The organism is Paenibacillus sp. EKM206P (assembly GCF_011066155.1).
GTDB classification, from domain to species: Bacteria; Bacillota; Bacilli; order Paenibacillales; family Paenibacillaceae; genus Paenibacillus; species Paenibacillus polymyxa_D.
Genome location: NZ_JAAMNQ010000002.1, coordinates 115,344 through 172,331 on the forward strand (window position 1 = coordinate 115,344; position 56,988 = coordinate 172,331).

61 protein-coding genes (2 of these 61 running past the window's edge) are annotated in these 56,988 nt (G+C 44.5%); 24 read left to right on the forward strand and 37 right to left on the reverse strand.

Annotated elements, in window-relative coordinates:
• From gnd to G9G53_RS04240, 4 genes are all read right to left on the reverse strand, one after another.
• Window positions 1-1,076 carry the 5' portion of a decarboxylating NADP(+)-dependent phosphogluconate dehydrogenase gene (gene gnd / locus G9G53_RS04225; protein ID WP_165145533.1) on the reverse strand. Its footprint begins 328 nt before the window's first position, so 1,076 of the gene's 1,404 nt are visible here — the first part of the coding sequence; it begins with the start codon at window positions 1,074-1,076; its stop codon lies beyond the left edge, outside the window.
• Between the two features lie 107 nt (window positions 1,077-1,183).
• Window positions 1,184-2,530, reverse strand: coding sequence for a GntP family permease (locus tag G9G53_RS04230; RefSeq protein WP_165145535.1), 1,347 nt, complete (start codon window positions 2,528-2,530; stop codon window positions 1,184-1,186).
• A gap of 27 nt (window positions 2,531-2,557) precedes the next feature.
• Window positions 2,558-4,096, reverse strand: coding sequence for a gluconokinase (gene gntK / locus G9G53_RS04235; protein ID WP_165145537.1), 1,539 nt, complete (start codon window positions 4,094-4,096; stop codon window positions 2,558-2,560).
• Window positions 4,089-4,820, reverse strand: coding sequence for a GntR family transcriptional regulator (locus G9G53_RS04240; protein ID WP_029518875.1), 732 nt, complete (start codon window positions 4,818-4,820; stop codon window positions 4,089-4,091). The genes gntK and G9G53_RS04240 overlap by 8 nt, the downstream gene beginning before the upstream one ends.
• A 212-nt stretch (window positions 4,821-5,032) precedes the next feature.
• Between G9G53_RS04240 and G9G53_RS04245 the strand changes: the two genes are divergently transcribed.
• Window positions 5,033-6,328 (forward strand): GntP family permease, encoded by a 1,296-nt coding sequence (locus tag G9G53_RS04245; RefSeq protein WP_025719225.1) that lies wholly within the window; start codon window positions 5,033-5,035, stop codon window positions 6,326-6,328.
• A gap of 21 nt (window positions 6,329-6,349) precedes the next feature.
• Complete coding sequence (locus G9G53_RS04250; protein WP_029518874.1) at window positions 6,350-7,495, forward strand: glycerate kinase family protein; 1,146 nt, start codon at window positions 6,350-6,352, stop codon at window positions 7,493-7,495.
• 127 nt (window positions 7,496-7,622) lie between these two features.
• On the opposite strand, the gene G9G53_RS04255 is transcribed toward G9G53_RS04250, so the two are convergent.
• Together G9G53_RS04255 and G9G53_RS04260 are read right to left on the reverse strand one after the other, a co-directional pair.
• Window positions 7,623-8,663, reverse strand: a complete 1,041-nt coding sequence (locus G9G53_RS04255; RefSeq protein WP_029518873.1) for a CdaR family transcriptional regulator — start codon at window positions 8,661-8,663, stop codon at window positions 7,623-7,625.
• 223 nt (window positions 8,664-8,886) lie between these two features.
• Window positions 8,887-10,008, reverse strand: coding sequence for an RDD family protein (locus G9G53_RS04260; RefSeq protein WP_029518872.1), 1,122 nt, complete (start codon window positions 10,006-10,008; stop codon window positions 8,887-8,889).
• 220 nt (window positions 10,009-10,228) lie between these two features.
• Here G9G53_RS04260 and G9G53_RS04265 point away from each other — a divergent pair, with 220 nt between their 5' ends.
• A complete protein-coding gene (locus G9G53_RS04265; protein WP_039272193.1) occupies window positions 10,229-10,786 on the forward strand; it encodes a GNAT family N-acetyltransferase in 558 nt (185 codons plus the stop codon).
• Window positions 10,787-10,885: 99 nt separating this feature from the next.
• On the opposite strand, the gene G9G53_RS04270 is transcribed toward G9G53_RS04265, so the two are convergent.
• Together G9G53_RS04270 and G9G53_RS04275 are read right to left on the reverse strand one after the other, a co-directional pair.
• Window positions 10,886-11,356, reverse strand: coding sequence for a MerR family transcriptional regulator (locus G9G53_RS04270; protein ID WP_238437914.1), 471 nt, complete (start codon window positions 11,354-11,356; stop codon window positions 10,886-10,888).
• Window positions 11,350-12,078, reverse strand: a complete 729-nt coding sequence (locus G9G53_RS04275) for an SDR family oxidoreductase (RefSeq protein ID WP_165145539.1) — start codon at window positions 12,076-12,078, stop codon at window positions 11,350-11,352. Before G9G53_RS04275 ends, G9G53_RS04270 begins: the two co-directional genes overlap by 7 nt.
• 150 nt (window positions 12,079-12,228) lie before the next feature.
• Between G9G53_RS04275 and G9G53_RS04280 the strand changes: the two genes are divergently transcribed.
• Together G9G53_RS04280 and G9G53_RS04285 are read left to right on the forward strand one after the other, a co-directional pair.
• Window positions 12,229-14,181, forward strand: a complete 1,953-nt coding sequence (locus G9G53_RS04280) for a BglG family transcription antiterminator (protein WP_165145541.1) — start codon at window positions 12,229-12,231, stop codon at window positions 14,179-14,181.
• A gap of 170 nt (window positions 14,182-14,351) precedes the next feature.
• On the forward strand, window positions 14,352-16,358 hold the full coding sequence (locus tag G9G53_RS04285; RefSeq protein ID WP_165145543.1) for a PTS fructose transporter subunit IIABC: 2,007 nt from the start codon (window positions 14,352-14,354) through the stop codon (window positions 16,356-16,358).
• 87 nt (window positions 16,359-16,445) lie between these two features.
• On the opposite strand, the gene G9G53_RS04290 is transcribed toward G9G53_RS04285, so the two are convergent.
• The gene (locus G9G53_RS04290) at window positions 16,446-17,345 is read right to left on the reverse strand and encodes a DMT family transporter (RefSeq protein ID WP_069012306.1); all 900 of its coding nucleotides are present in this window, start codon (window positions 17,343-17,345) and stop codon (window positions 16,446-16,448) included.
• 107 nt (window positions 17,346-17,452) lie between these two features.
• Between G9G53_RS04290 and pdxR the strand changes: the two genes are divergently transcribed.
• Window positions 17,453-18,826 (forward strand): MocR-like pyridoxine biosynthesis transcription factor PdxR, encoded by a 1,374-nt coding sequence (pdxR, locus tag G9G53_RS04295; protein WP_069012305.1) that lies wholly within the window; start codon window positions 17,453-17,455, stop codon window positions 18,824-18,826.
• A gap of 75 nt (window positions 18,827-18,901) precedes the next feature.
• Here the strand turns inward: pdxR and G9G53_RS04300 are convergent, their stop codons facing one another.
• Both G9G53_RS04300 and G9G53_RS04305 read right to left on the reverse strand, forming a co-directional pair.
• Window positions 18,902-19,249, reverse strand: a complete 348-nt coding sequence (locus G9G53_RS04300; RefSeq protein ID WP_165145546.1) for a DUF3243 domain-containing protein — start codon at window positions 19,247-19,249, stop codon at window positions 18,902-18,904.
• A 116-nt stretch (window positions 19,250-19,365) separates the two neighbouring features.
• The gene (locus tag G9G53_RS04305; protein ID WP_165145549.1) at window positions 19,366-20,280 is read right to left on the reverse strand and encodes a phosphatidate cytidylyltransferase; all 915 of its coding nucleotides are present in this window, start codon (window positions 20,278-20,280) and stop codon (window positions 19,366-19,368) included.
• Window positions 20,281-20,375: 95 nt separating this feature from the next.
• On the opposite strand from G9G53_RS04305, the gene G9G53_RS04310 reads away from it, so the two are divergent.
• Window positions 20,376-20,918: a hypothetical protein gene (locus G9G53_RS04310; protein ID WP_165145552.1), complete on the forward strand. Its 543-nt coding sequence runs from the start codon at window positions 20,376-20,378 to the stop codon at window positions 20,916-20,918.
• Between the two features lie 18 nt (window positions 20,919-20,936).
• Here G9G53_RS04310 and G9G53_RS04315 read toward each other — a convergent pair whose 3' ends face one another.
• On the reverse strand, window positions 20,937-21,827 hold the full coding sequence (locus G9G53_RS04315) for a diacylglycerol/lipid kinase family protein (protein ID WP_165145561.1): 891 nt from the start codon (window positions 21,825-21,827) through the stop codon (window positions 20,937-20,939).
• Between the two features lie 139 nt (window positions 21,828-21,966).
• Here G9G53_RS04315 and G9G53_RS04320 point away from each other — a divergent pair, with 139 nt between their 5' ends.
• Entirely contained in the window at window positions 21,967-22,833 is an 867-nt protein-coding gene (locus G9G53_RS04320) for an SDR family oxidoreductase (RefSeq protein WP_165145564.1), read from the forward strand.
• 262 nt (window positions 22,834-23,095) lie between these two features.
• Window positions 23,096-23,437 carry a zinc ribbon domain-containing protein YjdM gene (locus tag G9G53_RS04325; RefSeq protein ID WP_029518861.1) on the forward strand — a complete coding sequence of 114 codons (342 nt, stop codon included), beginning with the start codon at window positions 23,096-23,098 and terminating at the stop codon, window positions 23,435-23,437.
• Between the two features lie 41 nt (window positions 23,438-23,478).
• Here the strand turns inward: G9G53_RS04325 and G9G53_RS04330 are convergent, their stop codons facing one another.
• Window positions 23,479-24,234, reverse strand: coding sequence for an AIM24 family protein (locus tag G9G53_RS04330; protein ID WP_029518860.1), 756 nt, complete (start codon window positions 24,232-24,234; stop codon window positions 23,479-23,481).
• A gap of 251 nt (window positions 24,235-24,485) precedes the next feature.
• Here G9G53_RS04330 and G9G53_RS04335 point away from each other — a divergent pair, with 251 nt between their 5' ends.
• Window positions 24,486-25,538, forward strand: coding sequence for an LLM class flavin-dependent oxidoreductase (locus tag G9G53_RS04335; RefSeq protein WP_165145567.1), 1,053 nt, complete (start codon window positions 24,486-24,488; stop codon window positions 25,536-25,538).
• A gap of 107 nt (window positions 25,539-25,645) precedes the next feature.
• On the opposite strand, the gene G9G53_RS04340 is transcribed toward G9G53_RS04335, so the two are convergent.
• The 4 genes from G9G53_RS04340 to G9G53_RS04355 form a co-directional block, all read right to left on the reverse strand.
• Window positions 25,646-26,155 carry a DUF1036 domain-containing protein gene (locus G9G53_RS04340; RefSeq protein ID WP_165145570.1) on the reverse strand — a complete coding sequence of 170 codons (510 nt, stop codon included), beginning with the start codon at window positions 26,153-26,155 and terminating at the stop codon, window positions 25,646-25,648.
• An 82-nt stretch (window positions 26,156-26,237) separates the two neighbouring features.
• Entirely contained in the window at window positions 26,238-27,746 is a 1,509-nt protein-coding gene (locus tag G9G53_RS04345) for an aminotransferase class V-fold PLP-dependent enzyme (protein ID WP_165145573.1), read from the reverse strand.
• A gap of 134 nt (window positions 27,747-27,880) precedes the next feature.
• A complete protein-coding gene (locus G9G53_RS04350; RefSeq protein WP_029518856.1) occupies window positions 27,881-28,357 on the reverse strand; it encodes a DsrE/DsrF/DrsH-like family protein in 477 nt (158 codons plus the stop codon).
• Window positions 28,358-28,453: 96 nt separating this feature from the next.
• On the reverse strand, window positions 28,454-29,092 hold the full coding sequence (locus tag G9G53_RS04355) for a histidine phosphatase family protein (RefSeq protein WP_069012297.1): 639 nt from the start codon (window positions 29,090-29,092) through the stop codon (window positions 28,454-28,456).
• A gap of 313 nt (window positions 29,093-29,405) precedes the next feature.
• Between G9G53_RS04355 and G9G53_RS04360 the strand changes: the two genes are divergently transcribed.
• Both G9G53_RS04360 and G9G53_RS04365 read left to right on the forward strand, forming a co-directional pair.
• Complete coding sequence (locus G9G53_RS04360) at window positions 29,406-30,368, forward strand: radical SAM protein (protein WP_069012296.1); 963 nt, start codon at window positions 29,406-29,408, stop codon at window positions 30,366-30,368.
• Between the two features lie 160 nt (window positions 30,369-30,528).
• Window positions 30,529-31,503 (forward strand): aldo/keto reductase family protein, encoded by a 975-nt coding sequence (locus tag G9G53_RS04365; protein ID WP_029518853.1) that lies wholly within the window; start codon window positions 30,529-30,531, stop codon window positions 31,501-31,503.
• Window positions 31,504-31,535: 32 nt separating this feature from the next.
• Here the strand turns inward: G9G53_RS04365 and G9G53_RS04370 are convergent, their stop codons facing one another.
• The 5 genes from G9G53_RS04370 to G9G53_RS04390 all read right to left on the reverse strand — a co-directional run bounded on the left by G9G53_RS04370 (window position 31,536) and on the right by G9G53_RS04390 (window position 36,607).
• Complete coding sequence (locus G9G53_RS04370) at window positions 31,536-31,919, reverse strand: hypothetical protein (protein ID WP_069012294.1); 384 nt, start codon at window positions 31,917-31,919, stop codon at window positions 31,536-31,538.
• Between the two features lie 201 nt (window positions 31,920-32,120).
• Complete coding sequence (locus tag G9G53_RS04375; protein ID WP_165145576.1) at window positions 32,121-34,061, reverse strand: ABC transporter permease; 1,941 nt, start codon at window positions 34,059-34,061, stop codon at window positions 32,121-32,123.
• Complete coding sequence (locus G9G53_RS04380; RefSeq protein ID WP_069012292.1) at window positions 34,051-34,812, reverse strand: ABC transporter ATP-binding protein; 762 nt, start codon at window positions 34,810-34,812, stop codon at window positions 34,051-34,053. The genes G9G53_RS04375 and G9G53_RS04380 overlap by 11 nt, the downstream gene beginning before the upstream one ends.
• A 102-nt stretch (window positions 34,813-34,914) precedes the next feature.
• Window positions 34,915-35,919 carry a sensor histidine kinase gene (locus tag G9G53_RS04385; RefSeq protein ID WP_029518849.1) on the reverse strand — a complete coding sequence of 335 codons (1,005 nt, stop codon included), beginning with the start codon at window positions 35,917-35,919 and terminating at the stop codon, window positions 34,915-34,917.
• Window positions 35,912-36,607, reverse strand: coding sequence for a response regulator transcription factor (locus tag G9G53_RS04390; RefSeq protein WP_029518848.1), 696 nt, complete (start codon window positions 36,605-36,607; stop codon window positions 35,912-35,914). The genes G9G53_RS04385 and G9G53_RS04390 overlap by 8 nt, the downstream gene beginning before the upstream one ends.
• A 190-nt stretch (window positions 36,608-36,797) precedes the next feature.
• Between G9G53_RS04390 and G9G53_RS04395 the strand changes: the two genes are divergently transcribed.
• A complete protein-coding gene (locus G9G53_RS04395; protein ID WP_029518847.1) occupies window positions 36,798-37,427 on the forward strand; it encodes a YfbR-like 5'-deoxynucleotidase in 630 nt (209 codons plus the stop codon).
• Between the two features lie 174 nt (window positions 37,428-37,601).
• The gene (locus G9G53_RS04400; protein WP_029518846.1) at window positions 37,602-38,588 is read left to right on the forward strand and encodes an aldo/keto reductase; all 987 of its coding nucleotides are present in this window, start codon (window positions 37,602-37,604) and stop codon (window positions 38,586-38,588) included.
• A gap of 155 nt (window positions 38,589-38,743) precedes the next feature.
• On the opposite strand, the gene G9G53_RS04405 is transcribed toward G9G53_RS04400, so the two are convergent.
• The 7 genes from G9G53_RS04405 to G9G53_RS04435 form a co-directional block, all read right to left on the reverse strand.
• Window positions 38,744-39,043, reverse strand: a complete 300-nt coding sequence (locus tag G9G53_RS04405; protein ID WP_165145579.1) for a spore coat protein — start codon at window positions 39,041-39,043, stop codon at window positions 38,744-38,746.
• Window positions 39,040-39,249 carry a hypothetical protein gene (locus tag G9G53_RS04410; RefSeq protein ID WP_029518844.1) on the reverse strand — a complete coding sequence of 70 codons (210 nt, stop codon included), beginning with the start codon at window positions 39,247-39,249 and terminating at the stop codon, window positions 39,040-39,042. The genes G9G53_RS04405 and G9G53_RS04410 overlap by 4 nt, the downstream gene beginning before the upstream one ends.
• A gap of 32 nt (window positions 39,250-39,281) precedes the next feature.
• On the reverse strand, window positions 39,282-40,418 hold the full coding sequence (locus tag G9G53_RS04415; protein ID WP_165145582.1) for a zinc-dependent alcohol dehydrogenase: 1,137 nt from the start codon (window positions 40,416-40,418) through the stop codon (window positions 39,282-39,284).
• Window positions 40,415-40,795 carry a spore coat protein gene (locus tag G9G53_RS04420; protein ID WP_039272188.1) on the reverse strand — a complete coding sequence of 127 codons (381 nt, stop codon included), beginning with the start codon at window positions 40,793-40,795 and terminating at the stop codon, window positions 40,415-40,417. Before G9G53_RS04420 ends, G9G53_RS04415 begins: the two co-directional genes overlap by 4 nt.
• 40 nt (window positions 40,796-40,835) lie before the next feature.
• On the reverse strand, window positions 40,836-41,087 hold the full coding sequence (locus G9G53_RS04425) for a hypothetical protein (protein WP_039271973.1): 252 nt from the start codon (window positions 41,085-41,087) through the stop codon (window positions 40,836-40,838).
• 72 nt (window positions 41,088-41,159) lie between these two features.
• On the reverse strand, window positions 41,160-42,698 hold the full coding sequence (locus G9G53_RS04430; RefSeq protein WP_165145585.1) for an FAD-dependent oxidoreductase: 1,539 nt from the start codon (window positions 42,696-42,698) through the stop codon (window positions 41,160-41,162).
• 178 nt (window positions 42,699-42,876) lie between these two features.
• Window positions 42,877-43,500 (reverse strand): acetate uptake transporter, encoded by a 624-nt coding sequence (locus G9G53_RS04435; RefSeq protein ID WP_069290703.1) that lies wholly within the window; start codon window positions 43,498-43,500, stop codon window positions 42,877-42,879.
• Window positions 43,501-43,764: 264 nt separating this feature from the next.
• Between G9G53_RS04435 and G9G53_RS04440 the strand changes: the two genes are divergently transcribed.
• From G9G53_RS04440 to G9G53_RS04455, 4 genes are all read left to right on the forward strand, one after another.
• Window positions 43,765-44,424: a hypothetical protein gene (locus tag G9G53_RS04440; protein ID WP_165145588.1), complete on the forward strand. Its 660-nt coding sequence runs from the start codon at window positions 43,765-43,767 to the stop codon at window positions 44,422-44,424.
• A 70-nt stretch (window positions 44,425-44,494) separates the two neighbouring features.
• The gene (locus tag G9G53_RS04445; RefSeq protein ID WP_039271971.1) at window positions 44,495-44,851 is read left to right on the forward strand and encodes a nucleotide excision repair endonuclease; all 357 of its coding nucleotides are present in this window, start codon (window positions 44,495-44,497) and stop codon (window positions 44,849-44,851) included.
• 109 nt (window positions 44,852-44,960) lie between these two features.
• A complete protein-coding gene (locus G9G53_RS04450) occupies window positions 44,961-45,905 on the forward strand; it encodes a helix-turn-helix transcriptional regulator (protein WP_029518836.1) in 945 nt (314 codons plus the stop codon).
• Between the two features lie 67 nt (window positions 45,906-45,972).
• The gene (locus tag G9G53_RS04455) at window positions 45,973-46,494 is read left to right on the forward strand and encodes a DinB family protein (protein ID WP_080658672.1); all 522 of its coding nucleotides are present in this window, start codon (window positions 45,973-45,975) and stop codon (window positions 46,492-46,494) included.
• Here the strand turns inward: G9G53_RS04455 and G9G53_RS04460 are convergent.
• The 4 genes from G9G53_RS04460 to G9G53_RS04475 all read right to left on the reverse strand — a co-directional run bounded on the left by G9G53_RS04460 (window position 46,427) and on the right by G9G53_RS04475 (window position 49,028).
• On the reverse strand, window positions 46,427-46,963 hold the full coding sequence (locus G9G53_RS04460; protein WP_029518835.1) for a Crp/Fnr family transcriptional regulator: 537 nt from the start codon (window positions 46,961-46,963) through the stop codon (window positions 46,427-46,429). The two genes, G9G53_RS04455 and G9G53_RS04460, sit on opposite strands and share 68 nt — an antisense overlap.
• A 36-nt stretch (window positions 46,964-46,999) precedes the next feature.
• Window positions 47,000-47,740, reverse strand: coding sequence for an SDR family oxidoreductase (locus tag G9G53_RS04465; protein ID WP_165145591.1), 741 nt, complete (start codon window positions 47,738-47,740; stop codon window positions 47,000-47,002).
• Between the two features lie 30 nt (window positions 47,741-47,770).
• Complete coding sequence (locus tag G9G53_RS04470; protein WP_029518833.1) at window positions 47,771-48,349, reverse strand: TetR/AcrR family transcriptional regulator; 579 nt, start codon at window positions 48,347-48,349, stop codon at window positions 47,771-47,773.
• 133 nt (window positions 48,350-48,482) lie between these two features.
• Complete coding sequence (locus G9G53_RS04475; RefSeq protein ID WP_165145594.1) at window positions 48,483-49,028, reverse strand: glutathione peroxidase; 546 nt, start codon at window positions 49,026-49,028, stop codon at window positions 48,483-48,485.
• Between the two features lie 278 nt (window positions 49,029-49,306).
• Between G9G53_RS04475 and G9G53_RS04480 the strand changes: the two genes are divergently transcribed.
• A complete protein-coding gene (locus G9G53_RS04480; RefSeq protein WP_029518831.1) occupies window positions 49,307-50,035 on the forward strand; it encodes a YheC/YheD family protein in 729 nt (242 codons plus the stop codon).
• A 115-nt stretch (window positions 50,036-50,150) separates the two neighbouring features.
• Here the strand turns inward: G9G53_RS04480 and G9G53_RS04485 are convergent, their stop codons facing one another.
• Together G9G53_RS04485 and G9G53_RS04490 are read right to left on the reverse strand one after the other, a co-directional pair.
• Window positions 50,151-50,861, reverse strand: a complete 711-nt coding sequence (locus G9G53_RS04485) for an SDR family oxidoreductase (RefSeq protein ID WP_165145597.1) — start codon at window positions 50,859-50,861, stop codon at window positions 50,151-50,153.
• Window positions 50,862-50,893: 32 nt separating this feature from the next.
• Window positions 50,894-51,445, reverse strand: coding sequence for an NAD(P)H-dependent oxidoreductase (locus G9G53_RS04490; protein ID WP_165145600.1), 552 nt, complete (start codon window positions 51,443-51,445; stop codon window positions 50,894-50,896).
• Between the two features lie 161 nt (window positions 51,446-51,606).
• Here G9G53_RS04490 and G9G53_RS04495 point away from each other — a divergent pair, with 161 nt between their 5' ends.
• Window positions 51,607-51,957: a winged helix-turn-helix transcriptional regulator gene (locus G9G53_RS04495; RefSeq protein WP_029518827.1), complete on the forward strand. Its 351-nt coding sequence runs from the start codon at window positions 51,607-51,609 to the stop codon at window positions 51,955-51,957.
• Window positions 51,958-52,120: 163 nt separating this feature from the next.
• Complete coding sequence (locus tag G9G53_RS04500; RefSeq protein WP_165145603.1) at window positions 52,121-52,609, forward strand: hypothetical protein; 489 nt, start codon at window positions 52,121-52,123, stop codon at window positions 52,607-52,609.
• A gap of 88 nt (window positions 52,610-52,697) precedes the next feature.
• On the opposite strand, the gene G9G53_RS04505 is transcribed toward G9G53_RS04500, so the two are convergent.
• On the reverse strand, window positions 52,698-53,438 hold the full coding sequence (locus tag G9G53_RS04505) for an SDR family NAD(P)-dependent oxidoreductase (RefSeq protein ID WP_165145606.1): 741 nt from the start codon (window positions 53,436-53,438) through the stop codon (window positions 52,698-52,700).
• A 157-nt stretch (window positions 53,439-53,595) separates the two neighbouring features.
• On the opposite strand from G9G53_RS04505, the gene G9G53_RS04510 reads away from it, so the two are divergent.
• Window positions 53,596-54,501 (forward strand): LysR family transcriptional regulator, encoded by a 906-nt coding sequence (locus G9G53_RS04510; RefSeq protein ID WP_165145609.1) that lies wholly within the window; start codon window positions 53,596-53,598, stop codon window positions 54,499-54,501.
• A 93-nt stretch (window positions 54,502-54,594) separates the two neighbouring features.
• Here the strand turns inward: G9G53_RS04510 and G9G53_RS04515 are convergent, their stop codons facing one another.
• Window positions 54,595-55,464, reverse strand: coding sequence for an AraC family transcriptional regulator (locus G9G53_RS04515; RefSeq protein WP_165146382.1), 870 nt, complete (start codon window positions 55,462-55,464; stop codon window positions 54,595-54,597).
• A gap of 249 nt (window positions 55,465-55,713) precedes the next feature.
• On the opposite strand from G9G53_RS04515, the gene rlmN reads away from it, so the two are divergent.
• Complete coding sequence (rlmN, locus tag G9G53_RS04520; RefSeq protein ID WP_165145612.1) at window positions 55,714-56,811, forward strand: 23S rRNA (adenine(2503)-C(2))-methyltransferase RlmN; 1,098 nt, start codon at window positions 55,714-55,716, stop codon at window positions 56,809-56,811.
• Window positions 56,812-56,950: 139 nt separating this feature from the next.
• A protein-coding gene (locus tag G9G53_RS04525) for a dihydroorotate dehydrogenase electron transfer subunit (protein ID WP_029518821.1) crosses the window boundary here: on the forward strand, window positions 56,951-56,988 show its start. Its footprint extends 664 nt past the window's final position; only the first 38 of its 702 coding nucleotides appear in the window; it begins with the start codon at window positions 56,951-56,953; the stop codon falls past the right edge of the window.

The following is a 56,988-nucleotide window of genomic DNA, read 5'->3' on the forward strand; positions in this document are numbered from 1 at the left end:
ATAAGGGCAATATCCTGTAAAGGTAAATTCCATCCGTAAAGCTCAGAAGTCATTTTATATTGTATAAATCCTTGCGCGTAGGCACAAATTTTACCCATATAAAAAGCTTGTCTAATGTACTCAATCCACACATTTTTATCTAAACTTCGCTGATCAATCTCTGGGCCTGTCAGGATATTTTCTGCATAAACTCGTTCCTCTTTTAAAGAGGAGATGTAACGGGCAAACAATGACTCTGTAATAATGGATGATGGGATTCCATGATCAATTGCTTGAATACTTGTCCATTTACCTGTGCCCTTTTGCCCTGTTTTATCCAGAATCACATCGATCAGAGGTAAGCCTGTTATTTCATCTTTTTTTCGTAAAATCTCTGCGGTAATTTCGATTAAATAACTTTTCAGTTCCCCTTGATTCCATGTTTCAAAGATGTCGGCAATTTCATTAACAGATAAACATAGCCTCTTTCTTAAAAATGTATAGACTTCTGCGATTAATTGCATATCTGCATATTCAATTCCGTTATGTACCATTTTTACAAAGTGACCGGATCCTTTTGGACCCATATAAACACAGCAAGGATCTCCGCCCACTTGGGCTGCTATTTTTGTTAGAATAGGAGCTGCTTTTTCATATACGTCTTTATCTCCACCAGGCATGATTGAAGGTCCATGTAAAGCCCCAACTTCGCCGCCGGAAATACCGATTCCTAAATAACCGATTCCTTTTGACTTCAATTCATCATATCTACGTTCCGTATCTTTGTAATGGGAGTTACCACCGTCCATGATCACATCGCCTGCTTCAAGGAAGGGTACTAATGTACCTATTACCGAATCAACCGGTTTGCCCGCTGTTACCATAAGGAAAATTTTCCTTGGAGTTTTTAAGGAGCAGACAAAATCTTGAATTTCGTAGTAGGGATGGATGGAGTGACCTTCACTTTTTTTGACAAGATCGTCCGTTAAATCCCTCGTATAATTATAGACAGCGACTTGCTCGCCTTTACCAGCCATGTTTAAGGCGATATTACGGCCCATTACCCCTAAACCAATGACACCAATTGTGTTGGACATTTTTTCTGCTCCTTTTGTTTGAAATGAATAGGCCGTAGATCCTCACTTATAAACTTAGAAGATCCTAAGAAAAATAAGTGGGGGATCTACCGCCCGGGAATCGTGGTTTATACGAATAAACTTAGTACTAAAATAAATCCTAATCCGGCTACCGAAATGATGGTCTCAAGCAATGTCCATGTTGCAAATGTTTCTTTCATGCTTAAACCAAAATACTCTTTAAACATCCAGAAACCAGCATCGTTAACATGTGAAGCTATTAAACTACCCGCTCCCGTGGCGAGCACAACTAAAGCAAGATTAACGTCGGATTGTCCTAACATCGGTATAACTAAACCAGCGGTTGTTAAAGCTGCAACAGTTGCAGAACCTAAGGAAATACGTAAGATTGCAGCGATGATCCAGGCAAGTAAAATGGGTGATAATGTAGTTCCATTGAATAATTCAGCTACATAGTCGCCTACGCCGCCATTAATCAGTACTTGTTTGAAGGCTCCGCCGCCCCCAATGATTAAGAGCATCATCCCAATATGAGTAATAGCAGTTGTACAAGATGCCATTACATTTTTGATTGGAATTTTTCTTGCTATTCCCATGGTATAGACAGCTACCAGTAAGGAAATTAACATCGAAGTCGATGCATCACCAATAAAACGGATCGCTGCTAGTAAACTATTATCTTCAAATCCCATTGTTTTTTGAAGCAAAGTAATAATTGTAGCAATAGACATTAAAATGACAGGAAGCATTGCAGTAAATACACTGATTCCAAATCCCGGAGTTTCCTCGGACTTAAATACTTTTTGTTCACCTAAAGAGGCAATATTACCGGTTTTCGTAAATGATGCAGGTACGAGTTTTTTGGCAAGCTTCGTAAATACAGGTCCAGCTAAATTAACGGTTGGAATGGCAATAATGAAACCGTAAAGTAAAACCTCACCAAGGTTCGCGCCATATTCACGGGCAATAACTGTCGGCCCTGGGTGTGGAGGTAAGAAACCATGTGTTACGGATAAAGCTGCAATCATCGGAATACCGAGATGTAAGATAGAAACCTTTAATTGTTTTGAAATGGCAAATACGATTGGAATTAATAATACTAATCCTACTTCAAAAAATAGCGCTACACCGATAATGAATGAAGCAGCTACGACTGCCCATTGAATATTTTTTTCACCAAATTTGTCTACGAGGGTCATGGCAATTCGTTGAGCACCACCAGAATCAGCGATCAACTTCCCTAACATCGCTCCAAGTCCAAAGATTAACGCTAAGTGACCAAGGGTTCCGCCTAATCCGGCTTCGATGGTTTTGACAATTTCCTCTAATGGCATTCCAAGTGCTAAAGCGACGCCGAACGATACAATGATTAATGAAATAAAGGTGTTCAATTTGAAGCCCATTATTAAAACTAATAATGCTAAAATTCCAATCGCTACGATAACTAATGGCATTGTAATTACCCCCTGCTTTTTATCTTTTTAGTGTTTAATTAAGCTTCTTTGATAATTGGAAATCCGTGTATAATCGTCTTCTAATACTCTGGATAGGTTAATGAAAATCGGCAGCAATTTCCTATATTCCTTTGTTGCTTCTTCTTTTGGTGTATGTTTGTTGGTACTGCCAACCATTTCAGAGACGACTTCAAAGGACTGGATTTTTCCGGTGGCATACAAGCCTAAAATACAAGCTCCTAGACAAGAACTTTCGTAGCTTTCTGGAACGACGACTTCAGATGCGAATATATCGGACATCATTTGCCGCCAAACATCTGATCTTGCGAAGCCTCCTGTAGCCTGAATTCGGGTCACGGGACCGTCCATGCATTCAGTTAATGCCAAAAATACGGTGTACAAATTGTAAATGACTCCTTCTAGGGCCGCGCGAATCATATGTTCTTTCTTGTGTGACATCGTCAAACCGAAGAATGAGCCACGTACATCTGGATTCCATAATGGCGCACGTTCACCAGCGAGGTATGGATGGAATAACAAACCGTCAGATCCTGGTCTTACACGTTCAGCAATCTTGGTTAGTACATCATATGGATCAATTCCTAGTCTTTTCGCTGTTTCTACTTCTGATGAGGCAAGTTCGTCACGGATCCAGCGAAGGACCATCCCGCCATTGTTCACCGGCCCCCCAATAACCCAGTGCTTTTCTGTTAAGGCATAACAAAATATTCTTCCCTTTTCGTCTGTTTGAGGCTTGTCTATAATGGTTCGAATGGCACCGCTTGTCCCAATTGTGACGGCAACCTCGCCTTTTCGTATCGCATTTACACCTAGATTAGAAAGGACTCCATCGCTAGCTCCAATAACAAACGATGTTTGTGGATCGATCCCCATCTTTTTTGCTAAATCTGAATCACAGTTGGTAAATATCTGGGTTGTTGGCACGAGCTCAGATAATTGAGAAGGGGTTATACCCGCAATTTTTAATGCTTCTTCATCCCAATCTAATTTTTCTAGATTCATCATGCCCATGGCAGAAGCTAGGGAATAATCCACTACATATTGATCAAAGAACTTTTTGAAAATATATTCTTTAATTCCGATATACTTTTTAACCTTGACAGCGGTTTCAGAAAGATCATTCACAATCCAAGCTATTTTTGTTAAGGGTGACATGGGGTGAATGGGTGTTCCTGTTCGTTTATAGACTTCATGGCCATTCAGCTCATCTTTTATTTTATGTGCCCATGCTTCACTTCGATTATCTGCCCAAGTAATACAAGACGTAAGCGGGCGGTCATGTTCATCCATCGCAATGACACTATGCATGGCACTGCTAAATGAAACAAACGATAGCTTTTTTTGTGAGTGATATTTCATGATATTCGAAATGGCCTGTAGGACAGCCTGAAATATCTCTTCTGGATTTTGTTCAGCTGTCGCTATGTCCGGTGTATAAAGCGGGTATCCAATATTCTCTTGTTGGATGACTTCGCCCTTTTCGCTAAATAGAACGGCTTTCGTACTTGTGGTCCCGATATCTACACCCAACATATAGTTAGTCATTTGGTTGCACGACTCCTTTAGATAGCATTTGTTGTGACATCCATAGGTCTTCTACTTTACCTTGAACATCATCAAAGTTTTCATGTAAAGACTTGATCATGAGGTCTCTATCTTTTGCTTTGATTGCTTCAATATAAAGTTCGTGATTGTTTATAATCCGTGTAAAATCTTCATACTTTTCTTTGAAACGCATACGCATCGACAAAAGAATGAGACTTTCCATAACAGGCTTTAGATTATTCCAAATCATCAGAATATGAGAATGATTGACTGCACGAATAATCGTTTCATGGAATAAGACATCTTGATATGAAAACTCATCAGCATCACCATATTTAATGGCGACTTTCATCATTTCGAGTATTTTACTAAGTTCCTTCGCCAAATCATCAGTGTCCATCTTTACAAGACGTTCAAATACGAAGGATTCTATGAGCAGACGGACATCATAAATTTCTTCTATTTCTTTTTCTGATAAACCAATAACAACGGCTCCCATTCTTTCTAATCGAATGATATTTTCGGATGCCAGTATTTTTAACGCTTCACGAATGGGTGAGCGACTTACAGTGAAATCAGCAGCTAGTTTATTTTCAGATAATATGGTACCGCTTTCAATCCCGCCAGAAATAATGCGCATTCTAAGCTCGGAAGTTACGCGATCACCAGCTGAGGCTTTTAAAAGCCATTTGGAGGGATATAGGAATTCTGATTCGACCATCATTTCACCTTCTCAATTAATCAAGTATACTTGTATACAGGTATTATAATCTTAAATTTTAAATTTGCAAGCGTATTCATTAAATTTGTTTTGTAAGCCTGTTCGGACTTTTTTGTGCAAATGCACAATCAATTTCGTCTGTTCTTCAATATTTTTCACATACAGCAATCGATATAATGAAAGCGTAATCAAAAATTGCCCGGGGGGTTAGACAGATGGAAGGATTGACGATCAGTTGGATAGGGGCTCTGGCAGGGCTGGCTATTGCAATTATTCTGATATTAAGAAAGCTGAATCCGGTTTATGCTTTATTTTTGGGAGCTATTGTAGGCGCTTTATTGGGCGGAGCCAATCTGGAGCAGACGATCAGCGTGTTAATAAGCGGTACGCAAAGTGTGATGGGGACGGTCATTCGTGTGCTTGCCGCAGGTGTATTGGCAGGCGTAATGATGGAATCCGGGGCGGCGGAGACGATTGCGCAGGCTATTGTAAAGAAATTTGGCGGTAGTAAAGCGATACTCGCACTAGCCTTAGCGACGATGATTATTACGGCGGTAGGTGTATTTATTCCCGTTGCCGTGCTGATTGTGGCACCTATTGCATTGTCGGTCGGTAACAAAATGGGGATTTCCAAGCTGGCGCTCCTGTTGGCTTTGTCTGGAGGCGGAAAAGCGGGGAACATCATCTCTCCCAATCCTAATACGATTGCGGCGGCGCGCGGATTTAATCTGGATTTAAGCCACGTGATGTTGGCGGGCGTGGTTCCTGCGATATGCGGTTTAATCATGACTGTATTGGTGGCATCTATGTTGAAAACCAAAGGTGTGAAGGTGTCCGACCAGGATATTATGGACAGTGATGTCGATACATCGAAATATCCAGCGTTGGGACGGGCGATTGTAGCCCCGCTGGTAGCTGTTATTTTGCTGATGATTAACCCGATTGGTTCCATCTCCGGCATTGAAGCACTTTCGAGTTTCAAGGTGGATGCGATGTACATTTTGCCGATCGCCGGGATTGTGGGTATGCTGGCCATGGGACAAGGGCGCAATATCCTGAAGTATTCGGCCTCCGGTTTAAATAAAATGACAGCGACTGTGCTGATTTTGATCGGTGCAGGCGGGATTGCCGGTCTGATCTCTGCCTCCAACTTGTCTGCACAGGTGGTTGGCCTGATTGAAGCTTCGGGAGTTTCCGGTACATTTTTGGCACCGCTTGCAGGTATTCTGATGGCAGCCGCCACGGCGTCCACCTCGACGGGAGTTATTTTGGCGACAGGCTCGTTTGGGGAAGCCATTCTGAACATGGGGACGGCCCCGCTCGCCGCAGCTGTGATGGTGCATACAGGAGCTACAGTCATTGATTCCTTGCCGCAGGGCAACTATTTTCACGTCACGGCAGACAGCATGAAAATGAGCATTAAACAACGGATGGGATTGATTCCTTACGAAGCTATTGTGGGTGGGACGATGGCAATTGTAGCGACACTCATGTATGGATTTTTACTTTAATATTTACAATGGGGTGAGAAGATGAGAGAGAAAACATTTGTGCTGGCACCAGATTCTTTTAAAGAAAGCATGACGGCTAAAGAAGTGTGTATCGCGATGGAGAAAGGACTGCGCAAGGTCTATCCAGCAGCGAATTACGTCCACGTACCGATGGCGGACGGCGGTGAAGGAACGGTGCAGTCACTGGTGGATGCGACAGGCGGACAGGTTCGTTATATTGAGGTGACAGGACCACTTGGAGAACCTGTAACTGCTGCATACGGCTTGCTGGGAGACGGCACCACGGCGGCAATCGAGATGGCATCCGCCAGTGGAATCCATCTGGTTAACAAGGATAACAAGAACCCGTTAAAGACAACCACCTACGGTACAGGGGAGTTAATCCGTGAATGTCTGAACCAGGGAATTCGAAAAATTATCATCGGCATTGGCGGAAGCGCGACGAATGATGGCGGTACAGGCATGGCGGAAGCACTGGGCGCCAGATTTCTGGATGCAACAGGCAATACTCTTCCGCGCGGTGGCGGTAGTCTGGGCGAGCTGGCCAGTGTCGATATTTCATCACTGGATGGCCGGTTGCAGCAGGTACAACTGATTGTAGCCTGTGATGTGACAAATCCGCTGTGCGGAGAGCATGGGGCCTCTCAAGTATTCGGGCCACAAAAAGGGGCAACCCCGGAGATGGTGCAGCAATTGGATGCCAATCTTGCCCATTACGCCGATGTGGTGAAGCAGCAACTAGGCAAGGATGTGCGCGATCTCCCAGGCGCAGGCGCAGCAGGTGGATTGGGTGCGGGCTTATTGATTTTCACTCAAGCGGCGCTGCAAAAAGGCATTGAAATTGTGATTGAATACACCGGTTTAAAACAAAAGCTTGCCACGGCCGATATCGTTTTGACGGGGGAAGGCGGTATTGATTTTCAGACTAAATTCGGTAAAACTCCTTATGGAGTAGCTCAGGCGGCCAAACAGTCTGGCAAAAAGGTTATTGCGGTTGCAGGTTATATCGGGGAAGGGATCGACACGTTGTACAAGGAAGGAATAGATGCGGTGTTCGGCATCGTACCGGGAGCCTCGGAGCTCGGTAAGCTGCTGGCCGAAGGGCCGCAAAACGTAGAGCGTACGTGCGAGAATATCGCAAGAGTACTTCAATTCAGCGAGAAGTGAACCGAATAATACGAGCGCTCGCCTGTAATCCCGAGCTTAGCTAAAGCCGGATTGACTGAGAAATTGGGAGTGCGGCGAGCGGATACATGATATTTCTGGCGTATGGTCAGGGGCGTGAAACAGCTGTTCATTGATACAGTGCCAATAAGCCGTGCGTAAGCTCAAAAAGCTGAAGGAGATTCCGGGGATCTTTACCAGTTAAGGTATGGATGCGCTTCAGGCGGTATTGCAGCGTATTTCGGTGAATGTTTAATTCATCTGCCGTAAAGGAGACACTGCCGTTATGGTTAATAAAGCTTCGCAGCGTATCCAGCAAATCCACGGTATCCTCCAGCTTGCTCACCAGATAGATCGTGTTCGTCAGGTTCGTTTGACTCAATTTGACCAGAAATTCGACTTCCGCAAAAGAAATTTTTTGCACAGGCGGGCGCAAAGCCAGTAAAACATTCATAGCTGACTTGGCTTGCATATAAACATCCGCAATGTTGTGCTCTTGTCTGCTGACCGTAATCAGCACATCGGGATGGCTGCGCACAAGTGGCTCTAGCAGTTTGTCTGTCGGTTCCTGATTTTGTATTAGGACGAGATAACAATCTTCCTCCATACGAAAGGAGGGATGCTGCATGAATATATTGGACAACTCGGCTAAATGAGCTGGATCAGCAGGCAGATACTTTACATATACAGCCGAAGTTTTTAGAAGCAAATCAATGTGATATTGAGCTGCTTCTTTTTTTATTTTTTGCGTGTAGGCTCCCTGATGATTCAATAACATTTCCAGCACAGATTTTTTGCGATTGGCTTCATAGGCCAGATGCTCCAATGAGATGCGCTGTTCGATCAGGAGAGATACTGTAGTTTTAACAATATTGCAAAAAGGACGCACTTCATCAGGATTGCCTGAAATACCAATCACGCCAACTAACTCATGATGAATGACAATCGGTTCGTTGGTTCCCTTTTTCTCATAGTGGCCGTCCTGCCACACTTCAATCATTTTCCCGGTTTCGAGCGCCTGAACAGCGCCTTGGTGAATGGTTCCGATTCGTTCACTCTCGCCGCTGCCAATGATGATGCCTCGTTCATTCATTATATTGATATTGTATGGAATATCCTTCATCATTTTGTCTACGATGTCTTGGGCTTGTTTTTCGGAGAGCTGAAACAAATCCGGATTCCTCCTTTATCTATCGTGATATAGTGTACCTTAATGTACTACCTTTATGAAAGGGTTTCCAATTTATTGTGCATCTGAACAATATGATAAGGCAGGTCGCCGAGCATGTCAGTCCATTTTATCATAGATGTGAAGAATCGTTGTACGCAAAAAAACAGGGCTCTAAGGAGCACCTGCTTTTTGTGTCTATCCTTTTTATTGCCAGCCACGCTGACTAATGACGAACCTCGCGGAAGCTATAGATAATGTCGTGCAGTTCTTTCTTTAAACGGCCGTCTTTAGACGCTGGGGCATATCCTAGCACCTGGTAGTAATCCTTTTCGGTCTCTATAATCGCTACGTGGGTGATATATTTATCCACATCTTTTTTACCTTTAATCGCGAACTCAAGGGCAGGATATCCATGAATGGTTGTATTAGAGACAGGTCCTACACTGGACAGGTTCCACTCTTTGGTTAAGTTATTTTCAGCTTTCTTACCATACTGTTGGAGAGTTATATTGCCCAATTGCTTTTTCGAGTGGGATAGTACCACAACGGACTTTTGAATGTACGGATTAAATATCGCAATCTCTGCTTTTCCTTCACGGTCCGGATCTGTTGACCAGTCCAGTGGGGCTGTGATTTGAAATCGTCCATCTTTACTCACATAGCTTTGCTCTTTCTTGCTCACTGGAGCTTCAGGAGGCACGTAACTATTTGCCAGTATAAAAATAGCATTTACAAACGAGGCTCCCAAGATCACTATGGCGGTAAAAAATATAAACAGCGAACGTTTCATTGTCTTTTTGCTAATCGGCTCTAAATCCCGTACCTTTACAACATATGTACCTGCAGCTAAATCACCAATTCGTTGTCTAGATGCAGTTACTAACACGCTGATACCAGCAGGTATCCCACCCATTAGCAACGGATTGGTATCGATTAGCCTGAGCAGCGTACGAATGAGTGATTTAAGAAAACCAGGAGGCTTACCTTCCCCGTTAACCACCTTAATACGAAAGACGAACTTACCCAGCGTATAGCCTGTGTAACCTTCCAAAAGCAAATAATAGCTGAAGAAAGCAATAAGCAGAATACAACGGGATGCAATCGCTAAAGGCCAAAACCATCTATCCGTTATTTGAATGACAGAAATAAAGAAACAAATATACCCAAGATAAAAAAATATGCAATCAAAAACTGTTGCTCCCCACCGTCTAAACAGAGTAGAGTTCCCGTATGTTTTTGATAACGCCGCCATCCTGTTTGGATCTACCCCATAATTTTGACCATGCCGAATGTACATCTGTCTTGAAGATTCCTGCGGGTTGTGTGGTACGTGCTGTTCGTCCAAAAAATACACCTCTTCTTAATAATTAAAAACACACTCCTTATATTAACGGTCATTTTACAATCCATGTTTAGGAAAACATTCTATAAACAAAGAAATTATTATAAATATCCCTTCCTCTCATTTACTCTATAATTGGAAGAAGAAAGTAACGATAGACTCGGGAGGTATGGGTATGCAAGAAGAGCTGGCAAAAGCGAACAAGGCAGCAAGAGGTGAGAATGTGAAAGGTGAGTTTCCGGTTATAACGACCGAACGTCTCGTATTACGAAAAATGGTAGCGACGGACAGCAAGGACATGTTGGAATACTTTTCAGATGAGCAGGTTATGAAGTTTTATGGACTGAGCCCGTTTGAGTCTGAACAGGATGTACTGGATGAGATCAGTTGGTATGATCGGATTTTTGAGACAGATCAGGGAATACGCTGGGCTCTTCAAACGAATGAAGGTAAAATCATCGGTTCTTGCGGGTTTCATAACTGGGACCAACGTCATCACCGGGCAGAAATGGGCTATGAATTGTCCAGAGACTATTGGGGCCAAGGGTTAATGTTGGAGGTACTTGCAGCTGTAATCGACTATGGGTTTAATACCCTCTCATTGAACCGCATTCAGGCGCTAGTAGAGCCAGAGAATGCACAATCCTTGCGTTTGCTCGAAAAAGCAGGCTTTCGGCAGGAAGGGCTCCTCTCCCAATATGAATTTACGTCCGGGAAATATGATGATCTTTACATGTGCGCATTGGTCAAATCAGAGTATATCAATCGTTCTCAGAAATGATAGATGAGGTGAATCAAGCGGGGGAGCATGGGTAGGAAGAAGGTTGATCATTGTACAACATGATCGACCTTCTTTTTGGATAAAGCAATAAAAAACCCCTTAAAAAAGGGGATTGGTGCTGGGGGTTGTAGGGTTACAATTCGTGTCGCTAAGATCAGGATTGGTAGAGAGGTCGCGATAATGGCTGAGCTTATATTCAATAATTTTTTGGGTCTCCATCAGTCTGGAGATTTCTTGTTGAATCTTCTGATTATGTTTTTCAAGTAAGGAGTGTCTAATCGGAATGGTGCTGTTGCCTTGCATCGAAAGTTCTCGATAATGCTTCATTTCCTCTATGGTCATTCCAGTGGCTTTTAATCGGGTTAGAAAGATAATCCCCAGAATCTGATCTCTACTGTAGAACCTGTGTCCGTTAGCCCTTCGTTCTGCATAAGGCAGCAAGCCAATTCGCTCATAATAGCGTATGGTATCCTCTGTTAAGCCTGTTAGTTCTGCAGCTTGACTAATAGAGGTTATGGTCTCCGGAATTTCCTGCAAAGTATCCCACTCCTTAATTGTAACGATTACCAAGGAACTTCTCCATTCGCGTCGAAAAACCCTCCTGACGGCCCGTCATTATTTAAAGTGGCTAAACGAACAACGACAGCAGCAGCTTGTTGTACCGAACCCGGTCCTGTAAAGCCATTTAAGTCAGTGGCGGTAAAGCCAGGATCAGCCGAATTAACTTTGAGAGGTGAGTCTTGGAGTTCCTTGGCAAGGGTGACGGTGAACATATTAACCGCTGCTTTGCTGCTATTGTAGGCAAGCAAATTAAATTGGGCATGCTCATGTTCAGGATCGCTATTATAGGTTAATGAACCAAGGCCACTCGACAAGTTAACGATTCTACCGCATGGAGATTCTTGCAATAAAGGCAGCATGGCTTGCGTCACGGCGACCAAACCGAAAAAGTTTGTTTCATACGTTTCTCTTAAATCGTCCAAAGAAAACTGACTTGGAGGAGTGGCTCCTCCCAAAGATATGCCGGCATTGTTGATGAGTACATCAAGGGAACCGGATTCTTGCTTGATCTGATGGGCTGCGGAATCAATCGTACTGTGATTCGTCACGTCTAACAAAATCAATCGGGCTTTTACTCCCTCATTAGCCAACTTAGCCACCGCTTCCCGGCCGCTCTGCTCATTCCGTGAGCCAACCAGGATTGTAAAACCCATACCGCCCAATTGTCTGGCTGTTTCATACCCGATGCCTTTGTTGGCCCCAGTAATAAGAACTGTTTTTCCAATGGTCATGAGTGATTCCTCTTTTCATTATTCTTGAATTTGGCGGCCACCATGCTTTAAATGTACTACTTGGAGTATACTTAAAGTCAACACAAAACCAGCAAAAATATAGCTCGAAATGCCCTGGACATTCTTTAACTTGGAAGATGGGAGAATGGAATGAATAAAAGGCAAATGGAAATTTTACGCATGTTGTTAACTGAACCGGACCGGTTGTGGTTAGCGCAGGATCTGGCGGATCTGACCGACTGCTCTGAAAAGACGATCCGCAACGATCTGAAAGTAATTGAAGATTATATCGTCAAGCATTCTGATGCCAATCTGGTGAGAAGGCCGGGACGCGGCATTTATCTGGAGATGGGTGAAGCGGATCAGAATGAATTGTTCCATCGACTGTATGCGGACGAGAGTACGGCCCAACATGAGTCAGATGAGGAAAGGGTACTGCATCTCGCCTATCGGCTCTTGATGAATGCCAAGCCTGTGACCATCCAGGATCTAGCTTCACAGTATTATGTGAACAAGACGGTAATTCGTAGAGATATGGAGAAGATTGATGGCTGGCTACACAGCTTTGATCTGGCCTTAATTACCAAGCAGCGCGTAGGCTTGACCATCCTAGGCTCTGAGAAAAATAAGCGCATCGCTTTGGCGCGGATGAACCAGCTGATTGACAGTCCTGAGTTAACAGGACAGTTGATGCGCAAACAGTTTGAATCGCACGAGATTACAACCATAAATCATGAATTAAAAGCATTGCAAAAACGCCATGAGCTCAGCTTTACTGACGAAGCTTTCGAAGCTCTAATGCTGCATATCCTCTTAATGGTCAAACGAACCAAGATGGGACAACCCATTTCCCTCTCCAAGCAGGACATTGCCTTTTTGCAGGAGAGACGCGAATTTACATGGGCTATGTCTTTTTTGCAGCAGTTGCAAAAGTTGTTTGCCGTGCCTTTTTCCAAGGAAGAGACAGCGTATTTAACTCTGCACCTGCTTAGCGGGAAGTTCCGTTACCAGCAGGAGGAAAGAACAGGAAAACAAGGTGAGCTGGCAGATAGCCACCCGCTTTTGCCTGAGTTGATTGAGCAGTTAGTCCGGCGGATGTCCGAGCTGAATATGATTGCCTTTTCCAAGGACAAGATGTTGCTGAAAGGGTTGAATGTCCATTTATATACGACCCTGAACCGTCTTCAATATGGGTTGACCGTGTCCAATCCTATGCTGGCCGAGATCAAGAAGATGTACCCCTACATGTTCGACCGAGTTATTATTACGCTGGAAGAGGTGGGGAGATGGGTCCGGCTATCATTCCCCGAGGAGGAAGCGGCGTATTTAACGCTGCATTTTCAGGCTTCTGTGGAGCGATTGCACCGGAAAGAGAGTCATCCCCAGAGAGCCATTATCGTGTGTCACATGGGCATTGGTATGTCCCAACTGCTGCGCACCAAGGTGGAACGTAAATTTCCGGCTGTACATGTGGAGACAACCCTTTCCAAAGCAGAAGTCCAGGACTATCTGGCAGCCCAGGAGGTGGATCTCGTCATTACCACTGTAGATCTCCCAGAGATGAACATTCCGCACATTCTCGTCTCTCCCTTGTTGGATGCCAAGGACGAGCGTCGATTGGAGCAAGTGATCCGACGACTGGATGAGCCGGAACATAGGGCGGCAGACGAATCTGTATTTTTTAAATATACAACACCTTTTTTGGTCTTTCCCCAGCAGGAAGTGCAGCATCCGGAACAATTGATCTCCAAGCTGGCGCAAATACTGGAGGACAAAGGATATGTGGAGCCCGGTTATGTGGACAGCGTACTGGCGCGAGAAAAAATGTCGGCTACGACGATTGGGGGAGGCATAGCCATCCCGCATGGCGGTTCTGAGTGGATAAGGCAGTCCTCTATTGTAATCGCTACCTTGAAGCAGCCGCTTACCTGGGGGACCGAGAAAGTAGAGCTTGTGTTCTTGCTTGCGGTTAAACAGGATGGGCGGGAAGAGATGCGCCAGTTATTCAAGGAATTGTCCCTGATCAGTGAGCAACCTGCTTTGGTTCATGCCTTATCTAAGGAGACCGATGCGATGAGATTATTAGGGAGAATGAAGGGATAAACTAAAATCAAAAAGGTGTGCTCTGGAGCAGGACTTATAGATAAGTCCTGTTTTTTGTCGGTATAATTCCGTTTTTCCGAAAGTTCCGGTAAAAAGTTCGCCCGATAACAGCAGGATAGGCGTTTATACTATCAATGTAAGCGGAAACACCAGAGAGAAGGGGAATGAACATGAAGATATTGGCGATTACCTCATGTCCTAACGGAATTGCACATACGTATATGGCAGCTGAGAATCTGCAAAAGGCAGCAGCAAAGCTGGGCATTGAGATGAAAGTTGAGACACAAGGTTCCATTGGAGTCGAAAATCAACTGACCGAGCAGGAGATCCGTGAGGCAGATGGCATTATTATTGCAGCGGATAAAACGGTGGTTAAAGACCGTTTCGTCGGTAAGAAACTGCTGGTCGTAGGCGTACAGGATGGCATTCGCCGTCCGGAAGAATTGATCCAGCGGGTGATGAAGGGGAATGTACCTGTGTACCAAGCAGAGTCACGTTCTGCCGAGGGTAGCTCACAGGAGAACAAACCGAAACAAAATCCCATCTACCGACACTTGATGAACGGTGTATCCTATATGGTACCCTTTATCGTCATTGGAGGATTGCTCATTGCTATTGCGTTGACGATTGGCGGTGAGAAGACACCAGGCGGTCTGGTTATACCGGACGGTTCATTTTGGAAGACGGTTCAGGATATCGGCTCAGCTTCGTTTACCTTTATGATACCGATCCTCGCCGGATTTATCGCAATGAGTATTGCGGATAGACCGGGGCTTGCACCGGGTATGGTTGGCGGATTCATTGCTGCGAACGGCAGTTTTTATGGAAGTGAGGCGGGGGCCGGATTTATCGGCGGGATTATCGCTGGTTTTCTGGCGGGTTATGTTGCACTGGGTATTCGGAAAATGAAGGTTGGGCGAGCGTTACAGCCGATCATGCCTATTATTATTATCCCTGTATTGGCATCGTTAATTGTTGGATTAATCTTTGTCTTTGTGATTGGTGCTCCAGTCGCACAATTGTTTGAAGCTTTAACGGGCTGGCTTGCAGGTATGCAAGGTACAAGTTCAATTCTACTAGCATTGATTCTAGGTGCGATGATCTCCTTTGATATGGGCGGCCCTGTGAACAAAGTTGCTTTCTTATTCGGTTCGGCCATGATCGGCGAAGGGAATTATGAAATTATGGGGCCAATCGCCGTTGCGATTTGTATTCCGCCGATTGGGATGGGACTTGCAGCGATGATCAACAAACGTAAATTTGCACCTGCGGAACGCGAGGCCGGGAAGGCAACATTCACGATGGGGTTGTTCGGGATTACCGAAGGTGCGATTCCATTCGCGGCGCAAGATCCACTGCGTGTTATTCCCAGTATTATGGTAGGGTCCATGGTCGGTTCTGTCATCGCCATGTTGGGAAATGTAGGTGATAAGGTAGCTCACGGTGGACCGATTGTAGCTGTACTTGGTGCAGTGGACCATGTGCTTATGTTCTTCATTGCCGTTATTGTCGGCGTAGCCGTATCGGTTGTCCTGGTGAGCTTGCTGAAAAAAGATATTGCAGCAACTGTAACTCCGGATGCTGCTGGGAAAGCGATGCCTGGACATTCTACCACAGGAGCTGGACAATCTGCGATTACTACAACGGCCGTTGCGGAGTCATCAGTTTCAACAACTGTCACAAGTAACGGGCCAGCCGTGTCTTCGCAAGGCATTCACATTGAGAAACTGACGGATATTGTAACGATGGATCTGATTAATTTGGATCTGGAAGGAACGACACGAGATGCTGTGGTTGATGAAATGATCGGAGCACTTGAGAGAACTGGAGCTGTAAGCTCTGCCAGTGATTTCAAACAGGCGATATTAGCCAGAGAGGAAGAAGGATCAACAGGCATTGGTATGAATATTGCCATTCCTCATGGCAAATCGGAAGCTGTCCTGAAGCCAAGCGTGGTATTTGGCATCAAGCAAGGCGGTGTTGACTGGAATAGTGCAGACGGAAGTGAAGCAAAACTGATCTTTATGATTGCCGTACCGCGCAACAGCAAGGAAAATGCGCATCTGAAAGTGCTGCAAATGTTATCGCGTAAGCTGATGGACGATCATTTCAGAGAGGCGCTTCTGGCAGTTACTACGAAGGAAGAAGCATATCAATTGCTGGATCAGGTGCATTAATTCAATGCGATAAGAACCTAAAATAAAGAAAAGAGGCTCCCGAAGTTTCAGCCGGGAGCCTTTTTTTTGAGAAGGTCTTTGCGTGAGTCAGCGGCGTTCACCGCGTGATATAAGTATGATGCCGAGAAATACAAAGCCTGCACCAGCCAGATGAGCAAATGAGAAGGATTCACGGAGGATGATATAGGACAGCAGCAGTGTGCTGACGGGAATACAACCCGTGTATACAGCTGCTGTACTAGCCGGTACTCTTGATACACCCCTAAACCATAATACGTAGCCTAATGCGGTGACAAAGATACCATAATATAAGACTAGCCCAATCTCCCCTACACCAACGTGGTTAAAGTTGAACTGTTGGGCCTCCACAAAGGAACAAGCCAGGAACATGAGGAATGAAAAGAGTGTTATATACATGGTTCCAAGCAGGGAAGAGACATGGCTGGATAGCATCTTGCGTAACACTGTCAGTGCCGCTTCTCCGAACACAGCAGACAGAACAAGCAGCAGGCCAATGAACGAGGTTGCGTTAGGAGCATTGAACCAGAGCGCCGATATGTGAGGTACTTGTAGTGCCAAAACACCGAGCAGTGAACAGGCAATCCCTAGTCCGGGGCGGAGCGTAATCTTTTCTCTCAGCAGCACATACGAAAGAAGTACAACAATAGCTGGGGTTAAGCTAGTTAAAATTCCGCTTTCGGAAGCAGAGGCGTAGGCCAGCCCGTACAGCATTAGGACACGGAAGAGAAACATGCCGACCAGTGCTTGAATGAACAGGATTAAGGCATCCCGTTTGCTGATCCTTAATGAATACTTCTTGATGAATACAATGGGTACCAAGAACAGAAGGGCAACAGCCAGACTGGCAGATTGCGATAAAAAAACAGGCAGCTGCATCACGACCAGTTTGCCGACTACCACAGAACTGCCGACAATGGAAGTGGCGATCACTAATTCCATGTAAGTCGAAAAGGTTGGTTTGTTCATTTTATCTCACCTCTTGTACAGATATTGATATATACTGTAGCAATAGAAACTGGGCACTTGTAGATCCAGTTGAAGAGGTTTTCGACAGTACCGCTTGGGGGGTAGCTATGTGGTTATCTATCGATAAGAATGTGACAGTTCCGATGCTGCGTCAGGTATATCAAGCAATACGGGACCGTATTTTAGCTGGAGAACTGAATGCAGGGTATAAACTTCCTTCGACCCGGGTGCTGGCCTTACAGTTGAACGTTTCCCGGAATGTTATCCTCGAAGCTTATGAAATGCTGCTAGCCGAAGGCTTAGCCATTGCGCGCTCAGGTTCAGGAACTTATGTAGCCGAAGGGGCCGTCCTTCCAGGTTATGTATCCGCACCGCCTATCGAGGCGTCTGCGTCTGCAGTGGAATCTGCATATTCAAATGAGATGTCGGTAATTTCCTTCCGGACAGGCCTTCCTGCATTGGAATTATTTCCGCGCAAATCATGGGCTGACTTGCTTCAGAGCGTATGCAAAGAGGCTCCTGATCTGGCACTAGGTTATGGCGATCCTGCTGGAGAGCCTGAGTTACGCAGGGAGCTAGCCGACTATTTGAGTCACACCAGAGGAGTGAAAGTCAGCCCGGAACATATTGTAATCACTAGCGGAGCAGTACAAGCGATTCAGCTTGTCACCCGTCTGTTACTGTCAGCTGGAGATGAAGCCCTGGTAGAGGAACCGACAAATGAAGATTTAAAAAGCATTCTGGCGGCCACAGGAGCCACACTTCGGAGTATGACTGTTGATGATTCGGGAGTTATAACAGCCGATCTGCCGCAAAAGAAACACCCCAAACTGGCATATCTGACACCCTCGCACCAGTTCCCGCTGGGGGGTATCTTGCCGATCCAAAGGCGGATCGAGCTAATTCAGTATGCAGCCCGGACAGGATGTCTTCTGCTCGAAGATGATTATGACAGTGAGTTCCGATATGACGGGGCGCCCGTCCACTCCTTGCAGAGTCTGGACCCAGAACGGGTGCTATATGTCGGGACGTTTAGCAAAATATTATTCCCCGCGCTGCGGATCGGCTATATTGTTCTTCCCTCGTCACGAGTCGCTGATTTTATCCGTTTAAAGCAACTGGCGGATTACCAGACGGCGAGCCTGGAGCAAATTGTGTTGAGTCGGTATATCAGGAAGCGACTCCTTCATAAACATGTACATAAGATGAAGAAAGTGTATGCCAAGCGTCGTCAAGTCCTGCTTGATAGCCTTGAGCAGCATTTTACAGGGCAATATCGGGTGTGTGGCCGATCGGCGGGTTTACATTTGGTAGCAGAGTTTCAGTTCCCGTTCCGAGAGGATTTGCCGAAATGTCTCCATAGTCAAAATGTATTTGCGGCACAGCTTGAAGGGAACCGGCTGCTCATGGGCTATGGGCATCTAAAGGAAAATGAAATTCGTGAAGGGGTTCGCAGAATCAGGAACGCACTGCAACGGTAGTAAACGCGAAAGCAGCCTATCCTTAGGTGAGGATAGGCTGCCCTTTTCATAGCAAGATATTGTGTTTCATCATCACTATTCATACGAGGTTTGAGCCACGCGTACTAGCATATGGGCAAGCGCATGCTGCTGCTCCTTGTCCCCCGCTTTCCACAGCTCCTGGAGGAGCTTCTCCTCGCGATTTCGCGGTTCTTCTTTGGCTGCCAGATATCCAGCTATCTTCTCAGCTGCTTTTGCGATCACTTCATCATTCAGACCGATTTTTTGAGCCATTTCAATCTTGTCGCTCAAATAACTTTTGAATGAATCAAAGCTGCCCAGAATGTCATCCTTTTTGTTGTCGTCTATCCGATTTAATACGTCATCTACCTTGTTCAAGGCCACTTCGCCTTCCTTATTCACAACATGATTGTGCTCTGCCATTTCTAACGCCTCCTCAAGATCGTTTTCTAGGATAAGGACTGCTTACGGTACGGTAGTACTTACCCCGGCTAACCAAAATGAAACCGATGAGAAGCGGAGTATTGCGGAGGTAATCGCTACATAAAGTCAAAAAAATAACGAATTACGTGGAAAAAGACGGGTGAGGTGTAGGTCAAACTATCCACCCGGCTTAAATAGCTTTTTTTCAAAGCATCGAACTTATCATCATCGCCGATTAATAAATCCCGCTTCAGCACGGAAACCGTTAAACTGCCAAAGAAACCGCTCAAGCTGATCAGCATGCCGAAAATAATTCCAAATTTCAGGTCAAACGGCGTCAGATAGGGATAGATGAAATAGGAAGCCGCTATAGTTACGGGAAAAGCGAATGCAAAGCCTTCCCAAGTTATATTGGGATTGGATGTCGGGACGATTTTCCGTTTTCCGAAATAGAGTGATGCTAGATAGTGTACGACATCATTGAGCTGCGTCAGTACCACTAGAAAAAGTACAAGTTTCGCTCCGTATTGCGGCGTAGCAAACTGAAAATAGGCCAGATGACTCAACCCGAAAACCATCAGCATGAGTCCCCACTGGGTCGAGCTGACACTGCGCAGAAAACCAACCGTTCCTTTGTTGATCAATCGTGGGAGCGGTAGCAGTAAGAATACATAGATAGGAATAAAAACAATAAACATTCCGTACCACCCGATATAAATCCAATAAAATTGTACGGGAATCGCCAAGTACGCCCATAGAAACAATCTGCGATCAGCTTTTCTGGATCTAATCATGGAAAAGTATTCTTTTAGCGCAAAAAAGGTGAGTGCCATCAGGGAAAGCAGTGAAACAATCGGATTGAAAAGAGTTGCTAAGCAAAAGATAAAGAACATACCCCACCATGTCTTGATGCGAAGCCCAATCCCTGCATAGTCTTTGTCTGGCTGTGTTTTGACTACTACTATGTAAATCAGATGGATGACCAATAAGGCTGTAAAAATAAGGATTAACGTTAATATCGAACTGTCCATTACCACTCACCAACTTATCGCGAAATAGGGTTCCATTAGGGTTCCTATGTTATTATGAAGGAATAATTCCAACTTGATAAGGGGAAATTTCGTAAATGGTAGCAGATCAATCCGTCTTTATCTTGCTTACGAATACGGGAACGTTTCTTACGAGAGTCATTAAAAGCTATACGAGAGCGCCATACAATCACGCCTCCATTTCCTTCAACCGGGAACTTTCGGAGTTATACAGCTTCGGCAGAAAGACCCCTAATAACCCTCTGGATGGTGGTTTCGTGAAAGAGGATATTAAGACAGGTACATACAGCAGATTTCCGAATACAACATGTGTTATCTACGAGCTTCAAGTAACCGACCGTGAAGTTGAAAAAATGAAGCGAGTTTTACATGTATTTATCCGAAGTCGTCAAAAATATATGTATAACTTACTGGGTTTGATTGGTATTGCACTCAAAGAACCAGTCGAGTTCAGCAATTCTTATTTTTGTTCGCAATTCGTCGCGGAAATTTTACAGCGATCCGGCATAAAAATATGGAACAAACTGCCCGCTCTTGTTACGCCAGACGATTTTCGGCAAAGTGATCGGTTCCATTTGATCTACGAGGGGAAATTGAACGAGTATGATCCTCAAGCTTGAGGATCAGCACCGCATGACCTAGACCTCTTCCGGCACAATTACCTCGATATGACGCGGTAAAATACCAAGCTCGATAGGCAAAGTTGGCCCTTCCTCACCATCTACATTCGTACTTACCGGTTCTGCGGAGCTGACACTTACATGCTTTGCAGTAAAGTAAACGATATCACTATGATCCTTCAGGTTGCCTAAAAATAAGGATATGCTGGCCGTCACGGTGTTCAATATATTGAGGTTTTTAAAAATAAAGCAGTGAAGCAGACCATCGTCAACAGTCGCATCGGGTGCCAGTTTCTCGAATCCGCCAACTGAATTGGTTAACGTAGCCAGAAAGAGTGGGGATTCGCCTTCCCAGGTCTTGTCATCATAGCGGACGGTCAGTGAGTGGGCTGGATGGCTGATAAGTTCTTTCATGCCTTCTTTGAAGTAGGCAAATGTGCCAAACATGGATTTATCGTCTGACGATACAGCTGATAGCGATTCAGCAAGCGAACCTGTGGCAACAACATTGGCAAACATTCGGCCGTTTAAGAGGCCCATATCTACGTTTTTCACGCGGGCAGAAGTCAGTGAACGGATCGCCAGCTCGGGACTTAGCGGAATTTGCAAGGCACGGGCAAAATCATTGACTGTCCCAAGGGGGATGACCCCCAGTCTTGGACGGTGGTCTTGATCCATGAAACCGTTGATGGTTTCGTGAAGTGTGCCATCTCCACCGATGGAAACGACTAGGTCACAAGCTTCCTCACACGCATTAACGCAAAAACGGGTGGCGTCCAGTTCCTTCTCTGTCTCTTTAACCGTAACAACGTATCCTTGATCACGTAGAGTTTCTTCTACGTTTCTGACATGTTGGAGGGATTCCTCTTTGCCGGAAGAGGGATTTACAATGATCATAGCTTTCTTCATATACATGTTCCTTTCTCTAGGGGAAAGTTTGGGTTACCTACTTTTACCCGCAAAGCAGACCTTTAGACTCTAGATTAGACATGTGTTATATTTTTAGTTACTATATAAAAGTAAATAAAATCTGAATGGAGGATTTCATATGAAAATCGCATTAACAGGAGCAACAGGGCAACTGGGTTCCATCGTGGTAGATACGTTGCTTACATCTGTCTCCGCAAACGATCTTATTGTTAGCGTAAGAAATCCAGAAAAAGCAGAGAACTTACGGTCTCGTGGCGTTGACGTTCGTCACGGTGATTTTGATAAACCGGAGACGCTGGATCAAGCGTTTGCTGGAGTAGATCGACTGCTGATTATATCCGCTGACGGGGATAATGATACTAGAATTCGTCAGCATAAAGCGGCTGTTGATGCTGCTGTGCGTGCTGGAGTAGGCTTCATCGCTTATACTAGCGCTGCCAATGCCGCTGACAGCACTCTATTTCTTGCGCCCGTACATCGCATTACGGAGGAGTTCATTCGCGAGTCAGGTATTCCTTATTCCTTCTTGCGTAATAATTGGTATCTGGAGAATGAGGCGGGCACGATCCGATCCGTACTCGCGGGTGCTCCTTGGCTAACCTCGGCAGGGTCCGGTAAAGTAGGTTGGGCTACCCGCGCAGATTATGCGCAAGCAGCTGCAACTGTTTTGTCTGGTGAAGGACATGAGAATACAATATACGAGCTCTCCGGTAAGCCGATTACCCAAGAAGAGTTTGCAGCGGTACTTGCTGAGGTTCTGGGCAAAAACGTTCCTGTCCAGCAGGTGGATGATGCTACGTATGCCGAGGTTATGCTCGGTGCGGGAGTCCCAGAAGGAGCAATCCCTATTGTGGTTGGTATTCAACAAGCGATTCGTGAAGGAGCCTTGGATGTCGTAAGCAGCGATTTTGAAAAGCTGTTGAAACGCTCCCTTACACCGCTTAGCCAAGGAATTAGTGAACTAATCAAGCAAATCCAAGCATAATAAACGTGCCGTAAAACGGATGCTGCCTACCTAGGCAACATCCGTTTTTAGTTATATGTTCACCTATGGACATTTTCAGCAGACAGAACGCTTACATATGAGGTGCAACAATACTCAGATTAGTTTCATCCATGAGTGGAATCGTGACGGATTATCCAATATACTTGTAGGGAACTCCAAGGAAGACTTGGAGCAAGCTTGGTCTATCCAGGGAAGCTTAGCACAGCAGTAGAATTTGAAAATGAATGGAGTACATAATACCATGTCTAATTTACCAAATTGTCCTGAATGTAATTCAGAGTACACTTATGAGGATCGCAGTCTTTTCATTTGTCCGGAATGCGCTCATGAGTGGTCTACCGAGTCAGAAGCGGTAAGCAGTGAAGACATTAAGATCGTCAAAGATGCGAATGGTAACATTCTGCAGGATGGTGACTCTGTAACTGTCATTAAAGACCTTAAAGTGAAGGGAAGCTCATCCGTCTTAAAAATCGGCACCAAAGTAAAAAACATCCGTCTGGTGGATGGCGATCACGATATTGACTGCAAAATTGATGGTTTTGGAGCAATGAAGCTAAAATCGGAGTTTGTAAAAAAGAATTAAAATGTAAGAAAGGAGAAGCCGAGGGCTTCTCCTTTTTTTGTTTATAAGGGCGCTAACCATACGGTTCCTGTTCCCCTGTACACATTTACCAGCCCTTCGCCGGAAGCAGCCGAGCCCATTTTGGTTTTTCCAGATTTTTCGACGGTGAACTGTAAGGTATTGGACCACATGAGGGCAAAGTTACCATCCACCTTCAGCACATCATTTTGCAATTCTATAACGACCGCTTCCTCGGAAGGGATTGGCGCTTGAAGTGCCAGAACTCCTTTTCCGCGGGCGCTTAAATTAAATAACCCTTCTCCACCCAGTGCGGCAGAGGAAAGATTACTACGTGCAACGACGGATATGTCCAGCGTCGTGTCACAAGCCAAAAACAAGCCGTCTTCGATGGCAATATCATCATTGTCGACATCAATAAGCCAAATATATTGGTAGGTAGGCTCCAGCATAATGGTACCCGTGCCTTTATAGTGCGGTTTAATGGCACCTGTCCCTGTTACAGCGCCGGACACCAAGTTTCGCATTAAGCCTCCCACGCCTTTTACACCGGTAGTCATTTCCATGCTACCCACAGTATATTGCATGGCTCCCGCCTTCATCATAATCTCACTATTGTTGATTTCGATCATGAGTTGCTTGCGGCGCATGTTACTTTTGCTCATATAGTAATTGTCTTGCGCAGCCGCAACCGAGGTGCAGCTCAAATCTGTTATGTATTCCAGTACCGTAAATCCGCCTAATTGGTCAGTGATAGCAACATTGCTGTTATCCTTTAAATTATTAATAACAAAAGCCATAAATGTAAGTGCCTCCTTGTTGTATTCATGGTGTGGGGATGGGAAACTTCTTTGTTCCATACAATATTCGACAAAGAGACTTCTTTTCCTGCGGCGAATCTTGACACTTCCCTTGGCTGATTTTCAGACTCAGAAAAGGAGAGCTTGAAAAAGATGCGAAAAATGTTCAATATAAAGATATCGGTTTTTAAAATGATTGGCTTCGAAAGCAGCCGAATGAGAATGAAACATGAAAATAGGGGGTAGAGCAAGTGGAGATAGGGATAAGCACGTTTGTAGAAACAACGCCGGATCCCCAAACGGGGGAGGTTATCAGTCACGCACAACGAATACGTGAAGTGGTCGAGGAGATTGTGCTTGCAGATCAGGTAGGGCTGGATGTGTACGGCGTCGGGGAGCATCATCGTAAAGATTATGCGGCATCTGCACCTGCTGTTATCCTCGCTGCTGCTGCTGCACAGACCCAACGGATTCGATTAACCAGTGCAGTTACGGTACTTTCATCGGATGATCCCGTACGTGTGTTTCAGGATTTTGCTACACTGGACGGCATTTCGAATGGACGAGCTGAGATTATGGCAGGCCGGGGCTCTTTTATCGAATCGTTCCCGTTATTTGGGTATGATTTGGATAACTACGATGAGTTATTTGATGAAAAACTGGAGCTGTTATTGAAAATCCGAGAATCCGAGAAAGTCACCTGGAAGGGCGGACATCGGCCTGCAATTCACAATTTGGGCGTGTATCCGCGTCCAGTTCAAAATCCGTTGCCCGTATGGATTGGGAGTGGGGGGAATCAGGAATCTGTGGTTCGTGCAGGATTGCTCGGTTTGCCATTGGTTCTGGCGATTATCGGGGGTAGCCCTGTACAGTTTGCCCCGTTGGTGGAACTATATAAAAAAGCCACGAGGCATGCCGGTCATGATGCATCGCTGCTTCCGGTTGCATCACACTCACATGGTTTTATCGCAGAGACTACTGAGCTGGCAGCGGATAAGTTCTTCCCTTCCACTCAGCAGAGCATGAATGTGCTTGGGCGTGAACGCGGTTGGGGCCCTTACACTCGCTCCAGCTTCGATGCCGCACGCAGCTTTGAAGGAGCGTTATATGTAGGCGATTCCGACACGGTTGCCCAAAAAATCATTCATCTGCGTAAACAGGTAGGCATTACACGTTTTTTGTTACACGTACCCGTCGGGACGATGCTGCATGATGATGTCATGAGAGCTATTGAGCTATTGGGAACAGAGGTAGCACCACGGGTTCGTGAAGAGATATCCAAGTGGGAATCCGAGAGTAAATAGGTGGATTGATCTCAGTAGACAAAGGAGAAAGGGGCAGACCATGAGCGATATGGCCGCTCCTTTCTTAACTCTAAAATAATCTATATATGAGCTGATCAGATCATTTTTTATTTTGTCCGTTTTTTATGCGTGATGCGCTTTTGCAACAGGGTTTTACCTTGTTTTAGTCTCTTAGGTTTAGCAGGGACTCTGCGCAGGATAGGTTTCTCTTGGGTTGCCTTGGAAGGCAATGTCATGCGATGTGTGGATGATGCAGGTTTTCTTTGACTGCTGCTCGTTACAAAGTTGATGGTGTAGTCCAAGACGAATGGACTAACTGCGATTCTCCGCAGTCCCACGCTTCTACAAGTGGTACAACCTGTATCCCAGCACCAATTGAAGGCATTCTCAGGAACTTGAGTGAAATATGAACCCCGCCATTCGCGTCCAAAATCATCTTCAGCGTAATAAAAGAACGTATTCCCTCCTGCGAAGCCGCTCCAAACCTGAATAGTCTGTCCAGGGTTAACACGGTACCAGCCTGCTTTAGAATAGTTAACAGGAGTACAGCTGAAGTCCGGATAGGCAAAGACCACAAAGATAGCCGCATTGGTACTGTTGCGAAAATTGAGACCCATTTGTCGTCACTTCTTTCCTCATATAGTAATCCTACAGAGTATTCTATGAGAGTTTTGAAAGAAGGGAACGGACACGAGTCTCTTAATCGCTAAAATTGAACCATTTGCTGATGTCTATTTTGTTATGTTCATTTATAGATCTCCATTCGTTTGATTCTGGTTGATAGGTATAATCTTTTTGCCAGGTCACGATGTTTTCCACGATTGCCCGTATGGAAGAGGCGATATAGGAGACTTCCTGATTCGTCATCATGGGATGGAGCGACAGACGCACCCAGCCCGGTTTTCGAGATAAGTCTCCCGCATGGATCAGGTCTGTCATTTGTTTGGATGTTTGTGGGTCAATGCCCAGCAAATAATGTCCGTAGGGGCCTGCACAAGAGCAGCCGCCCCGGACCTGAATGCCAAACCGATCATTCAATAGTTTTACGATCAGGTTATAGTGAATAGGACCGACAACAAAAGAAACGATTCCCATTCGTTCTTGGCTGCTTCCTCCTAAAATGTGTAGTCCTGGTATGGTACTCAAGCTTTTTAGTAATAATGATGTCAGTTCCTTTTTTCGCTCCAACATGCGGTTGTATCCCATTTGTTCTTTCAGCCGAATGCAGAGCGCCGTTCGAACGGCCTGTAGAAAGGCAGGGGTTCCTCCATCCTCACGGGCTTCAGTATTATCCTTATACTCGTATCCACCCCAAGGATTGGTCCAGCTAACTGTACCCCCTCCGGGCTGATCCGGAGCACAACTAAGGCATAGTCTCGAATCCATAATTAAAACGCCGCTTGTACCGGGACCCCCAAGAAATTTGTGGGGTGAAAATACAATCCCGTCCAGTTTCTCGAGAGGATCTGTGGGGTGCATGTTAATCTCGGCATAAGGTGCGCTTGCTGAAAAATCAATGAAACAAACGCCGCCATGTTCGTGCATTTTGCGAGATAGCTGGTAAATCGGTACTTCGAACCCTGTAACATTAGAGCAGGCGGTAAAGGCGCCGATTTTGATAGGGCGATGCCGGAATTGAAGCAGCAGTCGTTCGAGATGAGTTGGATCGACAATCCCGCCGGGACCCGGAGGAAGACATACAACGTCTCCAACGGTTTCTGCCCAGGAAATATGATTGGAATGATGCTCCATATGTGTAACGAAAATAACGGGGCGCTCTTTTTTGGCGATGGGGTAGAGGGGCTTTAATTTTTCATGTATTTTCAATCCTAACAGTCGCTGAAGCTTGTTCACTGCACCTGTCATACCTGACCCGGCGAACAGGATGATATCACGTTCATTGGCATGAACGTGGCTCTTAATGATTTGTTTCGCTTCTTCATAGGCTTGGGTCATCAGAGTTCCTGTCAAATTAGACTCCGTATGCGTATTCGCCACAAAAGGGCCTAATTCATGAGCTATTTTCGACTCGATGGGTCCATACAGACGGCCACTGGCTGCCCAATCCGCATAAATCAGCTTTTTTTGCCCATATGGAGATTCAAAGGTCTGGTGATATCCGATTGTACTTTCGCGATACCTTTGGAAATAAGCCTCGTTAGAAGGCTGATACCTACAATTACTGCTTCCAATTCGAGCCATGAGCATACGGCGCCTCCCAAGTCGTTCTGTCTTCTTAGGGTACGTAAGTAGGTCCGAATGGGTTAAAAAAAATAGGCGAGTGTCATCATTTAGTCACAATAAAAGCCTCATCCAACAGCCGGATAAGGCGCAAGTCTATCCTATATAAACAACTGCATATCGGATTCGAGCGCATCTTTTAGATACGTTTTGGCCTCGATAATTTCCAGTTCAGGTATAAATTCTTCCGGTTTAAAACCCATAATATCCACCGATAGCTTACAGGCATAAAATTTGACGTTTTTCTTCCGGGCACCTTTTAGGAAGTGGATCAGCTTTGGGGCTTCATTGTCTTCCAACATTTCCGTTAGCATCAGTTTGCCCAGACCACTAAAATTCATATGGGACAGCGGTAAGGATTCAGGCCCTTTGGGCGTCATCAAGTCCATGAGTTTCTCGTAAATCGTCTTATCCTCAAGCGTCATCTTCTCGGGATCACGAACCAGTGATAATCCCCAGAACGCAAAAAACATCGTCACATCCACATCCAATTCCCGCGCTGTATTTGCCAGAATCAGTCCAGCCATTGCCTTATCATAATCGCCGCTGAACATAAGCAGATTCATCCTTTTATCCACAATTCCCGCCTCCATTACCAACAGATATATTCAGTATGGATTTGGAAATGAAAACTATGCATGGTTCACTGTGTTGTCTGAAGCCGCAAATTTTTCTCACGGCACACTCGACAACTCAGCAAAAGATATCCTGTCTACAATATCAAAACCGTTTCCCTGTCCTCTTGGCTTCACAACTACAGTACCCAAGTTCGGAATCTCGCCCAAACCAATGCCTTGAGGGAAACTGTGAGCAATGATAACTTTGTTGGTCCCAGAAGGTGGAACTTTCTCTAACACAGAAGTCAGTTCGGCTAATGTACTTTCCTTCTCTGCTGCGGTTACATCACCACTTAGATTGTAAATTCTAACCCAGAAGGGATCTACATGAACATTTTCTGCTCCAAAAGCTAATTCTGCCGTTTCCCTTGTTCGACAAAAGGGACTTGCTATAACTGGGGTTTGAATGGGGATTTGTAAGCTCTTTATCCTTTCCCCAAAAAGTAAGGCTTGTCTTTTACCTTCCTCGGAAAGATTCCTTTGGAGTGAGCAATCGCCGAAGACGAGATTAGGTTGATCTTCTCCTAGCGTTGCTTCACCGTGCCTAACGAACAGAATGTATCCACCCTGACGAAGAGAACTTAGTAACTCTGGTTTAACTAGTCTAGCTTCCGCTGTATTTATAGCTGCTCCCACGATTTGTATCGGAGTCATAAGAAGTAAAGAAAGCATGCATGCATAAACTAACCTTTTCATCTTCGCATCTCTCCCCCTAAGAATACAATTTTGAGATATAGTATATGTATTGAGGGAAGAAAAAAACGGGGAATAGTATAAGTTACTGTTTCATAAGCTAGGCGGTTGTAACCCTCTAACATTGAGTTTTTTACTATTTAACAATATGCTGCCAATCCTTTTCTGCGCTTTTTCTGCAGTTCCCTACCCAAAACATGACGCTACTTATGCAACGGTTCGCCGTTACCAATGTCATATCTACAAACCGTCCCATTCTGTATAATCTCAAGGGGAATTCAAGACACAAGCCTGAGATCGGGAGGATCATGAGAAAGTGAGTATAGAGAACAAATATAAAGCACTTGAACTGGAAAAGCCGGGCATCTACGAGCTGGAGGGACTGGAAGTCGGGGTCACCTCTAATTGCAACTTCAAGTGTGATTACTGCTGCGCATATCAGCGGAACGATGGGCAATGCATTAGCAGCAAAGAGGTCATTGATATTATTGATGACATTCCAACGTTAAAACGTGTGCGACTGTCCGGGGGAGAAGTGACCCTGAAGTATGAGGATTGTCTGGACATTGTGGCTCACTGTTCGAGCAAAGGAATCGCTACCCAGCTCAACACCAATGCCAGCTTGCTCAGCCCTGAACGAATTGAGAAACTGCGTGATGCAGGTCTTTCCAACATTCATATCTCCTTCAACTTCACGGATGCTGATAAATATGCAGCCTATTATCATGTTCATCCTCGCATGTATGAGAAAATTGTTCAAAATATCCGGTTATGTACCGAGGCCAAGCTGGAAACGGTGTTGGAGACGTTGCTGTTTGCGGAGACACAAAACAACATGCCAGCTATTAGCGAAATGGTATATGATCTCGGTGTGCGCATCCATGAAATCCAAAACAGCATTGTGATGGATCATACCAACTGGAACGCTATTTCCACCAAGGAAGCGCTCGTCCGTTCCGTTCATGACCTGATTGCACATAAAAAAGATGATACTGTATTGTATTTTACCTGCATGGATCGTTTTGCAGAAGCGCTGGGCTTTCAGGAGCAGCCGGGTGTGTATTTTTCCAATTGTGTTGATGGTAAAAAACAGCTCCATCTGCATGGGAACGGGGACATTCTGATCTGTGAGCTATGCCATCCTGTGGTCATCGGCAATATTTATGATGGAACATCCTTAAAGGATATTTACAAAAATAAACCGAAGCAGCTTCAGGAGTTTCTCGACAAACTGCCTTGTCCTGCATATGATGCGCTTTTTCCTGTAGGAAGCAAGTAGACATGATTTGAAATTGTGAAACTAAAGCATCTACCACCCTAACAGTCAGGGTGGTAGATATCCTTCATGTAACTCCATGAATCCTTTATCAATGATTTTATGAAAGGGTTTACATGTTAAAATATAAAAATATAATTCTCTTATGAAAGAAGGAGTAGATATGAAATATAGAAATGTAGGCAACAGTGGTCTTAAAATTAGTGAAATCGGCTTGGGGAGCTGGTTGACGTACGGTACAGCCGCCGAGCAGGAAGCAGCTCATACCTGTATTGCCAAAGCCTTTGAACTCGGGATTAATTTCTTTGATACCGCGAACGCGTATAACCGGGGAGAAGGCGAAAAGGCTATGGGAGCTGCCTTGAAGTCTTATCGAAGAGATAGCTATGTATTATCTACTAAGGTGTACTTCCCTATGGATTCCGGTCCCAATGACAGGGGACTGTCACGCAAGCACATTATGGAGCAATGTGAAGCGAGTCTGAAGCGTCTGGGTACGGATTATATCGACATGTACTTTTGTCATCGTTATGATCCGGACACTCCTTTGGAAGAGACGCTGCGAGCGCTCGATGACCTTCAGGCTCAGGGTAAGATTCTGTACGCTGCTGTCAGCGAATGGAGTGCTGCCCAGCTCATGGATGCTTATGGGATTGGAAAAAGGCTGAATCTGCGCCCGCTGATTGCCAATCAGCCGATCTATAATATGTTCGAACGTTACATCGAGCATGAGGTACTTCCGGTATCCGGGCAGGTAGGCATCGGCCAAATTGTATTTTCGCCTCTGGCCCAAGGGGTCCTCACGGGGAAATACAAGCCTGGACAACCTTTACCGACGGGTAGCCGCGGGGCTGATGCCTCTGTCAATAATGTCATCAGCAGTTACATGAACGATACCGTTCTGAACTGTGTCCAGGAGCTGGATAAGCTGGCGAAGAATTTGGGTGTTACCCTGTCACAGCTCGCGCTTGCTTGGATTCTGAGAGAACCGGGTATCAGCGCTGCACTTATTGGGGCTACTAAACCGGCACAAATTGAGGAAAATGTAAAAGCAGTCGAAGTGACGCTGCAACCGGAGACATGCGCGGAAATTGAGCGGATTCTTAAGCAAGCAGAGGGTTTTGAACCTTTGCGTTAAGCATTCACACGAGCCTCTGTAGAGGCGAACCATTAACTAGCTCCAAGTATGGCATAAATTCCTGAACCCACACTAAATACAATCCCGCTCACTAGAACGAGGATTTGCTTCTTACTGAGATCCAGCGGATCAAAAAAGATGGGTAATAGCCATTTTAGGGTGATGACAGACCATAAGCCCTCCAGTAACCCTAGCATCAACACCTTTTGTCCCCAGTGAAACTTCATTTGCGGTGTTAGCGGACCTGCTAGCATCAAATCACCTGAGGCACGGATATTCCAGAAAACGATAACCATGAATACAACAAGGGTTAACAATGTGGACATAATATAGGCGATATCTTTTTTAGCCTTTTTCGTAAGTTTCGGCGATTTTTTAAACTCAGGCAAGCCAATCAGGAAAAAAACGATTCCCATAAAAATAGCTGCGCCTATAAAGGAACCGAGTATGATATTGGCCACGATGCCGATGCCATTGATGATTAATAATAAAATAAGCTCTCCCCCTTTGGGGTTACGATGATAGTTATTTTATTGTACATGTAGGAACGAAAATGCTCAAATATTTGGAAAAGCCCCCGGCACTTATGCTGAGGGCTTTTTTTGACTTTTTGCCGGTTATAATGCTGATTTAATGACCTTTTTATAATACAGAATGGATAGCACTCCAAAAATGGAATATAAGGCGGTGTACAGCACCATAACGATGATCATAGGCATCCAAATTTCGGTTCCAAATAAGAACCAGCCGGATTGGACGGCGAAATAGCTATGTGATAGGCCAATCACTAATGGAATGCCGAAGTTAAAGAGCTGTTTTATTTTAATGCCTCGAAGCAGATCACTTTGGGTGAACCCTAACTTTCTTAACACCGTATAATTGGCTTTTTCATCTTCGCTCTCATCCATTTGCTTAAAGTAAAGGATACAGCCTGATGTAATGAGAAAGGTGAGTCCCAAAAAGCCAACTACAAACATGATCACTCCCATGTTCCGCTTCTGATTGCTGCTCATTTCAAGGCGGGATGTTTGTTGATCATTAAAATTCGCAGCTGCAAAGAGACGATTGGCTTCTTCAATCTGTTCTGCATTTATCATATCAATTCCAATATATAAGGATGATTTCTTTTGAATCTCAGGATTTACATCTTTCTTTAACCGCTCAAAGATGGTTTCGTCTACAATGACAGTGGGTACTCCCCCGGCTGCAAAATAGTAGGGAATGACATAATCCTTTTTTAGACCCACATATTGTTGAGGTATGACTTCTGTTTTCCCCTTCAAATCCAAGGGGCCAAAGTCTTTCAAGGACATGAATTTCTGTAACATATCATTATAGCCCGTTAAAACCGCTTGGCCTGGAGTTACATCCGTACCCTCCACAGATTGGTCGCTTACGACAGGCAGTGTCATGGAATCCGTACCATCATTTAATTGTTCCATAGGAGTCTCCATAATTTGCGCTGTCTTCACACTGACTTGAATCACTTCAATTTTCTTTTCACGATACTTTATATCATGCTCATGAAGTAACGCTTTGAATTTCTCCGCATCCGGTACATTCGTCATGGCAAAATGGGAAGGTACATTGTCCTCAGCTGCTTGATCCGCAGAATAATAGGCGATATAGCTTAAGGAAAGTAAACCGATGGCAAGTGCTGATACTGTCGTAATAATGGTCAACAACAAAGCATTGGACTTCATGCGGAACATAATGGATGAGAGAGATAGCACCTCATTAATGTTCAAATAGCCGCCTTTACTCTTTCTGATGATATTGGAAATAAAGCGGATAGATCCTTTATAAAAAAGGAGTGTTCCGATGATGACAGTGCCCAAAATAAACACCATAGCCATAAACAATTCATTTATGGATGTAAAGTCTCCACCAAATAATTTGGAGGAAACATAGTAACCTAAAGCGATGAGAGAGATGCCAATGATCCCGATGATCATCTCAAAGATCGATATTTTCTTGATTTTCCCTTCGGTGGTTGAGGTCACTCTGAACAAGGACAAAATACTTTGTCTTTTGATAAAAGAATAATTCATGAGCATGATCAGCAGGTAGATGACAACAAAAACGATGAGTGTTTGAGTCAGTGCTTGGTTAGAGAAATATAGAGTGGCAATGGCTTCGACGCCCGTCGTCTTAAATAAAATCATAATCACTAATTTGGAAAAGGAGAATCCAACCCCAATCCCAATGAAGAGGGAACTAAAGTATAAAATTAGGTTTTCAGCACTCAGGATGCGAAAAATTTTACTTTTAGTCATTCCGATCAATTGAAATAGGCCAATTTCTTTGCTTCGTCTTTTTATAAAAATATTATTGGCATACATAAGAAAAATGCAGACAATAGCGACCAGTAAAATGGAAGCTGCCCGTATGGAAGCTGCACCTTTAACAGACCCCTTCACTTCGTCCATGGAGGGATCGTACTGTAGTGTGACAAAAGCGAAATAGAGTGCAACACTGAAAATGAGGGCAAAAACATAAAGGTAATAATTTTTCAGGTTTTTTTTCAAATTTTTTAGAATGAGCAGGTTAATGTTCATATTGGACCCCGCCTAAGACCCCTTGGGTTTTCATGATATCCTGGAAGAAGCTTTGTCTTTCCTGCTCGCCTTTGTGAAGCTGCGTATACATTTGCCCATCCTTAATAAAAATAACCCGACTGCAATGGCTGGCAGCGACAGGATCATGCGTGACCATAATAATGGTTGCTTTGCGTTTTTGGTTCAACTGGCCCAGCTTGTTTAATAAATCGGAAGCCGACTTGGAATCCAGTGCACCCGTAGGTTCATCGGCAAAAATAATACTGGGCTCATGAATAAACGCTCTGGCCGCTGATGTACGCTGTTTCTGTCCACCCGAAATTTCATTGGGATACTTATCTTTCAACTCATAAATCCCCAATTCTGTAGCCACTTCCTGAAATCTTCGGTTGGCTTCTTTCTTAGGCGTTTTGGTGATGGATAACGGTAAGAGGATGTTCTCCTTCACCGTTAGCGTATCCAGCAGATTATACTCCTGAAAAATAAAGCCTAAATGCTCTTTTCGAAATTCAGCCAGTTGCTTTTCTTTCATTTTCGTCATTTCGATATCATTGATTCTAATGGAACCTTGGCTCACTTTATCAATAGAGGAAAGAACATTCAGCAATGTGGTTTTACCTGAACCGGAGGCTCCCATAATACTGACAAATTCCCCTTCTTCAATAAGGATATCTATTCCCTTCAAAACCTCCTGCATATTGAACTTATTACCGTAGCTTTTACGGATTTTATGAGCTTCTAAAATGTTCACTTCGATGCACTCCTTATTGTTCTTGTAGCCTTATTATAAAAATAGAGCCGATGTTTTTCCTTTGATTGGGCGAACAATACATAAAAGCATGTGACATCTCTGTCACATGCTTACCACACTCACGAAATCATTTCGTTTGGGAAAAATTAAAGTGAAGGTTGTACCTACGTTCGGTTTGGAGTGCACATCTATATGTATGAGCAAGGTTTGTGCTGCCTTTTTCGTTAAATATAACCCCATACCCGTTGAAGTGTGATCAGAATGTTGGGTTGTGGAGGTAAAACCTTTCTCGAAGATACGCGGTATATCCTTCGGATCAATACCGCGTCCAAAGTCTTGAACCTCAAGCTGTATTCGATCCCTTTGTTCATAGCTGTGAATGATAATATCACTGGCATCGCTATATTTGATGGCATTGGTTAAGAGCTGTCTGATGATAAAAGCCAGCCATTTGGCATCACTCAGCACTTCCATGTGCTCAAGTTGGATGTCAAAACCGATCCCCTTTTGGATGCACCATGACTGTAATGCTTTGATCTCTTTAAAAACCAGAGATTTTAAATCCACTTGCTCGACATACAGATCATTTTCAATAAAAGATATTCGTTTGTGATGGAGCTGCTGATCCAGCAGTAAGTGAATTCGTAGCCATTCATAGGTTAACTGAGCTTTTAGGGACTTGTCGTCCAACCGCTCAATCATCAAATGCATGGTGGTCAAAGGTGTTTTTACCTCATGAATCCAGGATAATAGTTCATCTTTTTCATGTTCAAGTGTCAATTGATTTTGCGAGATGATCTGTTGTAACCGTTCGTTCTGGCCCGTGATTTTTTGTTCAATGATTTGCTCAAACGGACTCTCCGGTTCGCCTATACCCGTTAGTTCAAGAGAACTCTCCCATTTTTCTAGTGTGGTATAGAACTTGGTTTCCTTGGGATAACGAATGATTAAAAAAACCAAGAAAATCATCATAGATAAGAAGACGATATAAAGAATCGGCATTAACGGAATTGCTGCATCCACATAAGCAATGAACAGGATCAGGAATTGCTGACACACAAACAGTAGAATCCAGCTCCGCCTCTCTATAAGGTATTTTTTAATCATAGGCAGGTGCCTCTTCTGTAGCCATGTAGCCTTGCCCGACTTTCGTTTCAATGAAACGGCCCAAATCCAGCTCGTCCAATTTTTTGCGCAGGCGGTTCAAGTTGACGGTCAGGGTATTGTCGCTGACAAAACGTTCATCATCCCAGAGGCTTTTAATTAATTCCTCACGTGCAACAATTTTATTTTTTTGTTCGATCAGCAGCTTCAAAATAAAAATCTCGTTCTTGGTTAATTCGATGGAGCCAGTCTCATTGGCTACTACATTTTTTTCATAGTCGACCGTTGCGCCACACCATGTTTTAAGGGAGACAGGTTCTGTATTGTAATTATATACGCGGCGGAGTGTCGCCTGTAATTTGGCAATGAGTACATCAAAATGAAACGGTTTTTGGATAAAATCATCCGCTCCAAGCTGCATCGACATCACCATATCCGTAGGATGATCCCGTGAAGATAAGAAGAGGATGGGGACGTTAGAGTGGGATCGAATCATTCGACACCAATGAAACCCATCAAATTTCGGCAATTGAATATCTATCACGACCAGATCAGGCTTTATCGTTGTGAATTCCTGAATGACTTTATTAAAGTCCTGGATGCCATACACATCATAGTTCCATTGAGTTAACCGATCCTTCATTTCATGGAACAAAGTTTCATCATCTTCAATTAATAAGATTTTGAACAACGAATTCACCACTTTATATTTTTTTCAGGATTTTGCAAATTCCTCTTTTATAAAGTGTATAGCAAAAATTGTGTATATGCTACATGTGTGAATTCCACTTGATATTGCGATAATCTGCTGTTAATAGTTGAGGTTTATAGTGGGATTTAGATTGACTATCTCATATATATATTAAAGGATGGATGCAATGATGGGGATTCACACGTATTTTCGGTCGCTAAATGAGCTGGAAAGAATCATCCGTTGTCCGGGTAAGTTTAAATTCGAGGAACACAGCGTATCGGCACATTCTTGGAAAGTCGTACAATACGCCAAAACGCTGGCTGATATTGAAGAGAGAAATGGTGTCCGTATTGACTGGAAAAAGCTATACGAGATTACGAGCAGTCACGATTACGGGGAGATTTTTATTGGAGACATCAAAACGCCAGTTAAGCACTCCTCTAAGGAACTACGATTATTAATCCAACAGGTCGAAGAGGGTATGATTGAGTATTTTATTGAAGAGAATATTCCCGAGGATTTTAAGGCTATTTTTCGCAAACAGCTAAGGGAAGGTAAAGATGATTCTGTAGAAGGTTTAATCCTTGAAGTTGCGGACAAGATGGATCAGGTATACGAAGCATTTGCAGAACTTCAGCGGGGAAATACGGAAAAAGAATTTATAGTCATGTACCGTAATGCACTTGTAAAAATCAAGAATATTCAATTACACTGCGTTGAGTATTTTTTGGAAAATATCCTGCCCGATATGGTCAAGGAAGAAACGCCTTCATCCATTGATATCAAGAAGATTACGGAAGAGGCTTTAGCTCTGTAAGTGAATCTCCCTACCGTCCAGAAGCTACCGACCGCTTCTGTTCATACATAATAATTCTCGTTTCAAAACGAGACAATGCTTGACTTCAAGTTAACTTTAAGTAGTAACATACGGAATGTGACGTGGTGCTTAGGAAATACGATGACTATTCTGACAATTTAGGAGTGATAGAAATTGAAAAAGAAACAACTGGGTAACAGTGACCTTCAAGTATCTGCACTGGGTCTGGGCTGCATGGGAATGTCCGAATATTACGGTGAGTTGAATGAGCAGGAGTCGATCAAAACACTTCATCGTGCGCTGGAGCTAGGGATAAACTTTTGGGATACTGCCGATGTCTATGGTGTGGGGGAAAATGAAAAACTGATTAGCCAAGTCCTGCGGAGCCGCCGCGACGAAGTCGTATTAGCCACTAAATTTTCCATTATGCGTGGGGAAGATGGCGCATTTATGGGTGTAAGTGGCCGTCCCGAATACGTAAAAGAGGCATGTGATCGCAGCCTGCAAAGACTGGGTGTAGATGTAATTGATCTGTACTACCAGCATCGTGTTGATCCGAATGTGCCTATCGAGGAAACAGTTGGTGCGATGAGTGACTTGGTTCAAGCGGGAAAAGTCCGCTATTTGGGGCTGTCCGAAGCTTCTCCTGGGCTCATTCGACGCGCTCACAAGGTACATCCGATTACAGCGCTGCAAACGGAATACTCCTTATGGAGCCGAGAAGCAGAAGATGAAGTTATACCGGCGTGTAAGGAACTAGGCATCGAGTTTGTGGCCTACAGTCCACTTGGACGCGGCTTTTTGAGCGGACAAATTCAGAAGTTTGATGATTTTGCAGAAGATGATTTCCGTCGCTCTGTGCCACGTTTTCAACCTGAGAATTTCCAGAAAAATCTGGATCTCGTGCAGCATGTTAAGGACCTTGCCGCCCAAAAAGGGGTCAAACCTTCTCAACTGGCGTTGGCATGGCTGCTTGCGCAAGAGGGAATTGTACCGATTCCAGGAACCAAGCGGGTTACGTATTTAGAGGAAAATGCAGGATCCGTCGATGTTGTTTTATCCGCACAGGAAATGGAAGCTATTAACGCAATTATTCCAAAAGGAATGGCAGCGGGTCTTCGTTATCCTGCAGAACGGATGCCGAATTGGCAAGCCGAATAATTAAGATAACATGTTAATCCCAAAAGCCGTCCTTAACGCGTATCGACGTGAAAGGCGGCTTTGTGGGTTTACATATACTGCTAAGGGTGTGCTTTTAAAATCCCCAAGGGACGTCTTACGGTCAGGAATGTACGACCGAAGTGAGCGTCCTATCTTTATAAAACAGGGGCTTGCAATGCAGTATTGATATTTTGTAGATCCATCGTAAGCTGCTCTTTTACGTTCCATGGGTGATACCAGCCACGTTCGATCATGTATGTTAAAATCTGCTCATGCATATCAATAGCCTCATCCAGTTGCTTCGTAAGAATTGCCTTAATTTCTGGAGTTCCCGCTTCTGTTACGGCCATAGCGTAATTTCTCACACCGCTTTTGGCCGCGTTCAGAAAATCGGCTGCAATGACTTGGTCCGTTAAGGTATGCAGTCCGGTCAAATGCTCCAACAGTGTATTCATGGCTTAACCTCCTGTGAAATGGCTTGATCTAAGAGGGTACCGAGTTCTTGTAATTGGCGGGTCGATAAGTCAACATCCTGCTGTAATATAGCTTTGAGAGTTGGATCAGAGATTAATGCTTGCATGGTTTTAGACTTGGTAAGACACACTGTTTTGAACGCTGACAATTCATGGACTTCAAGTGTTTCGTGCAGGCCATACACCATATGACGTTTACCTCCAATGCTCCAATATATAGTTAAGGTTTAAGTACAACTTTGATGCAATTGTCCTGTCTGGTATCAAAAATTTCATATCCACGTTTGGCGTCGCTTAACGGAATGACGTGTGTAACAACGTCTCCTGGGTCCACCTTTCCCGTATCAATCAGCTCATACATATAAGGCATATAGTGAATAACAGGTGCCTGTCCCGTACGTAAATTAACATTTCGCTGAAAAATGTCTCCCAAAGGAAAACCGTTATATCGTCCGCCGTATACACCGGTAACTTGAATGGTCCCGCCTTTGCGGACAGCTTGTGTAGCTATGACCAATCCTCCTAAAGCTCCACCGTGAAGTTTGAGACCAGAAGCCAAGGATTCTAGCGGAGACATTTTACCGCTCATGCCGGAACAATCAATAACTACATCCGCACCTCCTTTGGTCATCTCCTTCAGGTAGTTGCCGATGTTTTCTTGCGATTCCACATTAACAATCTCCACATGATTTGTACGCTTCGCATGTTGCAGACGATAATCCAGGTAGTCTGCCGCAATGACTCGTTTTGCCCCTTTGAACCAGGCGAACTTCTGGGCTAGCAGACCTACCGGTCCACAGCCAATAACAATGACAGTATCCCCCTTCTTTACTCCGGCATTATCGACGCTCCAAAATGCAGTAGTCATGGCATCAGCAATCAGGCAAAGCTTCTCGTCAGGATGTTCACAACTCTCCGGAATTTTGAAGTGAGTGAAGTTGGCAAAAGGCACACGTAAATATTCAGCTTGTCCACCCGGATATCCACCAGTTGTTCCTGAATAGCCGAAAAAACCGCCCATTTCTCCATGCTCATTAGAATGATCACACTGACTTTCCAATTGGTTTTTACAATAAAAGCATTCACCGCACGCTATGTTGAACGGAATGATCACGCGGTCTCCCTTTTTCAAGTTGGTTACCCCGCTGCCGACTTCTTCTACAACCCCCATCGGCTCATGCCCAATTACATAATCCTCTTGTAGATTCGGAATCATTCCATGAATGAGATGCAGATCTGAACCACAAATAGCGGTTGTCGTCAGTCTGACAATCGCATCGTCGGCTTTTTGAATACTTGGGTCCGGAACCTCTTTAACCACAACGTTTTTGATACCTTGGTAGGTCACTGCTTTCATGCCTGGTTTCCTCCCATATGTTCGTCCGGCGTGCGATCAAACATACCCTTGCGGGTGGTATCGTCTGGGAACAGTTTCATTTTGCTGATGTCCACCGTCTTGTTGGCTGATAGTTGATCCAATTGATACTGCTTTTGCAGATCATAAGGATGAAACCATTTTTTTCGTACCATAAGATCAGTGATTTCCTGATGAAGAGCGATGCCTTGATGCAGTTGATTGCGCAACAGAGTTCTGGCATCTGGAGAGACGGTTTCCGTCAAGGCTACGGCTGTATTTCGAACTCCTTCCTTGACGCGAATCAGAAAATCCATCGCTAAGGTCGTGTCTGCCATTTCCGGCATGTTTAATGAGTTTTTTGGATCCACATAATCCATTTTAGCGGACTGGGTCTGATCTAATGTCACATCATTCACCTCAATTTAAAATTGGTGTTGGTCGGAATTCTGGAACAGGTGCCTGAAACGGTGCTTTAACATACAATGCTTGCAAATCGGCAATAGCTTGTATAGATTGCTGAACATCTTTTTCCATTAGATCCTTTAGCTCTTGATCGAATACCAAGCCCTGCATTAATTTGGACTTGGCTAAGCATAACGTTTTAAAATTAAGCGCTTCGTGGATTTCTAAGGACTCATGCGCCGCTAATGTAGACTGTTGGTTTATCATCGGATCACCTTTCTTTTATGTTTCTCAAAGGTATGTTATCCAGCCTAACTAGGTTTATTCGAAAGGATCGTGCTATTCGGCTTCAACCTTGCCAAGTGCTTTTTTGGCCGGTCCTTCAATGACTTCGCCTTGATATGAAAAGCGAGAGCCATGACAAGGGCAATCCCATGTTCTTTCCGCTTCATTCCACTCGACTTCGCAACCCATATGGGTGCATGTCGTGTCCACTAGGTGCAATGCTCCTTGTGGGTCTCGGTATGCGCCTGCTCTTTTGCCGTTTACCCGGATGACCGACCCTTCGTCGTGTTCCAGTTCTTCGGCTTTTTTGTAGCTGATGTCTAACTTTCCAGCAATCAAATGTTTAGCCACATTTGCATTTTGAGTTACAAATGTTTTAATGTCGGGGTCCATATGAAACCTTGAAGGGGAGAAAAGATCCTGGTAGGGGCTTTCCTCTCTGGTAATCAGATTCGTATTTAATAAGGCTGCCGCTACACTTGTGGTCATCCCCCATTTTCTATAACCCGTAGCAACGAGGATGTTAGAGGTGTTGGATAGTTCCTGCCCAATATAAGGGAGCTTGTCTAGCGTATACAAGTCTTGGGCCGACCAGCGATAAACGATCTCCTTTAATCCAAATGTTTGCTCCGCGAACTTTTGTAAAGCTTCATAGTACTGGAAAGTACAGATTCCTTGTCCTGTTTTGTGACCTTCCCCACCGACGATAACCATTGGTTCTCCGTTTACCATTACGGAGCGAAGTGAACGTTTTGGGGTTTCTGCACTTAGATACATACCACCTGGATAGATTTTATCGGTTTTGACCGCGAGTACATAAGACCGCTCGGCATGCAATCGCGCAAAATAAAGACCGTTGGGATCATTGAATGGAAAATGTGAGGAGGATACGACATGGTTGCAGGTAATTTTCTTTCCGTCGCTGGTTGTAATGATGGCAGGGTTTCCTTTTTCCACATCTACAACGGTGGTTTGCTCATAAATTTCCCCGCCCTGACGGATGACTTGGTTTGCCAAATATCTTAAGAAAGGTACAGGATTAAACTGGGCCTGGTTTTTCATCTTAATAGCTGCTTTAGTTGAAAACGGCAGAGGCGTTTGTTCGACATAACTTCCCGGGATGCCAAGTTGCTCGTAAGCTTTATATTCGTCGTCGATTTTTCCAACGTACGTATCTTCACATGTATAAACGTAGGCATCTTCTTCTGTAAATTGACAATCAATATTAAACTCTTCTACCGTTTGTTTGATAAATTGAAGAGCGTTGTGGTTGGCTTCGTAATAGAGCCGGGTTTTTTCCTTGCCAAAATGGGAAATAAACTCGCTGTAGATCAAATCATGCTGTGCGGTAATTTTGGCGGTAGTATGACCGGTTGTCCCATGAAGTATCCGCCCTGCGTCGACGACGGCGACGTTTAATCCTTTTTTAGAAAGTAAATAAGCAGTGGTAATACCGGTAATCCCCGCACCTACAATGGCAACATCCACCTGAATATCCTCACTAAGTTTGGGGAAGTTAGGGATGTCAGTGGAAGCTAACCAATACGATTCGGGAAATTGCGGAAATGCGATACGAGATTTGCCTTGTGTCATTTTTACAAAAACCCCTTTGTATACAATTTATGTATATTGTTATCATTGTGGGGTTTTATATTCACTAAACGACTCTCTTTAGTATTTTTTTGATACAGGAGGGAGTGATGGAAAAGAAACAAAGCCGTCCTTAACGCGGATCGGCGCGAAAGGAGGCTTTGTGGGTTTAAATATGCAGCTAAGGACGTGGTTTAAAAATACCGAAAGGACGTCCTACGGGCAGAAATGTTCGGCCAAAATGTGCATTCAGAACGGCAGCTCCTGTACCGTACAGCGAGAGTAGACCAATGCCCATTTCAGCATAAGCGGCGATGGTATGGAACACCTCTGGGGCAACGCCGAATGCATCGAAGCTAAGGCCGAGGAATAGAAAATCAATCAACACAAAAATAAAGAATAGAACCTTATGCGTCTCCATCGCTCCAATAGTCATGAAGAGCGTAAAGATGAGATAGCCCGCAAAGGCAAAGCCGAGCTGTTTGCCATCTACAGCGGATGCCAGCTCTGAGCCGAACACGCCCATTTTAATCATCCAGCTACTAGCTACGGCTAACCAGAAGAAGGCGTAAGCACCAAATGCCGTCATGCCGAAGGTATTGTTATGTTTTGCATCCTGAATGGAGGCAAACAGCTGTGCAAAAGCACCGAGAAATATAGCCCAAGGAATGATGAAGCTTAAGCCTTCGGTGAGGCCAAGCTTTTGGGATGAAGCCACAAGCGTTACAATAGCCAAGCCAAACAGGCCGATCGCACTCGGATCGGCCGTTATAATTTTTACGTTAGAATGAGATTCATTTTGCATGAAAAAATAGAAGCCTCCAATAATATTCAAGTACGCGTCAATCTGCCGATGCCAGAATCACACTGACATATTGTAACGGAAACCGGCGTGCTCGCATAGTAGGGAATTCATAGATTTCTATCTATTACGGTGCCTGTATTAACGTTATTACGACCATCCTCGATACTGACTGAGGTAAAAGAAATACTTTCAGCTTGCTTTAATCTTGTTTTAAGCTTGACCAGGTACACTCAAGGCAATTTTCCTAGGAAGGATGTATAACAAATGAAGACGAAAAGGGCCGTTTGGATTCCAGCTATGATTGCAGTTACGGTAGCAGTTCTACTCGTCATCTACTATTACTACATGTCATCGCTCTCCGGCGGTGGACCTGGCCCACGGCTATCAGAAGGTGGGTCTACAGGGCCTGTGGGCGTACATCCTCGTGGAGAAGGGCTTGGGGGCAACGGGGAAATATTCAAGACTTTGGGTACGATTTCCGTATTTCTTGGTGCGGCCGCTTTCTCTTGGTTCTGGTTTAAGAAGAAGCTAAGATCGCCATCAATGTTGGTTAGAAGAGCCGGGCGGTTGTTACATTCCCTCCATAAACTTCTGGGTTGGGCGACCTTGATCCTGATTGCCGCTCATGGTATTTATTTTTTGATAACCAAGCTTCAAGATAACAAAACCTATACCGGGATTGCGGGATTTGTCATTCTGCTGGCGATCGCCGGGTATGGCTTCTTCATTAACAAAGTTCGTAACAAGTGGATGCGGACTGTGCATCGTTTGCTCGGATTGCTTTGGGTTCCCGTGTTGCTGCTACATGCTGGCGGATCGGCGATTATGGCGGTCATCGCCAGCCTTGCAGTGGGGGTACTTGTCTGGGTACTGGAAAGAATCGTTGAGAAAACGACGAAGCCTGTTCCAGGGGACACTCCCTGATTATCTTGAATGGTGTTACCGCAGGATTTGTGATAATATTTACACCTATATAGAATGAGGAAGTGACATAGTGATCAATATAACAATTCCAACTCCGGATATCACGATTACCAAACAGGTTAACCCTGAGCTCAGCCATATTTACGGATTTACCGACTTTCACCTGATCCCTAGAGATAAGGCTGGCGTCTTTATGTTTTACAATGCGCAGGAGGAACTGCTGTTCGTTGGTAAAGCAAGAAAGCTAAGACCAAGAATCAAAAAGCATTTTGAAGATAACGTATCGCCGATCAAGGACAAGCGGAATGAGGTTGCGATTATCGAGGTTTGTATTGTAGAAGATGCGGTAGAGCGAGAAATTTATGAAACCTACATTATCAATTCACAAAAGGCTAAATATAACGTTGAAAAAGTATTTTTTAAGTAATGGAGTAACTTCCGCATGAAAAAAAGAGCAATAAGTCGCAGTGACTGTACTGCCCTTATTGCTTTTTTGTATTTCTGCATTTTAGATCCTTCCAGAGAGGGGCCATGGTATGAACAAAACAGATCGTTTGCTAGCGATCTTGCTAGAGTTGCAGCGTAAGGATATTTTACGAGCTGAGGATTTGGCAGCTATATTCGAAACGAGTGTGAGAACCATCTATCGGGATATTCAGGCTCTAAGCGAATCGGGCGTACCGATTGTAGGAGCACCGGGCATTGGATATTCCTTGATGGAGGGGTATTTCCTGCCCCCAGTGAGCTTTACCGCAGAAGAGGCTGTGGCGTTGCTAATCGGGACGGATTTTATCGAACAAAAATTTGATACAGACTACGGTATCAAGGCGCAAACCTCCCGCAGGAAAATTGAAGCCATTTTACCAGAGAGCGTCCGCAGGGAAGTTTCCCGGGTGCGTACAACCATGAGATTACTCGCTGTGGGTGAAGGGGCAAACCATAGAGAGAAAACCTACTTGGAAACGCTGCGTCTTGCTGTATTGGAAAAACGAATGGTACGGTTTGGTTACTCCAAAAGAATGCCAGAGGCTGACGGGAATCGTCAAAGTGTGCGTGTGGTCGCTCCCTATGGTCTGGTATTGCTTCGTGGTTCGTGGGTATTAATCGGGCAATGTGAATTGCGGCAGCAGCTTCGCCATTTCCGTCTGTCACGTATGGACGAGCTTATGGTACTGGAGGACAGGTTTCATTTGCCTGTCGATTTTCATTTGCAGGATTATAAGCAAACCGATGACCGTCATGTGACTGTTCGCATACTAGCACGTTCCGATATCGCAGATAAGGTGAAGGAAGCGAACAACTTTTATATGGAGGCTATAGAGGAGCGTGCAGATGGATTGCATATACTTTTCCGCGTCAGACAGCCGGAGGAATTACTGCAATGGATACTTGGCTGGGGCGCGGATATGGTTGTGCTGGAGCCTGAGTCGCTCCGGGAGCGGATACGTGCGGAAGTGGAAAAAATGTTGAAATGCTACTGACATAATGCTGTCAGTAGCATTTTTGTATAGTAAAGCTACTTTAATAGAGAGGGGCAGTCACTAATATATGAATACAACCGAAACATTGCAGCGTTTTGAAGAAACGGCACAACACTATCTTCTTGAATTGGACAGCTTTAGCTTGGAGCAATTGCAGTACACACCGCAGGAGGACCAATGGTCGCTTGGACAAATGTATCTTCATTTGGTGAACTCTGCTCTGTATATGCACCTGAAGAACATTGATGTTTGTCTACAGCCTAATGGGGAGACAGGGGTTAAAACGGAGGCGGGTACGGCCGTTTTTAATCTAGGAGGGTTTCCGCCCATACGTATCCAAGTTCCACCATCTCCGCAGTATACTCCCCCACAACCGACGAGCAAAGAAGAAATTGTGGAGGGTTTAAATGCTGTGATCCGTAAAATGAGAGAGATTGAGCCGATCGTTGGGAAATCAACAGGGCTTTCTACCGTCTCTCATCCCAGATTCGGCGCGTTGAATGCTGGAGAGTGGTTTTCGCTCATCGAGATGCATTATCGTCATCATCTTTTGCAGAAGGAGCGCTTGAAGCACGCAATAGCCGATTAATCGTCTCCCGGCGTAGCCCGATAAACTGGCCGATTTCCTCCTGCGTCAGCACGTCCGTTAACGTGGCGGGTGCGATGTAGGAGTGGAACCAGCGTTGAAGCTTCCGAAGCTTTTCGGCAGGTGACACCTCGGTGAGCTGGTCAATTCGTTGCTGCATCATGCGCAACTTATCCTGTAGCTGTAAAGCGATAGCCCGACATTGAGTCGGGTCTTGCTCCAGCGCCTGATACCATTCTTTTTGTGACAGAACCTCAACCTCAGAGGTTACCAGCGCGACTGCTGTACCATAATAAGGATTGGGGCTGATCAGGGAGTGGTGCGGGATGATTTCATCGGGCACAATCACATTAACTAAAATTTGCGAGCCGTCTTCATGGACTCGGACAATTTTTAACAAGCCGCTCTTGAGGTGATATAAAGGGCCAGATTCTCCTTGTCGAAATAAGGTCTCACCTTTGTGTAACATCATGAACGTAATAACCTCCATTCCATGTATTCCAGCTTTTTAGATGAACCCGCCATTGACGCGGATTGTCTGCCCGGTAACCCACTGTGATTTGGCGCTGACCAGAAACTCAATCACATCAGCGATATCTTCCGGTTCGCCGAGCCGACCCATAGCATTCATTTTTTTCATGCCTTCGATTTGCTGCTCGGTTTTTCCAGCTTGGAAAAGCTCGGTGTTCACAGGACCGGGAGCCACGGCGTTGATCGTAATTTGTTTGCTTCCGAATTCCTTGGCTAGCTGACGGGTAAATTGCTCCACTGCGCCCTTGGTACCTGCGTATACGCTATAGGTCGGGAACATTTGTCCGATCACGGATGTGGACAGGTTCACGATTCTTCCGTAATTCTCCATATATTTCATGGCTTGCTGACAGGCAAAGAAGGTGCCCTTTACATTCAGTGCGAATTGTTTGTCAAAATCAGCTTCGGTTACCTCAGCCAGAGGTTGGGTGATCATCAGCCCAGCGTTGTTAACCAGAATATCCACTTTACCGAATTCAGCAATCGTATTTGTAAATAATGCTTCAATATCACTCATTTTGCCCAGATTAGCGTGAAGTGCTATGGCTTTGCCGCCTTTTTGAATAATCCTCTCCACGACTTTTTGAGCTTTGTCCGGACTGCTGGCATAATTGATGACTACATTAGCGCCCAGATCAGCCAGTTGCTCGGCAATGGCACGTCCAATTCCTCTAGAGGACCCGGTGATAATTGCTGTTTTTCCGTCCAAATGCTTCATATGTGTTTGGACCTTCCTTCCATATCTATTTTAAGTGATTCCTTTTTCTAAAAGCATCCACACATCCGAAAACTCCCGATTAATCACGGGATTCTTCCATTCGTAAGCATGAGCGGGATGATGAAAACGGGCTGTGGCATAGAAAAGGGTACGCGCCAGTTGGGCTGGCTGATCCGATGTGATGTCTCCGCGTATAATGATATCAGCGAGCTGATCCACAATGTGGGCGATATGCTGGTCGATTAAATCAGCCGCTTGCTCGGTGACCCTCGTATACATCTCAAACATTTCCTCGTCGTCGCGGGCATAATACTGCTTAAGTTCGACCAAGGTCTGTATATATCGTTTTAAATGTGGCGTTCCCAGTATAGATGAATTCTGACAGACCTCCGTTAATGGGCCGATAATCTTTTCATTCAGCCATTTTTCGGTCACACCTTCAAGAAGCTCGGCTTTACTTTTAAAGTGTCGGTAAATGGTGCCATGACTTACTCCCAATACTTTGGCAACATCGGTCACGGAGGTTTTGGCTATACCAAAACGCCTAAGTGTGTCTTCTGTAGCGATAAGAATCTGTTCCTTGGTTAGCACATCTGAGGATTTTTCCATAGGGACACGGTCAAGTGCCGTGTGAGTCACCTCCTTAAAGTCAGGATAACATAAAGGGTATCAAATGACAAATATACGTTTTTGTCATTCGATACCCTTTTTTTAAAAGAATCCAAAGAAGTGAACAGAAATACTACAATAACGATTCGATGACGGGATCAATGGCCCAGGGCTCCGTTGTTACTTCAAATCTCCCTTGCACATGGCCATCGCGATCGACCAAGAATTTAGAAAAATTCCACTTGATACCGTCGCCAGCGTATATATCCGGATACTTATCCCGCAGGAAATCCTCCATCCATTGACCGTCTTTGGTCTGGATATCGAAGCCTTGAAACGGTGCCTGTTGGGTCAGATATTGAAATAAAGGATGAAGAGATAAGCCTCTTACATCCGTCTTCTCAAATAGTGGGAAGGTTACTCCATGGTTAATTTGGCAAATTCCCTGAACCTCCGAATTGCTACCCGGCTCTTTTTTATTGAATTGGTTACAAGGAAATGCAAGGATTTCAAAACCTTGTTCCCTCCGTTTTTCGTAGAGCTTTTGCAGATCAGTGAATTGACTGGAGAAGCTACACATGCTGGCAGTGTTTACAATAAGGAGAATCTTACCTCTATAGTCTGAGAGTTCAATCGGTTCCCCATTAATTGAGGTTGCTTGAAAATCATAAATAGACATGTTAACGTTCCTCCTCACGTTATTTTTTAATACATCATATATCCAGAATTGTTATTGGTCTAATATATTATTGGAATCAACCTTATAGGTATTTACAATAATCTTGTCATGTAAAGACACATTGTCCATCTCTCTCTTGAAACCAAAGAAGACTCGACTTGAGAAAGTAGGAGATTTGCCTCTTCATAGCAAACTGTGGCATTCGCCGTTACCAAGATAGAATATAGATGCATATTCATGTAGTGTGTGCAAAAACCCAACAGAATCGAGGGATATTCGTGCCCATTGGAAAGATGATTCAATACAAGGAAATGCGACAACATCCCATTTTACGTTCTCACTTGCCCGAAACCCGCTGGATCAGTAATGCAAGGACTTTACGGATGCTGGATACCTATCGCACAGTTTTCATCAAGCCTAATTATGGGAGTGGAGGGACTGGCATCATACGTGCGAAAAAGCTGGGGAGGAAATATGAGGTTCGTTGTGGCTCCAGTCGCAGAATCGTTAGATCCCACGCTGTAAGAAGAGCAGTTAGAACCTATCGGAGACCTCATCGTCGTTATTTGGTACAGCAAGGACTTAAGTTAGCCAAGTACAAAGGTTCGATTTTTGATGCCAGAGTGTATATGCAGAAGCCGGAATCGGAATGGGTCATTTCAGGAATAACCGGCCGTGTCGCTGCACCTCGAAAAGTCGTTACCAACTATCGGAAGGGAGGACATGCGGCGCCGTTGTCCAAAGTGCTTTTAAGGGTCTTTAAAAATGACAGAACAAAAATGAAAGAGATTCTGGACCAGGTCACCGAGCTTTCTAGAATCATTGCCGACACGATAGATAAAAATCATCCGGTTCGCGAGTTGGGCATCGATCTTGCTATTGAGAAGAGCGGCCAAATTTGGATTATCGAGGCCAATCCGCATCCCGGACATATGTTGTTCAGGCAGCTCCCCAATCACAAGATGATTCGCAACATCTTGAGAAACAAACGTCGTATACATCATTAGGATAAAGTTTGTGAAATCATTCATGGATAAGAAAAGGAGGAGAACGCCCAAGCCAAGGTGCGGGAGCGTTCTCCGTTTTTTTTGGTAAATGACTGACAGATTTAGGACGAAGCTTTTATGTTAAAATGTGTCCGCCATCCACATGAAGGACTGTTCCGGTCACAAACTGATTTTGAATCAAATAAAGTACGCCTCGTGCAACATCCTCCGCAAGTCCAACTCGCTTCACAGGGAGCTTATGCGCGACTGTATCATAGAATTGATTGCGTGTATTTTCAGGCATTTTGCTACGGGAAGGTGTGTCAATAATGCCGGGTGAGACGACATTCACGCGGATGGGAGCAAGTTCTAACGCCAAGGTTTGACCAAGATTCGCAACGGCTGCATTCACAGCACCGAGCGCAGAGGAGCCAATCATCGGCTTGTATGCCACCACTCCTGAAAATAAGGTAATGGAACCCTCGGCTGAGAGTTGGGAAGCTCCGTATTTAGCTGCATAATACTGGCCCCAAAATTTGTTTTCGAATAGCTTGCGGGCTTGAACCGTCTCCGACTGAAGGAATGACCCACCTGATGTTTCTGCCGCGCTAACGATAAGATGATCATAGGGGCCGACTTTTTCGAAGAAAGATTTTACCTGCTGCTCATCTGACGTGTCCAGCACATGTATTACAGCACGAGGGCCCAGCATTTCTTTGGCCTTGTGCAATTTATCCTCCGAGCGGCTGGCGATTACCACTTCCGCTCCAAGCGAAATGACTTGCTTAGCTGTTTCTAAACCAATACCTGAGCTTCCACCAATAATGACAATCTTTTGGTTTTGCAAATGGATTCCCTCCTAGTATTCATCTGGATTTGTTAATCATGTAATACGGCTTGTAGATGTGTATCAAGATCAGCAATAAATTTAGGTATATTTGGATTTTTAATAACATCGTAGCATGCAAAGCTTTTCAAGGGCTTCATACCGAGAAATGTATGCGCAGAATGCAAATGACGGAGTGCAGCTTCTAGACTAGCCCCATTAAAAAATTGAGTTGGATCATTAAAGGCTTTTTCCGGAGCATTCCAAGTTGTGGAGAACATATATTTCTTGTCGGTTAATAAACCTCCGCTCCCATATTCATGAGCACCCGTGAAGAATACACCGTAAGCATAGACTTCATCCATATAAGTCTTTAATAATCCAGGAACGCTGAACCAGTAGATGGGGGTTTGGTAAATGACTACATCCGCCCATAAAAATTTTTCTTGTTCTTCGCTGAGGGTATAGCCGTCTTGAACAGACGTTATTTTGATTTTGTTCTCTTCACTTAAGAGACGCACCATATTGTCTATCAATGTTTGGTTCAATTTCCCTTCAGACGAATCATATTTTTGATGACCGTTAATGATTAGTATATTTTTCATCTCTTCACCTCCTTGTATTAGAGAAAACGTTAGTTGCTACAGCGATATTGTATATGTAGTAAGTTTATTTAGGGAAGTAGTGATATTTAATTCATATAGTTTCCCTAAAGGAACTATTGTGATATCATTGGGTTTAACAGATAATTTTTGGGGGAGTTCCTATGCACGACCAAGAACCTATTGAATTGACCAAAGGAATACCCGGCAAGCCGTGTCCTATTGCCCAAACACTTGATTTGATCGGAACGAAATGGACTTTTTTAATCATCCGTGACCTGCTTATCGAAGGAACACTGAGATTCAGCCAACTTCAGAAGTCCATGAAGGGGATTAGTCCCAAAACGCTTTCCCTACGCCTGAAAGAGCTTGAAGATAACGGTCTGTTAGAGAGAAAGGTATATGCCGAGGTTCCTCCGCGTGTTGAATATTCGTTAACGGAAAAGGGGAAGCGACTTGAAGGTGTTTTTATTGAGCTGAAGAGATTTGGCTTAGATTTAAAAGCAGATCATTGAGGGATATGAACTGCAACATTCCAAGGTATCGTTGAGCTGAACGATGCCTATTTCTTATATTCTAAAAAAGAAAACGTTTGCCAAAAAGTTCACAGAAAGTTCACTTATGTGGAGGTTTCGACTATTTATATAATTACCAAGGTACACAGAAGGGATGATGGAATTGCCAACAACGAAGAAGGAAGATTTTTATTTTGGTTTCATGATGTGCTTGGGGATGGTCGTATTCATGACATTTTATAATCTATATACAAATGACTTGATTGGCACAATCTCTCTAAAAGTAATGTTTCTTCAATTTATTTTATGTTTTATCATTGCTTTCGTATTGGAATTGTTTATTGTCGGTCCATTAGCAAAGAAAATAGCCTTCTCATTACCATACGATAAATCCAAAAAGGTATTTGTGATTCTGTCCCTTTCATGCTGTATGGTCATTGGAATGGTTCTCTGTATGTCACTTTATGGATTGGGGACAGCTTACTTTTTTAATGGTCTTTCGGGAGATTCATTATTTAAAAATTACTTATCTTTAGTTTTTAAGAATTTTATTTTTGCTTTCCCTCTGCAGCTCTTAATTGTAGGGCCGCTTGTTCGGTACTTATTTGCTAAATTCGTGAAAGGTACACGAATTGCGGTATCTTTAAGCTAAAACGTAGTTTAACGACGGTATACGATAGCTCAAAAGCCGCCTACTGTCTGAGAAGGCGGCTTGTTTTTACTCAGAAGTCCCAGTATCTTTACAGCGTTTGTCCGCTGTCTACCGTAATAATCTGGCCTGTCATGGCTTCCTGTTCCAAAGCAGAGCAGATCATGCTGGCGATATCTTCGGGCGTGGAAATGCGCTGTAGGAGTAAATGAGGAGCCAATGTTTTCATTTGCTCTTCCCTGCCTGACCACCATCTTGTCGCTACAGCTCCCGGCACGATGCAATTGACGCGAATATCCGGCGCAAGTGCCCGTGCTAAAGATTTGGTCAGCCCGTGGACGGCCGCTTTGGATACCGCATAGGGAAGCGAAGAACCTAGCCCTGTTTGCCCTGCTATACTTCCCAGATTGACGATAGCTCCTTGTTTACTACGCTTCATAAAAGGAGCTACGGCTCTGGCACAGTAAAACATGCCTTTTACATTTACATCAAATAGATCATCCCATACCTCTTTCGTGGCTGCCTCCAGATCATCCATCGGAATGTGATGTGTAATGCTAGCGTTATTCACGAGTATATTAATCGTACCGAATTGCTGGACAATCTGGTCAACCATAGTTCGAACTTCCTGATCTCGGGAAACATCTGCCTGTAATGCGATAGCACGTCCGCCCTTTTCAAGGATCATACGTACAGTTTCCTCTGCATCGTTTTTAGAGCGGGAATAGTTTACGACTACCGTAGCTTTTCGATCTGCCAAGGCCATACACACGGCTCTCCCAATTCCTGTACCTCCACCTGTAACCAATGCTACTTTTTGATGTAAATCCATGTATATTCGCTCCTTCTCCATCCAGTTCATTTGCGTCTGAAAAATAATACGATCTGATATGTATCATTGTAGAGGAGGTACTGTATTCTGTATAATTGAATTAAATGAATTTACAATTCAATAAAATTGAATCAATTGTGCATACAGGAGTCTGATAATGGACATTAAAACACTCAAAACATTTCAAATGATTGTGAATTACGGAAGTTTTATGCGTGCAGCGGAAGAGTTGAATTATGCACAATCTACCGTGACGATGCAAATACAGAAGCTGGAGTCCGATATGGGAATTCAACTGATCGAACGGGGCAAGAAAATAAAGTTAACTGAAGCGGGCAGGCTGTTTTACGAGCAAAGTCTACATATTGTAAAGGATATGGAGCAATTGCAGGAAAATATGGACAATCTGCAAAGAGGGACCGCAGGCGACATTCGTATAGGAGTGACCGAACCGACTGCCAGTTATCGACTACCAGGAATTCTAAAGCGTTTCTTAACCCATTATCCGAACATTCGGGTTTCTGTTGAGTTTGGAAATACCCCTACCTTAAGCGAGCGTATTCTCAAGGGGGATATTGACTTAGCGCTGTGTTCCACACCAGATTTGGGCACAGAGCTATATTTTGAGCCTTTATTTAGGGAGAAATTTGTAGTTTTAATGCCTGAAAATCACTCGCTTGCGGAAAAAGAAAACATTGGGCCGGAGGATTTACAGGGGCAGCGGTTGCTTATTACGTCGGCTACCTGTCCCTATCGTCGCAAACTTGAAATGGTCATGAAGGAATATGGAATAACCACATTAAATACGATGGAAATTGGCAGCATGACGGCTCTGAAATTTTATGTGGAAAGCGATTTAGGGATTGCACTTGTGCCACAAATTCTGGTCAGTTCTGTCCCGGCAGGAACAACGGTGAGGGAATTAAGCGGCAGCCTGATTGATATGACCTTCGGACTTCTCTGCAAAGCAACAGACTATCCGCTAAAGCCGGCAGGTTCAAGGCTATATTCTGTGTTGAAGCAGGAGCTTGGGGGATTGCATGCGACCATTAAGCTAGAGTAGCGAGTATGCAGGGAAGTGTGTTATCTGTCACCTTATGATGTAAAGGCAGTACGGTATAAAAACCGACTGCGATACGCAGTCGGTTCGGTTTGTTTACTTTTTCTTAATCGGAATCCAAACTTCACTTCGGTAGTCTTCAGCATGTGAATCTCCCATAGTATACACTTCCAGTTCCGGCCCGCCTGAATGCTCATAATTACTGGCAGGGAACCATTCTTGGAAAATTCTTTGCCATACCTTTTGGATCGAGTAAGGCATAGGGCCGATGGATGTAAACACTGCCCAGGTTGAAGCCGGAATGGTTCTGGATTCCAGCCCATTCGCGGTCGCTACGTCTTCGCTGCCTTCTGCGGCGATTAAGTAGCTAAACGTCTCCTCTCCATGTTTCATGTCCAAACATATACCGAGTATATCATCGCCTGTTCCCAAGGCATGAATCCGATCCGATGTACCATCCGCATTTAGTTCGTTCCAGAATTTTGGGATTTCTCGAAGATTATCGCCGTTCTTAGTGGTGACTTGAATGGACTTGCCAATGACCGTAAAGGCCGCTTTCTCTACAATTTTGTAATCCATTTCCTGATCTCCCTTCAACGATAGATGGAAGGTGATGCGTGGAAAGGCTTTCAGGTTCACCCCAGGGCTTCTGGCCTCAGAGGGAGAAATACCGTGTATCTTTCGGAACGCTTTAGAAAAAGATTCGGGGGAATCATATCCGTATTTGAACGCTACATCCAGCACCTTGGCGGAAGAAAGACTCAATTCCTGAGCAGCCAAGGTCAATCGACGTTTGCGCACATATTCTGCTACCGTGAAGCCAGTTAGCATATGAAACATTCGCTGAAAATGAAAAGGAGACGAATAGGCTGCCTTTGCAATTTCATCGATATCGAGTGGCTGCTGCATTCTCTCTTCCATCAGATCCAGTGCGTTCTTGATCCGAAGCAACCATTCCAACCGCATCACCTCCTTGGTTGTAATCATATCATTAGGAGTATCTGTCATCCTGTCTTTGCGTGCTCTTGTTGAACAGGAAAAACAATGTGCCTGCCCCCTTGTGTTCATAATTAAAATTTGGGACAATGAAAGAGGCGTTTAAATAGCGCAGATTGCTTAAACATGCTATGATGCAATGATCGTTGAGACGAGTCGTGATGGCTAGGGTTTATATATAGAAATACGAATTTGATTGTTTTGAAAAGAGGATCGAACATGAAAAAAGAATCCATTTATGGATTAACGCTAGATCAATTGACAGCATGGCTCATCGAGCATGGGCATAAGAAATCCCGGGCATTGCAGGTATGGGACGCATTGTACCGGAAGCGGGTTACTGATTTTGCAGCGATGGCAGAGGTTCATGAGGATTGTACACGCCTGTTGGCAGAGCACTTTTCCATTGAAACACTTGAAGAACACGTGAAGCAACAGTCAGCAGACGGGACGGTCAAGTTCTTGTTCCGGCTTCAGGATGGTAATTTGATTGAGACGGTATTGATGCGGCATAAGTTTGGCTTATCCGTATGTGTGACTACACAGGTAGGATGTAATATTGGATGTAGCTTCTGTGCGAGCGGATTGTTGAAGAAGAGCCGCGACCTATCCAGTGGTGAGATTGTAGAGCAAATTATGAAGGTCCAGCTGTATCTGGATCAGGAACGCCCGGGCGACCAGGTCAGTCATGTTGTTGTGATGGGAATTGGCGAACCGTTTGATAACTTCGTGAACCTGTCCGATTTCATTCGGGTGATTAAGGATCACAAAGGGCTAGCGATTGGGCCGCGGCATATTACCGTTTCCACAAGCGGATTGGCTGATAAAATCATTGAATTTGCAGATTCAGACCTGCATGTCAATCTGGCGATCTCCCTCCACGCCCCGAATAATGAGATTCGTACTCGCATTATGAAGATCAACCGGGCGATTCCGATTGAGAAACTCATGCAGGCGATTGATTATTATTTGGACAAAACAAATCGTCGAATTACGCTGGAGTACATCTTGCTGAAGGATGTTAATGACGGTAAGGAGCATGCGCTCGAACTGGCTGAGCTGGTGGGCCATCGTCGTAATCTGGCCAATGTCAACCTCATTCCGTACAATCCAGTAGATGAGCATAGCCAATACCAGCGGAGTGAGTCGGAGTCGATTACGGGCTTCTATGATGTGCTGAAAAAACAAGGTATTAGCTGTAGTGTTCGGCTGGAGCATGGAGTCGATATTGACGCAGCCTGCGGACAGCTACGCAGCAAACAAATCCGCAAGGATGTCAAGGGTAGCCGCGATGCAGAGCGCGAAGCCATTAGTTAAATACACAAGCGTACTCTCTAACAGGAGTACGCTTTTTTATATCACGAGCCGTAGGGCGAAACGTTACCCAGAAATGTGAAAATAGTCACGTAATAGTTGCTGCTTTTACGTTATAGTGAGTGGTTAGTGGAGGGGTTATATGGCTAACGTAATTTCGAATGTGGCGCTCGTTCCGGG

Excerpts from the sequence above, each read along its gene's own strand:
- G9G53_RS04230 (WP_165145535.1), bottom strand. The coding sequence starts at position 2,530 with ATGCCATTAGTTATCGTAGCGATTGGAATTTTAGCATTATTAGTTTTA.
- gntK (WP_165145537.1), bottom strand. The coding sequence starts at position 4,096 with ATGACTAACTATATGTTGGGTGTAGATATCGGGACCACAAGTACGAAA.
- G9G53_RS04240 (WP_029518875.1), bottom strand. The coding sequence starts at position 4,820 with ATGATGGTCGAATCAGAATTCCTATATCCCTCCAAATGGCTTTTAAAA.
- G9G53_RS04245 (WP_025719225.1), top strand. The coding sequence starts at position 5,033 with ATGGAAGGATTGACGATCAGTTGGATAGGGGCTCTGGCAGGGCTGGCT.
- G9G53_RS04250 (WP_029518874.1), top strand. The coding sequence starts at position 6,350 with ATGAGAGAGAAAACATTTGTGCTGGCACCAGATTCTTTTAAAGAAAGC.
- G9G53_RS04275 (WP_165145539.1), bottom strand. The coding sequence starts at position 12,078 with ATGACCATTGGAAAAACAGTTCTTATTACTGGGGCCAACAAAGGCATC.
- G9G53_RS04280 (WP_165145541.1), top strand. The coding sequence starts at position 12,229 with ATGAATAAAAGGCAAATGGAAATTTTACGCATGTTGTTAACTGAACCG.
- G9G53_RS04285 (WP_165145543.1), top strand. The coding sequence starts at position 14,352 with ATGAAGATATTGGCGATTACCTCATGTCCTAACGGAATTGCACATACG.
- G9G53_RS04290 (WP_069012306.1), bottom strand. The coding sequence starts at position 17,345 with ATGAACAAACCAACCTTTTCGACTTACATGGAATTAGTGATCGCCACT.
- pdxR (WP_069012305.1), top strand. The coding sequence starts at position 17,453 with ATGTGGTTATCTATCGATAAGAATGTGACAGTTCCGATGCTGCGTCAG.
- G9G53_RS04300 (WP_165145546.1), bottom strand. The coding sequence starts at position 19,249 with ATGGCAGAGCACAATCATGTTGTGAATAAGGAAGGCGAAGTGGCCTTG.
- G9G53_RS04305 (WP_165145549.1), bottom strand. The coding sequence starts at position 20,280 with ATGGACAGTTCGATATTAACGTTAATCCTTATTTTTACAGCCTTATTG.
- G9G53_RS04310 (WP_165145552.1), top strand. The coding sequence starts at position 20,376 with ATGGTAGCAGATCAATCCGTCTTTATCTTGCTTACGAATACGGGAACG.
- G9G53_RS04315 (WP_165145561.1), bottom strand. The coding sequence starts at position 21,827 with ATGAAGAAAGCTATGATCATTGTAAATCCCTCTTCCGGCAAAGAGGAA.
- G9G53_RS04320 (WP_165145564.1), top strand. The coding sequence starts at position 21,967 with ATGAAAATCGCATTAACAGGAGCAACAGGGCAACTGGGTTCCATCGTG.
- G9G53_RS04325 (WP_029518861.1), top strand. The coding sequence starts at position 23,096 with ATGTCTAATTTACCAAATTGTCCTGAATGTAATTCAGAGTACACTTAT.
- G9G53_RS04330 (WP_029518860.1), bottom strand. The coding sequence starts at position 24,234 with ATGGCTTTTGTTATTAATAATTTAAAGGATAACAGCAATGTTGCTATC.
- G9G53_RS04340 (WP_165145570.1), bottom strand. The coding sequence starts at position 26,155 with ATGGGTCTCAATTTTCGCAACAGTACCAATGCGGCTATCTTTGTGGTC.
- G9G53_RS04345 (WP_165145573.1), bottom strand. The coding sequence starts at position 27,746 with ATGCTCATGGCTCGAATTGGAAGCAGTAATTGTAGGTATCAGCCTTCT.
- G9G53_RS04355 (WP_069012297.1), bottom strand. The coding sequence starts at position 29,092 with ATGAAAAGGTTAGTTTATGCATGCATGCTTTCTTTACTTCTTATGACT.
- G9G53_RS04365 (WP_029518853.1), top strand. The coding sequence starts at position 30,529 with ATGAAATATAGAAATGTAGGCAACAGTGGTCTTAAAATTAGTGAAATC.
- G9G53_RS04370 (WP_069012294.1), bottom strand. The coding sequence starts at position 31,919 with ATGGGAATCGTTTTTTTCCTGATTGGCTTGCCTGAGTTTAAAAAATCG.
- G9G53_RS04375 (WP_165145576.1), bottom strand. The coding sequence starts at position 34,061 with ATGAACATTAACCTGCTCATTCTAAAAAATTTGAAAAAAAACCTGAAA.
- G9G53_RS04385 (WP_029518849.1), bottom strand. The coding sequence starts at position 35,919 with ATGATTAAAAAATACCTTATAGAGAGGCGGAGCTGGATTCTACTGTTT.
- G9G53_RS04395 (WP_029518847.1), top strand. The coding sequence starts at position 36,798 with ATGGGGATTCACACGTATTTTCGGTCGCTAAATGAGCTGGAAAGAATC.
- G9G53_RS04405 (WP_165145579.1), bottom strand. The coding sequence starts at position 39,043 with ATGAATACACTGTTGGAGCATTTGACCGGACTGCATACCTTAACGGAC.
- G9G53_RS04410 (WP_029518844.1), bottom strand. The coding sequence starts at position 39,249 with ATGGTGTATGGCCTGCACGAAACACTTGAAGTCCATGAATTGTCAGCG.
- G9G53_RS04415 (WP_165145582.1), bottom strand. The coding sequence starts at position 40,418 with ATGAAAGCAGTGACCTACCAAGGTATCAAAAACGTTGTGGTTAAAGAG.
- G9G53_RS04420 (WP_039272188.1), bottom strand. The coding sequence starts at position 40,795 with ATGGATTATGTGGATCCAAAAAACTCATTAAACATGCCGGAAATGGCA.
- G9G53_RS04425 (WP_039271973.1), bottom strand. The coding sequence starts at position 41,087 with ATGATAAACCAACAGTCTACATTAGCGGCGCATGAGTCCTTAGAAATC.
- G9G53_RS04430 (WP_165145585.1), bottom strand. The coding sequence starts at position 42,698 with ATGACACAAGGCAAATCTCGTATCGCATTTCCGCAATTTCCCGAATCG.
- G9G53_RS04435 (WP_069290703.1), bottom strand. The coding sequence starts at position 43,500 with ATGCAAAATGAATCTCATTCTAACGTAAAAATTATAACGGCCGATCCG.
- G9G53_RS04440 (WP_165145588.1), top strand. The coding sequence starts at position 43,765 with ATGAAGACGAAAAGGGCCGTTTGGATTCCAGCTATGATTGCAGTTACG.
- G9G53_RS04450 (WP_029518836.1), top strand. The coding sequence starts at position 44,961 with ATGAACAAAACAGATCGTTTGCTAGCGATCTTGCTAGAGTTGCAGCGT.
- G9G53_RS04455 (WP_080658672.1), top strand. The coding sequence starts at position 45,973 with ATGAATACAACCGAAACATTGCAGCGTTTTGAAGAAACGGCACAACAC.
- G9G53_RS04460 (WP_029518835.1), bottom strand. The coding sequence starts at position 46,963 with ATGATGTTACACAAAGGTGAGACCTTATTTCGACAAGGAGAATCTGGC.
- G9G53_RS04465 (WP_165145591.1), bottom strand. The coding sequence starts at position 47,740 with ATGAAGCATTTGGACGGAAAAACAGCAATTATCACCGGGTCCTCTAGA.
- G9G53_RS04470 (WP_029518833.1), bottom strand. The coding sequence starts at position 48,349 with ATGGAAAAATCCTCAGATGTGCTAACCAAGGAACAGATTCTTATCGCT.
- G9G53_RS04475 (WP_165145594.1), bottom strand. The coding sequence starts at position 49,028 with ATGTCTATTTATGATTTTCAAGCAACCTCAATTAATGGGGAACCGATT.
- G9G53_RS04490 (WP_165145600.1), bottom strand. The coding sequence starts at position 51,445 with ATGAAAAATATACTAATCATTAACGGTCATCAAAAATATGATTCGTCT.
- G9G53_RS04495 (WP_029518827.1), top strand. The coding sequence starts at position 51,607 with ATGCACGACCAAGAACCTATTGAATTGACCAAAGGAATACCCGGCAAG.
- G9G53_RS04505 (WP_165145606.1), bottom strand. The coding sequence starts at position 53,438 with ATGGATTTACATCAAAAAGTAGCATTGGTTACAGGTGGAGGTACAGGA.
- G9G53_RS04510 (WP_165145609.1), top strand. The coding sequence starts at position 53,596 with ATGGACATTAAAACACTCAAAACATTTCAAATGATTGTGAATTACGGA.
- G9G53_RS04515 (WP_165146382.1), bottom strand. The coding sequence starts at position 55,464 with ATGCGGTTGGAATGGTTGCTTCGGATCAAGAACGCACTGGATCTGATG.
- rlmN (WP_165145612.1), top strand. The coding sequence starts at position 55,714 with ATGAAAAAAGAATCCATTTATGGATTAACGCTAGATCAATTGACAGCA.